The organism is Janthinobacterium sp. GW823-FHT03B06, from assembly GCF_058796955.1.
In genome coordinates this window covers 1,177,542-1,235,212 of the sequence record NZ_JBXAJE010000001.1, presented here as the reverse complement: position 1 = coordinate 1,235,212, position 57,671 = coordinate 1,177,542, and the positions used below count along the sequence as shown (strand labels likewise).

Genomic DNA, 57,671 nt, shown 5'->3' with positions numbered 1-57,671 from the left:
GGCGGGGCGGCGGCCGTCGGGCATACCCTGGCGCGCGCCGCGCGGCACGATGACCAGCGGCGCCAATGGCTGCAGGGCGTCCTGTGCCTGGCGGGCGCGGCGTTCGGCGGCGCCTGGCTGCTGCGCGGCAGCCCGTTTTTGCCGGACTGGAGCGCGGACCTGCACACGGCCACGGCCCGGCGGGGCCGCTACACGCTGGCCGATGGCAGCGTGCTGACCCTCGACGCCCGCTCCTCGGCCGATACGGATGTCCGTCATGAACACCGGCAAGTCGCCTTGCGCCAGGGCCAGTTGCTGGCGCGCGTGGCACCTGTTGCCAACGCGCCCTTCGTGCTGCGCAGCGCGCATGGCGCGGTGACGGCGCTGGGCGGCGAGCTGATGCTGCGGCGCGAAGCGCGCGGCACCGTGGCGCTGGCCGTGCGGGGCGATCTCGACGTGCGTCCGGCCGGCAAAGGCCTGGCGCGCGTGCTGCGCCAGGGCCAGGCGGCGCGGTTTGACGAGGATCGATTGACCCTGCTGCCCGGCATGGCGGCAGGGCAGGCGACGGCGTGGGAGCAGGGCATGCTGGTGGCCGTCGATGAGCGGCTGGGCGACGTGGTGGCCGCCTTGCGCCCGTACCGCCACGGCTACATCGACATCACGGCGCAGGCGGCGGCGCTGCGCGTGTCCGGCAATTATTCGCTCGACGACAGCGGCGCCACCCTGCTGGCCCTGGCCGAAACCCTGCCCCTGACCTTGCGCCAGGGCCCTGGCGGCTGGTGGACGGGACTCGACCTGAAGACAAGCTGAGATATTTTTTGCGCCGGCACTGTCACTTTCGGCGCGCCGCGACTCATACCTGGTGTAGCCCCACTTTTCCTTCACCATCAAGATAGAGTCCCAGCATGCCACCATTGTTGATGCGCCAGATTCCCCTGGCTGTAATGTTACTTTCCTGCGCCGCGCCCACCGTCCTGGCGCAGACGCCACCGGCCCACGTCACGTCGGCCACCATGCGCTACGATGTGCCGGCCCAGCCCCTCAATGCCAGTCTGATCGCCATTGCCAGCCGTGGCGGCGTGCGCATTTCCATCGATGCGGACCTGGCGCGCGGCGTCAGCAGTGCGGCCGTGCACGGCGATTTCACGGCGGAGCAAGCCTTGCGCCGCGCCTTGCAGGGCACGCGGCTGGCCTTGCTGAAGACGGACAGCGGCGTGTATACCGTGCAAAGCGCCGCGCAAGCCGCGCCGCAGGCCGCCGCCCAGCTTGAGGTGACCATGCCGGAAGTGGTCATCACCACCAACTACCTGGGCCAGGTGACGGAGGACACGGGTTCCTACACGACGGGCGCCGTCAGCACGGCGAACCGCCTGGTGCTGTCGCCGCGCGAGACGCCGCACGCGGTCAGCGTGGTGACGCGCCAGCAGATGGATGATTTCGGCCTGGTGCAGCTGAGCGAGGTGCTCAATCACACGCCGGGCGTGTATGTGCAGCACATCGACAGCGAGCGCACGATTTATTATGCGCGCGGCTTTTCGCTCGACAATTTCAGCTACGACGGCTTGCCGTGGACGCGCGACGCCTCGCTGAACCTGGGCGAATCGCTGGCCAATATGGATCTGTACGACCGGGTCGAGGTGCTGAAGGGCGCGAATGCGCTGATGAGCGGTGCCGGCACGCCGGGCGCCACCGTCAACCTGATCCGCAAGAAACCCACGCGCGAATTGCGCGCGCTGGCCGACCTGTCGGCCGGATCGTGGAGCAATTACCGCGGCATGGCGGACGTGGGCGGTCCCCTGAACGCCAGCGGCAGCGTGCGCGCGCGCGCCGTCGCGTCCTACCAGGACAAGCACTCGTTCGTCGACCGCTACCAGCGCCGCTCCGAACTGGCGTACGGCACGCTGGAGGCGGATCTGTCGCCGCGCACCTTGCTGACCGTGGGCGCCGACTACCAGCACACGGTGCCGCGCAATAGCGACTGGGGCGGCGCACCGCTGTTCGACGCGGACGGCAAGCGTTTCACCATGCCCCGCTCGTTCAACGGCGCGCCCACCTGGAGCACGCAGCAGACGGAGGCCAAATCCGTCTTCGCTTCGCTCGAGCACACCTTCGACAATGGCTGGCTGGCCAATTTGCGCCTGATCCACCAGGCCAACGCCCTGTATGCGCCCGTCGCCTACCTTGACGGTTTTCCGAAGGCGGACGGCAGCGGCACGGCCGTCACGGCGCGCCAGTACAACAGCGACGCCACCAGCAATGGCCTGGACGTGTACGCCAAGGGCCCGTTTTCCCTGCTGGGCCGCACGCATGAACTGGTGGTGGGCGCGAACGCCTACCGCAAGCAGTCGGACGACGTCTTCAGCCCGTATTCCTTCATCAAGGTCGACAATATCTATACTTACCGTGGCGAGGTGCCAGAGCCGCAGTGGGTACTGGACACGGCGCGCGAAGTCATCCGCCAGAAGGCCGTGTACGCGACGGGCCGCTTTTCGCTGCCGCAAGGCGTGCACGTGATTCTGGGCGGCCGCCTGTCGTCCTACGTCAACCCCACGGCCGACATCGACGAGTCGTCCATCTTCACGCCGTATGCGGGCCTGACGTGGGACTTCGCGCCGAATTTGACGGCGTTTGCCAGCTATAGCGACATCTTCAGTCCGCAAAACAGCCGCGATGTCGACAACAGGACCCTGGACCCCGTGCTGGGCAAGAATATCGAGGCGGGCGTAAAGGGCGTGTTCCTCAACGGCCGCCTGAACGCCAGCGCGGCCGCCTTCGAGGTGCGGCAGGACAACTTCGCCGAGTCCGTCGATGCGGTCAACAAGGTGACGGGCATGGACGCCTACCGCGCCATCGACGGCGTGCGTTCGCGCGGCGTGGAACTGGAAGTGTCGGGTCAGCTGATGCCGGGCTGGCAGCTGCAGGCCGGCTACACGCACAAGGTGGCGCGCGATGCGGGCGGCAAGGTCAATACCCTGGCGCCCGAAGACCAGCTGAGCCTGTACAGCACCTGGCAGCCGATACCGCGCCTGACCGTGGGCGGCGGCGCCCGCTGGCAATCGCATACCTGGCAGCAGACCCGGGCCGTGCGCGGCGGCATGACCACCGTGCACCAGGGCTCGTATGCCGTGTTCGACGCCATGGTGCGCTACCAGCTCTCCGGCCGGCTTGCCCTGTCGTTCAACCTCAACAACCTGACCGACCGCGCTTACTACGGCATCAGCACGGGCCGCAGAGTCAGTTACGGCGACCCGCGCAATGCCATGCTGAGCCTGAATTACCGCTATTGATAACAGTTGCCGTCGGGATGCGGCAGGGGAATGGGGCAGGGCTGCAGGGGCGTTGCATCGTCTATCCATGCGCCAAACAGTGGCGTGCTGCTATTTTTAGTGAGGCGTGAATTATTTTGCAAACTGGAGGTCTGATTTTTAGATCTATATACGCCTGTGCAACGTCCTTTGTGCAGTGTCATGGTCCATTATGTCAACGGGGGGAGGGGTATGTTATCCGGAAATCAATCCTCCCCGCCGACAGAAGCGCCAACGCCAGTTGAGGTGCCACAGAGAAACGATGCCAATGCCGCACGCTTGGAAAACGTCAATCACCTGGCATCATTGGCCTACAAGATAGCCCTTGCCATTGGGGCCATCGTCATCTTTTCATATTTGTTTTCAATTCAATTTTTCCCTTCCGCCTTGGCGCCAGGCGAGGTAACTTTGTTTGTGTTCATTGCGCTGGCCTTCAGTTTCATATATGGCTTATTCTGGATGTATGGCACTTTCTCGGCATTTTGGGTGCTGCAGCTTGCCATTTGGCTAAGGCGTAAATGCCGGTTCAGGCGTAAAAAATTATCGTCGTTTCGTCCATGGCGATATATGCAGGAAATAGCGGCCCTTCCGACTTCTCGCTGGTGGCCCGGCTTGCGTTGGATTCCCACAAGAATACGTCAGTTTCGCAAGGCAGCGACGAGAAGTAGCAGCAGTCCATTAAATAACATTCCGGGTCCGCTGCGTGGCGCCTTTCCAGTGTTATTTTCCATTATTGTATTCATCGTGATGTTGAGTCTTGTTCTCGTCAAAGGCTTGATGGTTTTTACCTTGTTATGGATAGGCTTCTTCCTGGCCGGTCTTTTCACCTTGTGGATGCTGATTGCGGTGAAATCAGGCTGGCCGGCAGACGCGGTTGCGCGCGGCTCCCTACGTCCAATTGTTTGGTGGCAATATGCTTTTTTCTTTTTCTTTTTCTTTTTCTTTTTCTTTTTCTTTTTCTTGCCCCTTGCCGTCGTACTCTTTTACGCTGGCCCCACCAGATTGTCGCAGTTGGCTTTCGAAGCCATGGGTATTCGCAGCCCGAACGTCAGTATCGAGGTAGCTGAGGCGGAATTGGATGCGGTTGAACGCGCCAGCGAATTGATCGGCAGGCCCATTCTGGACTGTCGTCGCACTGCAGCAGGGCGACTGTTATTGCACGGTGCGGATGTATTGTGGACAGGCATAGGCACTACCTCTCTTGTGAGTTTCAGCCTGCGAGGACCGGATCGATCGACGATCTTCGGCACGGAACAAGTGGTGCGGAGAGAAACTATCCTCCGTTTTGATTCGGCGTCATTGCGTGTCATTACCAGCAGTCCGGCGATCGATATGTGTTTCGAACTGACGCATGAGCTGGGATTGGCATCGCGTGGTGACGAGTTGAATGCTCATATGCTGGAGCGGCTGCACGACGCCGTCCTGACAGTGCGTGGCGCCGGTGTTCCGCGCAGCATGCTGGTGCTGGTGCAAGGCGTTGGCAAGGATGTGGTCCTTCCCAAGGATAAAGATGGCAATAAGTATGTGCAGCAGGCGCAGTTACGCGCCCGGGTGATTGCGAACGCAATCAGGAAGGTAATGCATGACGACAATATCAAGATCGTGTCGGAAGGACGATTGAATACAGAAGCTGAGCATGTTCCTCTTCTGGCGGGGCCATGTATAGCGGATGTTCGCATGAATTCATCTGAATGGAAGCGATGCGATATGCCGATTTTTAACGTTGAGTTGCACGTGAAATACGCGACCGCGCATGTGGACGAGCTCAGATAGGCACGAATCGTGTTGCTACCAGTGCCCGCCCTGCGCGCACGCCAACGAGGGACTGCTACATCAGAACCGGTACGTCAAGGTCCCTCGCACGCTGCGCGGCGCGCCATACGTGCCTTGCGCATAGGTGTTGATGTTGATGTATTTCTTGTCGAGCACGTTTTCCACGTTCAGCTGGGCCGTCAGCTGGCGTGACAGCTGGTACGTGGCCATCAGGCTGACCGTGCTGTAGGCTTGCTGCGTGACGCGCTCCTTGCCGTTCGGGCCCGCATCGTCAAAGTAGAACTTGCTTTGCCAGTTGACGCCGCCGCCCACGGTGAGGCCGGGCTGGACTTTCCAGGTGGTGAACAATCGCGCCGTCGAGCGGGGCGACAGGGTGTTGATATCCTGCTGCTCGCGGTCCTTGGCGCGGAAGTGGCTGGCGCTGGCCGTCACGTTCCAGCCTGGCGCCAGGCGGCCCGACAATTCCCCCTCGATGCCGCGGCTGGTGGCGCCGCGCGCCGCGTAATACGCTTGCGTGGTGGTGCCGGGGACCCGGTGTGCGCCGTCGGGCTGGGCCAGCTTGTCCTGTTTGATCTCGAAGAGGCCGATGGAGCCGTTGGCCTGGCCGCCGTCAAATTCCCCCTTCACGCCCACTTCCATGCTCTGGCCCGTCAGCGGGTCCAGCCAGGCGCCCGCGCGGTCCTGGTTTTCCTGCGGGCGGAAGATGTCCGTGTAGCTGGCATACATCGAATACGTGTCGTTCAGGTCGACCACCAGGCCCGCGTAGGGCACGAACTTGCTTTTGGCGAAGGCGAAGCGGGCGCTGCCGTCATAGCCGATGCGGTCCTTGTCCCAGCGGCTCAGGCGTCCGCCGACGATCAGTCTGGTGCTGTCGGCCAGGTTCAGGCGCGCCGCGCCGTAGGCACCATATTGCCTGGTCGTGTATTTCTCCGACAGCACGGGCTCGCCCCAGGCCGGCTGCGGGTAGCTGCCATCCCAGGCGAGGAAATTGCCGATCGGTTCGGGATCGAGCGCTTCCTTGACGCTGAATTCGGCGTGCTGCACCGTGTAATTGGCGCCCACGATGACTTCATGTTCGCGTCCGCCCAGGGTAAATGGGCCGGACAGTTTCAGGTCGGCGCTGCTCTGGTCGCGCGAGCCGATGTAGCGGTTCGGGTAGCCGAGCATGCCCAGGCCCGTGATGCGGTCGGGCCGTTCGGCCAGGAACAGCAGCGGCGTGTCTTCCGTGTGCTTGCTGTACATGGCTTGCGCCTGCGCCTTCCAGCCCTGGCCCAGCGCGTGTTCCACGGTGGCGTGCACATTCGTCTGCTCGGTGGCCCAGGCGGCCCAGCGGGGCGCCGTGGTGACGGAACGGTCGAAATCGGTGCGCGAACCGTCGCTGTACCACAGGGGGAAGCCGCCCCAGTTGCTGCCTTTCGGGTCGTTCTTCTGGTAGCTGGCGCCCACCATGACGACGCTGCCGGGCGCCAGGTCCGCCTCGGCGGTGGCGTAGACGAGCTGGCGCTGGTTCGAATAGCCATTCGTAAACGACTTGCGGTCTTGCCAGGCACCCGCCACGCGGCCGCGCACGGAGCCGTCTGCGTTCAGCGGCGCGGCCAGGTCGACGGTACCCCGGTAATCGCTCCAGGAACCGGCCGCCAGCGACCATTGCCCCTCGAACTGCCTGGCGCTGGCCCGCTTGCGCACCAGATTGATCGAGGCGGACGGGTAGCCGGCGCCCGTCAGCAAGCCCGTGGCGCCGCGCGTCACTTCGACCCTGTCGTAGATCAGCGAGTCCATTTCCGATTCGCCGCCCGAATACTGCACCTTATACGTGGTGGGCACGCCGTCGTACTGGAAATTGTCGACGTCGAAACCGCGCGCGGAAAAGGTGCTGCGCTCCGTGTCGAACTGGTTGACGGCGATGCCGGGCGTATTGCGCAGCACGTCGCGCACCGTCAGCAAGTCCTGGTCATCCATGCGCTGGCGCGTGATGACGCTGACCGATTGCGGCGTCTCGCGCAAGGACAGCACCAGTCCGGTGGCGCTGGCCGTGGCCGGCGTCGTGTACGAATGCGTCCCTTCCGTGCTGGTGCTGCGCTCGGCCGTGGCGCGCACGGCGATGCCGGGCAGGGTGGTTGCCTCGCTGGCGGACGGCAGCCTGCGCACGGCGTAGTGGCCGCCGCCCTGGTCGACCGCAATCAGGCCGCTGCCGTCGAGCAGGCGGGCAAAGCCGTCGGACACCTGGTAATTGCCGCTCAAGCCCCGGCTGTTCAAGCCCGCGTACAGGCTGGCGGCGCCGGAAATGCTGACGCCCGCCTCGGCCGCAAAGGCGGACAGGGCGGTACTGAGGGGGCCGGCTGCCACCTGGTAGTGGCGCGCGGGCGCTTCCTGATGCTGGGCGAATGCGGGCGGCGTCAGGGCCAGGCTGCCCAACAGGGCCAGGGTCATGCTGGTGTTGCGGTAGTGCTTCATTGCTTGTTTCCCTTCGTTCATGTGTTGGTCCTGTGTGGATTGACGGGGCACATGCGCGAAAGGGACATTTTTTTAAAATATTGATGCGGGTTCGATGGAAATCCACCAGCGGCTGTGGCGTTGCACGCGGATGGGTAGCGAAGCTTGTAATAGTGATAATAATTTATCCGTATCATGCAATTGGTACACGCCCGACACGCGCAGCCGCGCCACGGCCGGGTCGCAGCGCACCACGCCGTGGCGGTAGCGGCTCAGCTGCGCCAGCACGTCGGCCAGCGGCGTATCGTCTGCGTACAGCAATCCTTTGGTCCACGCGGACGCATGCGGCGCCAGCGGCTGCGGCGCGCTGGCCGCCGCTTCGTCGAAACTGGCTTGCCAGCCCGCCTGCACGATGACGGGCAGGCCTTTCGCGGGCCGCACTTCGACGGCGCCCTGGGAAACGGCCACCTGGGTGCGCGCGCCGAACAGGCTGTCTTCCTGGCGCACCGTGAAGCGCGTGCCGAGGGCACGGATGCTGCCGTTGCTGGTGCGCACGATGAACGGACGCTGGAGCGGATCGGGGCTGGTCGCCACGTGCAGTTCGCCGGCGCGCAGCTGGACCAGGCGCAGCGCGTCGCTGAAACCGAGGTCGGCGGCGCTGGCCGTGTTCAGGCTCAAGGCGCTGCCGTCGGGCAAGGCAAGATGGCGGAATTCGCCCGTTGCCGTGCGCAGGTCCGCCGTCCATGCCTGCCACGGCGGCACTTTCAGCATGGCCCAGCCGCCTGGCCCGGCGGCGATCAGCAGGGCCAGGGTTTTCAGGGCGGCGCGGCGCGGCGCGCCGGACGGACGGTCGAGCACCGGCATGGCCAGCGGCGGTGGCAGCATGCCGAAGGTGCGGCAGACTTGCTCGGCCCGCTGCCAGGCAGTTTCATGGTCGGGGTGGGCGGCGCGCCAGCGGGCCAGGCCCTGCTGCGCCGCAGCGTCCAGTTCGCCGCCTTGCAGGCGCATCATCCAGTGCGCCGCCACGCGCGCGGCGCGCGCATCGAGGGTTGCGCCCATGTCAGGCCAGCAGCAGGATGCATTGCTCGAACGCCTGCACCATATAGCGCTTGACGGTGCGCTCGCTGATGTTCAGGCGCGCGGCGATGTCCGCATACGCCATGCCTTCCAGCTGCGACAGCAAAAAGGCCGTGCGCACCTTCGCGCCCAGGCCGTCGAGCATGGCATCGATCTGGTGCAGCGTTTCCAGGATCAGCAAACGCTCCTCCGCCGATGGCGCGGCGGGCGCGGGCAGCTGCGCCAGGGTGGCCAGCCAGGCTTGCTCCAGCGACTGGCGGCGGTAGTGGTCGATCAGCAGGCGCCGCGCCACGGTGGTCAGGTAGGCGCGCGGTTCGCGCAGAGTGGCGGCAGGTTCGCCAGGCGTGGCCAGCAGCTTGACGAAGGTATCCTGCGCCAGGTCGGCCGCATGATCGGTGCAGGACAATTTGCCGCGCAGCCAGCGCAGCAGCCAGGGATGGTGCTGGCCATACAGCAGTGCGACAGGATCGGCGGCAGGGGATACGGCATACGTCACGGCACACTCCAGTTGGCGCGGAAGTCCCGTGCCGCTGGCGCATGCAGGCCCTTCTTAAATGCGAATGGTTCTCATTTTACATTGACGCGCCCGAATGTCAATGCGCTGGCTCAGTGGGCATGGCCATCATGGCATTTCCGCTATACTGGCCCCCCAATAATATTGCCGCCACCAGCCGAAAATCACCATGGACCTCAGTACCCACGCCGCCGTCGTCAATTGCGAAGCGTATCGCGACGGCAGGAAGATCGCCCACTTCGACATCGACAAGGTGGGCGACTTTCTTGGCGACCCCGATTGTTTCGTCTGGATCGGCATGGCCAGCCCCGACGCCACGGCCATGCAGGCGCTGCAATCGGCCTTTGGATTGCACGAACTGGCCGTCGAGGATGCGCAGGGCGCGCATGAGCGGCCCAAGCTGGAAGAGTACGGCGACACGCTGTTCATGGTGATGCACACGGCCACCCTGGACGGCGACGCCATCGTCTACGGCGAAACCCACGTCTTTCTCGGCCCCCGCTTCATCATCACGGTGCGCCATGGCCCTTCGGCCGGCTATGCGAAGCTGCGCGAGCGCAAGGAAAGCGTGCCCGAGAAGCTGGCCAGCGGCCCCGGCTACGTGCTGTATTCCATCATCGATTTCATCGTCGACCAGTACCAGCCGTGCATCGACCATTTGCAGGCCCGTTTCCAGCACTATGAATTGCAGCTGTTCAAGCCCAGCCTGAGCGAAGACAAGCTGCAGGATTTCTACCAGCTCAAGACGGAGCTGCTCAAGCTCGATGCGGCCGTCAATCCCCTGCACGACATCTGCACCCAGCTGATCCGTTTCCATGGCGATATCGTGCCCAAGGAAAACCGCATCTATTACCGCGACATCCTCGACCACGTCAAACGGGTCACGCACACGGCGGGGCAGATGCGCGAGCTGGTCAATTCGGCCATGCAGGTGGCGCTGGGGCAGATTTCGATCCGCCAGAACGAGGTCGTCAAGCGCCTGGCCGCCTGGGCCGCCATCCTGGCCGTGCCCACCATGGTCTTCAGCCTGTACGGCATGAACTTCGAATTCATGCCGGAACTGAAGTGGCGCGGCAGCTATCCGGCCGTGATCGTCGTCATCATCGCCGGCTGCTACTGGCTGCACCGGCGCCTGAAGCGCGAAGGGTGGCTGTAGCGGCAGATGGCCGGCATGCAAATATTGGAGAGTTTTGCCGCGCAATCAGCTGCTACGATGAAGTGGCATGGCAATGCGGTTGACGGCAGGTGGCTGAACCTCCTTGGCGTGGATAGCGGTCCGGCCAGCGCTGTACCCCAGAGCTGCCGGTGCGGACCACATTGCCTGTCCGGCGCCACAAGGCTCCTGTAACCCGGGAGCCTTCTTTTTTGCCTATTTCACCAGCACCGCCGCAGCCGCCTCGAGGATCAGCGCGGCCAACTCCACGGGACGCGAGGTCAGCGAGGCGTGGCTGCTGGGTTTATGCTTGCGGTCCGGGTCGCCGAAGGCAGAAGGGCCGTCAATGCGGCCGTGCCTGGCAACAGCAGGCGGCGGGCGTGGCAACGCGTGCTGGCGGCCGATGCGCTGCTCATGCCGTACTCCCGTGAAGGAAGGCCGATGGCCTGCCGGCCCCGCTAGTGCGACACCAGCACCGGTAACGTCATCTCTTGCAGCACCGTGCGCGTGACGCCGCCCAGCAGCGCCTCGCGCAGGCGCATGTGGCCGTAGCAGCCCATCACGACCAGGTCGCAGTGCCGCTGGGCCGCCATGGCCAGCAGGGCCGTGCCCACGTCCTGGCCCGGCGGCGTGTCGTGCTGCAGCACCTCGACGTTGACGCCGTGGCGCGCCAGATACAAGGCCAGGTCGGCGCCCGGCTGCTCGCCGTGCGCGGCCGGCTGGGCGTGCGAATTGACGACGGCCAGGGTCACTTGCCGGGCCCGCTGCAGCAGCGGCAGCGCATCGGTGATGGCGCGCAGCGCTTCGGCGCTGCCGTTCCAGGCCAGCAGCGGATGCTGCGCGATGGCCGCTGGCGCGGCGCAAGGCGCGTGCGGCACCATCAGCACGGGCCGGCCGCAATGGAGCATCAGGTATTCGGCCGTGCCGGCGATGACGCGCGACGGCGTATCCTGCGCATCCGTTTGCCCCAGGATCAGCAGGTCGCAATAGCGCGCCTGCAGCAGCAGCGCGCCTTGCGCGTCGTCGTCGACGAAGCGCGTTTCGTAGGTGCCCAGGCCTTCCTCGCGGGCGATGCGCTCGAAGTCGTGCAAGGCCTCGCTGGCCTGCGTGCGCAGCGCCTGCATCTGCGCCGGTGCAAACTGCAGCGCGTTGACGCCGCCGCCATATGCGTAGCGCGAAATGCCGCTCATGGCCGAGCCGATCAGGTGCGCGCCTTCGGCAACGGCCAGGCGCACGGCCAGGCGGATGCGCTGGGCGCAATGGCGGGAATTGTCAACGTGGACCAGCAGGGTGGTGTAGGGCATGGCGTTTTCCTCGGTTGTTGGTTGTCAGGTCTGCAGCACGTAGCTGCCCGGCGCATCGCCCAGGTCGGGTCCCATGGCCGGCGGCGCCGCTTGCGCGCCAGGGCGTTCTGCCAGCCAGGCTTGCCAGGCGGGCCACCACGAACCGTCATGGTGCGGCACCTCGCGCTGCCAGCTGTCCGCGTCGATGTAGGGCGCGTCGTGGCGGTGCGTGGCCAGCTGGTAGCTGCGGTGCGGCTGGCCCGGTGGCGAGACCACGCCCGCATTGTGGCCGCCCGAGGTGAGCAAAAAAGTGACGTCCGTGTCGGTCAGCAGCTGCAGTTTGTAGACGGAGCGCCACGGCGCCACGTGGTCCGTCAGGGTGCCGACGGCGAAGACGGGCGCCTTGATGTCGGGCAGGGCGATGTGGCGGCCCGCCGTGCGGTAGCGCCCTTCGGCCAGGTCGTTGTGCAGGAACAGACGGCGCAGGTATTCCGAATGCATGCGGCAGGGCATGCGCGTGGCATCCGCATTCCAGGCCATCAGGTCGCTGTCCTGTTCGTCGAGGCCAAGCAGATAATGGCGCAGCTGGCGCGACCAGATCAGGTCGTTCGAGCGCAGCAGCTGGAAGGCGCCCGCCATCTGTTTCGTATCGAGATAACCCTGCTTCCACATGGCCGCTTCCAGGAAACTGACCTGGCTGTCGTCGATGAACAGCGACAGTTCGCCCGGCTCCTTGAAGTCCACTTGCGAGGCCAGCATGGTCAGGCTGGCCAGGCGCATATCGCCGTCGCGCGCCATTGTCGCGGCGGCGATCGCCAGCAGGGTGCCGCCCAGGCAATAGCCGGCCGCGTGCACCTGAGGCGCGTCCGTGATGCGGATGACGGCGTCGAGCGCCTCCATCACGCCCAGCTGACGGTAGTCTTCCAGCGACAGCTCGCGGTCTTCTTCCAGCGGATTTTTCCAGGAAATCATGAACACCGTGTGGCCCTGGCCCACCAGGTAGCGCACCAGCGAATTGCGCGGCGACAGGTCGAGAATATAGAACTTCATGATCCACGCCGGCACGAACAGCAGGGGCGTCGCATGCACCCTGGCGGTCGCGGGCGCGTATTGGATCAATTCGATCAAGTCGTTGCGGTAGACCACCTTGCCCGGCGTGACGGCCACGTTCACGCCCACTTGATACGTGCGCCGGTCGGGCGCATGCGCGCCCATGGCGGCGCGCTGCCAGTCCTCGGCCGCGTGGATCATGCCGCGCGTCAGGTTGGCGCCGCCGCTTGCCAGGGTGGCTTGCTGCACCACGGGATTGGTCAGCAGGAAGTTCGACGGCGCCAGCATGTCGAGCCACTGGCGCACGGTGAACGTGACGACATCCTCGTGGTGCGGCGCGACGCCGCGCACGCCCGTGGTGGCGCGGTGCCACCATTGCTGCTGCAGCAGGAAGCCCTGGTAGACGAGGTTGTAGGGCCAGCGCCGCCAGGCCGGGTCTTCGAAGCGCCGGTCCTGCGGCAGCGGCGCGATGCATGGCGGCTCGGCGGCGCCGCCAGCGATGGCCGATTGCATGGCGTACTGTTGCCAGCGGCCGATCTTCTTCCACGCTTCCTGCAGCAGCGCCTGCTGTTTCGATGGCGCCAGCGCCAGATGGCTAAGCCAGTCGGCATAGGCGTTGCCCAGCGCTGCCGGCGAAATACCGCCCGTAAACTTGCCCAGCCAGGCATTCAGCAGCAGGTCCAGGGAGGCGCCTTCCGGCGCGCTTTCCGGGTAGTCGGGCGCCGGTACGCCTTGCCAGGCGCTGCCCAGGCGCTCATGTTCCACGTTGTGCTGCGCATCGCTCGGCTGCGTCTTGCTCATCCACGGCTCCTGTCATTTTTTTACAGGATAGCAAGAGCTTGTTTAAAAAATTATGATCTACATCAAGTTTGGCCGGATGCGTGCAGCATGTGGCTTGCCGCCTGGATGGCCGCCTCCGTTTCCTGCACAAACAGGCGCAACTGCTCTTCCAGCGCATCGAGGCGCGCCAGCAACGCGTCCTGCGGCGCCTTGGCTGCTTCGCGCTCGATGGCGGCGGCGATGGCGACGGCCGGCGCGGCGCGGAAGTTGGCCAGCAGGCCGGCCAGGGTGTGGGCTTGCCGGCTCACGGTGGCCCGGTCGCCTTCCTGCATGGCCGCCCGCAAGGCCGCCAGCTGCGCCGGCAGGGCGGTCAGGAACGATGCGCCGATGATGCCGATCACGTCGGCGTCGGCCTCGGCCAGCGCGGCGCCGTAGCCGAAGCGCGGCGTGTGCTTGTTTATTTTCAGCACATGCTGCTCGATCAGACTGTGGAAGGCGGCCGCGCGGAACGGCTTGGACAGGTAGTCATCCATGCCGCCGGCGATGCAGCGTTCGCGGTCGCCTTCGAAGGCGCTGGCCGTCATGGCGATGATGACGCTTCTCGGCATGCCTTGCGCTTCGCGCGCGCGTATCTGCGCGGTGGCTTCGAAACCGCCCATTTCCGGCATTTGGAGGTCCATCAGGATCATGTCGAAATGGCCGGCGGCCTGGCAATCGAGGGCGATGCGGCCGTTGGCCGCATGCGTGACGCGGTGGCCCGCGTTCGACAGCAGCACGGTGGCCAGTTCGCGATTCATGGCGTTGTCCTCGACGAGCAGGATGTCCAGGCCGGGCGTGCCTTCGCTTACGGTCTGGCGCGTCGCCACGGGCGCGGCGCTGGGCATGCCGCGGCAGGTGCCCAGCACGCTCATGGTGATGGCCAGCAATTCCTCGGGACTGGCAGGCTTGAGCAGGTAGCCGTCGATGCCTAGTTCGCGGCAGCGCGCCGCGTCGCCCAGGCTGCCGCAGGACGACAGCACGACGACGGGGACCTGGCTCCAGTGGGGCAGGGCGGACAGCGCCGATGCCGTGTCGAAGCCATTCATGCCGGGCATGGCGAAGTCCATGATGATGCAGTCCGCCGGCAAGGCGCCGCGGCAGTGCTCCAGCGCCGCCTCGCCGGACTCGCAGGCCGTGACCATGGCGCCGCTGTGCTCGAAGATCCGGCGCAGGATGGTCAGGCTGCTGGGATTGTCGTCGACCAGCAGGATGGCGCGTCCCGCCAGCGAGGCACCGGGCGACGGCAAGGGCTGCTGTTCGCCGATGGGCAAGGCCAGGTCCACGGTGAAGCAGCTGCCCTTGCCCAGTTCGCTCGACAGGCCGATGCGGCCTCCCATCATCGTCACCAGGCGGCGCGTGATCGACAGGCCCAGGCCCGTGCCGCCGAAGCGCCGCGTGGTCGAACCGTCTTCCTGCTGGAAGGCGTCGAAGACGGCCTCCTGCATGTCGGCGGCGATGCCGATGCCGGTGTCGCGCACGCACAGGCGCAGGCGGGCCATGCCGTCGCCGCTGGCGCGCAGCCGGGCGCTGACGACCACTTCGCCCTGCGGCGTGAACTTGATGGCGTTGCCCGCCAGGTTGGTCAGTACCTGGCGCAGCCGGCCCGGGTCGCCGAGCAGGGTGTGCGGCAGCGCGGGATCGACGTCGAGCACCAGTTCCAGGCCGCTGGCCTGCGCCCGCATGGCGTGGGCGCGCATGGTTTCCTGCAGCAACCGGTGCAGGTCGAAGGGGATGCTTTCCAGGGTCAGCATGCCCGCCTCGATCTTCGAGAAATCGAGGATGTCGTTGATGATGCACAGCAGGGCGTCGGCCGAGGCCTTGACGATTTCCAGGTACTTGCGCTGGTGGGCATCGAGGTCGGAATCGAGCACCAGGTCCGTCATGCCCAGGATGCCGTTCATCGGCGTGCGGATCTCGTGGCTCATGTTGGCCAGAAATTCGCTCTTCGAGCGGCTGGCCGATTCGGCCACTTCCTTGGCCAGCAGCAGCGCGCGCTCGGCCGCCTTCTGACTGGAAATGTCGACGATGGTGCCCACCAGGCCGTGCAGGCTGCCGTCGGACTTCAGCAGGGCCGCCTTGCTGCACAGGACATCGACCTGCCGCGTGCCGACGATCACCCGGTCTTCATATGTGTGGTTGCCCCGGTCCTGCAGCAGCGCCACGTCGTGCTGCCGCGCTTGCTGCGCCTGCTGCTGCGGCAGGATGTCCGCCACCGTCAGGCCCGCGATGCGCGCCTGGTCGAGATGGAAGAAGGCGCAAAAGGCGCGGTTGGCGCGCAGGTAGCGGCCGTGCACGTCCTTCAGGTACAAGGGGATGGGAATGGTCTCGATCAGCGCATCGACGAAGTTGAGGTTGTGCCGCAGCTCGCGCGCCGCCTGGCGCCGCTCCGTGATGTCCGTCAGGCTGCCGGTGATGCCGGCCAGCTGCCCCAGTCCATCGCGTTCGGCGCGCGCGCACACGTCGATCCAGCGCACGTCGCCGTCGCGGGTGACATAGCGCGCTTCATGGCGCATGCTGTCCACCTGGCCGCCCAGCAGCTGGGCCAGGCCGGCCGCGGCGCGCTCGCGGTCGCGCGCATCGACGAATTGCAGGATATGCTTGCCCAGGCTGTCGGCGGCGTCGAAGCCGGTGATGGTGTGCCAGGCGGGATTGAGGAAGGTCCAGGCGCCGCGCAAATCCGTGCGGAAGACCACCTCATTGAGGCTGTTGACGACGTTGCGGTATTCGCGCTCGCTTTTCGCGATGGTCTCGGCCATGCGCTTGCTGTCGCTGATTTCCGTGCGGATGGCGATGTACTGGTATGGCTTGCCGGCCGCGTCGAGGAAGGGCACGATGGTGGCGTCCACCCAGTACTGCCCGCCATCCTTGGCGTGGTTGCAGATTTCGCCATGCCAGACCCGGCCGGCCGTAATGGTTTGCCACATCTGCGCAAAGAAGGCGTCCGGATGCGTGTACGAGTTGATCAGGCGGTGCGTCTGGCCGACCAGCTCTTCGCGCGCGAAGCCGCTGATGGCGCAGAATTTGTCGTTGACGTAGATGATGACGCCGGCCGTATCGGTGACGCTGATAATGGCGTGCTGGTCCATCGCAAAGCGCTGGTTCTGCAGTTCGATGCGGCGCAGCTCCTGCTGCGCCACCAGTTCGGCCAGCAGCACCGACAGGCCCTCGATATCGCCTTCCTGCGGCAGGTGCAGGCCGGATTCGTCGTTGTCGAGCAGGCGCACGGCCGCCACGCGCAGCGACTGGATCACGCGGTTGCGGCTGGCCAGTTCCGTGCGCAGCAGGTCATTCGTCATGCTCAGTTCATTCGAACTCAGTTCCAGGCTGCGCGAGCGCAAGTCCAGGTCGCGTTCGGACTGATCGTAGGCGCCGTCGATGCGCTGCAGCAGGGCTGGCAAGCCGGCCAGGAAACCGGCCAGTTCGCGCGGCGTGTCCGCTTTCCCGCACAGTGCCTGCGCCTGTTCCAGCAAGGCGGCGCAGGCGCTTTCCGAGTCGATATCGCAGACGCGGTTCAATTGGCGGGCGAGGGTGCGGTTCATGCTTCGCTCAACACAGTCACGGTCATCGTCTGGTTGTGCAGCTGGCAGCTGCCATGCGGCTGGGCGATGCCGATTTCGCCGTTGGAGTAAAAACCGGCGATACAGGACGCGCCGCCCAGCAGGTCGGCCACCGCTTCGACCTCTTCCTCGGCCCGGTCGCCCATCACCAGCTTGCGGCCCACGCAGCTGACCAGCAGGGCCAGCTGGTCGCCCTGCGCATCGGCATGGGGCACGACGCCGCGCGCGGCCGTCTCGGCCCCGTCGATCAGCCGGTTGGTACTGGAATGCATGAGCTTCAGGTAGCCGTCGGCGAGGATGTCGCCGGCCAGGGTCAGCGAACCCTGTTCTTCGTCGACGGCGAGGATGGTGCGGAAGACATTGCTTTTTTCATGCGCGGCAGTGAGCATTTCAAACGGGAACAGCAGGCCCGACGCGGGCAGATCGCGCGCATGGTCGCCCAGGTACAGCTTGTAGATGTCGAGCGCCCGCGCGCCATCGAGGCCATACAGCACGTTGTCGACGCAGCGCGTCACCTTGCGCGCGGGGCCGAACGCCTCCCAGCCCGCATGGCTGCCGTAGCCGAGGCGGATATGCTCGCCGTACAGGCCGACGGCGACGATGGTATTGTCGGCCGCGCCGCGCGGACCCAGGGTCCAGGTCTGGCGAAAGGCGCCGCCGTCCGCCGCCAGCCCGCCCGACACCGTCACGCCCGGCGGCAGGTTCGCCTGCAGGCCGGCGATGAGGGCGCTGCCGTTGATGGCCACGCCCGTGCCCAGCATGAAGACGGCCGTCAGACCGTCCTGCGGCAGCGCCTGCGCCAGGCGCTCGCCCGCCTCGTGCGAGTCCGCCATGTCGCAGATGATGGCGTCGGCAATCGCCACCGTCGTGCGGGCGAAGCGGATGGCCGTGATGACGCAGCTGTCGTCGTAGACGCGCTTGCCGGCGATCTCGCCGGCCGTGGAGCAGCCGGCGATGACGGCGCCGGGCAGCTGGCGGCGCAGCGCCGCGTTCAGGCCGGGCGTGGCAAAGTAGGGGCAGGCGCCGAACACCAGCACCAGGTCGGGCGCCATGGCGGCCAGGGGCGCCAGGGCGGCATCGAAGTCGGCATGGTTTTTCAGGATCAGTTGTTGCACGCGCATGGCGGGCTCCTCGCTTACAGTGGGTGGGCGTGTTGCGGGACGGGGTCGGGCAGGCTGTCGCGGATGGCCAGCACCTCGTCCCAGGCGCCCAGGAAGGCGTCGAGGCAACGCGGGCAGAAATGGCTGCCCCTGTTTTGCTCCAGGTACTGGCGCGCCTGGGCCAACGGCCAGGCCGGCTTGTACGGGCGCTCCGAACTCAGCGCGTCGAAGACGTCGGCCACGGCGACGATGCGCGCCGACAGCGGTATCTGCTCCTCCGCCAGGCCGTCCGGATAGCCGCTGCCGTCGTATTTTTCGTGGTGGCCGCAGGCGATTTCCTCGGCCAGGCGGATCAGCGGCGAGTCGCTGCCGGCGAGGATATGGCCGCCGATTTTCGCGTGCTGGCGCATGATGGCCAGCTCATCGGGGTCCAGCCGCCCCGGCTTGAGCAGGATATGGTCGGGCGTGGCCAGCTTGCCCACGTCGTGCATGGGCGCCGCCTTGAGCAGCAGGTCCTGCCATTGTGCGTCGAGGCCCAGCTCCCTGGCGATCAGCGCCGAGTAGCGCGCCATGCGCATGATGTGGGCGCCCGTTTCGGGGTCGCGGAATTCGGCCGCCCGCGCCAGGCGCGTAACCAGTTCCATCTCCCTGGCCGTGACGTTGGCGATCGCCTGTTCCACTTCGTGTTCGAGCAGCTTGGCGCGGTCGGCCAGCATGGTTTGCGCCGTGCGCAGGGCCAGCAGGTTGCGCACGCGCAGGCTGAACTCGATGGTGTCGACAGGCTTGGTGAGAAACTCCGTCACACCCAGCGAAAAAGCCTGCTTGCGCACGGCGTGGTCGTTTTCGGTGGTCACCATGATGATGGGGATGTCGGCCATGCCCGGCATCTTGCGGAAAATGCTGAGGAACTCGTTGCCCGACAGGCTGGGCATCCGGTAGTCGAGCAAGACCAGGTCCGGCACATGCGACTCGCACCAGTACAGCGCATCGACGGGATCGTTCATGCAGACGGGTTCGATGCTGCTGGCCTTGCCCGCCAGGGTCGCCAGCAGGCTCAGGTTGGTGTCGTTGTCATCGACGATCAGGATGCTCATGGTGTCTCCGGCGGATGGCGGTCAGATGGCGGGCGGGACGGCGACAGCCGCCTCAGGCGGCCAGCTTGCCCATGGCGTGCATGCCCATGCCCGCCAGCAGGCTGTCGATGTCGAGCACGATCAGCATGCGCTCGTCGAGGGCGCCGATGGCCGTCACGTGGCCGGCCATGGCCGAGCCGTGCAGCTGCGGCGGCGGCTTGATCTGCGCCGGCGCCAGCGGCACCACGTCAGCCACGCGGTCGACCACGATGCCGGTGGCGCCATGCGCGAAGATCAGGATGATCACCACGGTCGAGGCGTCGTACGCGGGTTCGGCCTGGCCCAGCGCGATGCGCAGGTCGACCAGCGGCACGATGCTGCCGCGCAGGTGGATGAACCCCTTGAGGAAGGCGGGTGCGTTGGCGATGCGGGTGACGGCGCCGTAGCCGCGGATTTCCTGCACCAGGCCGATGTCGATCGCATATTCTTCCTTGCCGAGTCCGAAGACCAGCAATTCCCGGGCATCCGCTTGCGCCAGCTGGCTCGCTGCTGCGGCATGTGTCGTGATGGTTTCCATGTGCTTGCTCCTGTCAGGTGCTGCGTGATGCATGAAACTGCGAAGGGTGTCGGGCGGGATTCAAGCCTGCTCGACGCGGTTGCGGCCATTATTCTTGGCCTGGTACAGCGCGGCGTCGGCTTGCATGAAGGCCGCCTTCCAGTCGCCGTTGTCGGGCAGCGGCGCCATTCCGATGCTGATCGTCACCGGAATGGACAGCTTGCCGAACTCGAAACGCGTCTCTTCCACGGCGCGGCGTATGCGCTCGGCCACCTGGCAGGCCATGCTCATGTTCGTATGCGGGAACAGGAAACCGAATTCCTCGCCTCCCACGCGGGCGACGACGTCCGAGGCCCGCGCCTGGAACTGGAACACGGCGGCGATGGTTTGCAGGACGGCATCGCCGGCGGCATGGCCATGCTGGTCGTTGACGTGTTTGAAGAAGTCGATGTCGGCGATGCCGATGGCCAGTGGGGTGTGGGCGCGTCTGGCACGCGCGGCCGCGCGCACGGCTTCGACCTCGAAGGCGCGGCGGTTGGGCAGATGGGTCAGCGGGTCGCTCAGGGCGATGCGCTGCAACTGCTGCCAACGGGCCGCATTCTGCTGTTCGAGCGCGCGCTCGCGGCGCTGGTCGATGAAAAAGGCGCCCATGTAGTTTTCGTCGCCGAGCTTGCCCAGGTCCATGGCCTTGAGCACGATGGGCAGCATGGAGCCGTCGTGGTGGCGAATGGCGAAATGGCGTTTGTGCCCGAGTACCCTGGACTTCTTTTCGCCGGCCAGATAGGCGCCGATCTGCGCGCCATGCTGCTCGCGCACGGCATCCGGCAGCAGCGCCTCGATCTGCTGGCCCGCCAGGCTGCCTTGCGCATAGCCGCTCAGCGCATACATGGCGTCGTTCGCATACTGGATGCGTGAAGCGGTGTCGATGATGACGGCAGCGTCTTCTGCGGCGTCGAGCAAGCGCAAGGCCAGGACTTTGTTCATGCGTATCTCCATTGGTGCGGATTTCCCGAGTGGCGAAAGGCACGATGTCGTCGCATCGTTTTCGTTTCCCCATATCAATCATCATACCTCAAATAAAATAGAATGCAATGAATTTCATGATTTTAATGATTTGTGTTTGCCGTGCAACTGCCGTCTTGTTTGCAATATTGCCTCGAGACGCTGTGTTTTTCCTCTGTTGAGGCGAAAATCTATCCATTTGTCATCATTTCAAAAGTGATAAATTCGTTTAAATTTTTTATTTAAATGTTGTAATTGGTTAAATCATGGAGCAAAATGAATTTGATCTAAGTCAAAAAGATGGCAAATAGAGGCAAGTTGTTGGCAAGGCGCCTCTCGTCACTTGTCAGGATCTGTGCAGGAAAGAGCAGTGTTGTTCAGGCCAGGGCGCGAGCCCGCTTCTTTTCGGGTGGCGCCGCCATTCGCTTGTGTAGGACAGGGGAGACAGAAATGCGTACAAATATGCCGGTAACGAACAGGGAATATGTGCTTCATGACGGTCAGACGGTGGTATCGAAGACTGACCTGAAGGGCAACATCACCTATGTCAACCAGGATTTCATCGATATCAGCGGCTTTTCGGCCGAGGAGCTGATCGGCGCGCCGCAAAACATCGTGCGCCATCCGGATATGCCGGCCGAGGCCTTCGCCGACTTCTGGCGCACCATCAAGAGCGGCAAGGCGTGGACGGGCATGGTCAAGAACCGCTGCAAGAATGGCGATTACTACTGGGTGGAAGCGAATGCCGCGCCGATGCTGGAAAATGGCCAGATGGTGGGCTACACCTCGATCCGCGTCAAGCCCAGCCGGGAACAGGTGGCCGCTGCCGAGCAGGCATACCAGGCCATCAAGCAAGGCGGCACGACGCTGGAAGTGCGCGAGGGCGTGGCCATGCACCGCTCGCTCGTGCGGCGCCTGAATCCGCTGGCGCAACTGACGCTGCGCGCCCGGATGTCCCTCGTGTTCGGCTCGCTGGCGCTGCTGTTCGTTGCCGGGCCGGCCATCTCCTATGTGGCGTCGGGACACGCCGGCATGCCGATGCTGTTCAGCACTCTCTGCGGCGTGGTGTCGTGCGCGGCCGGCGGCTACACCGTGCAGCGCGCGGCCGTGGTGCCGCTGGAGCGCATGCGCGGCGATATCGAGCGCATGAGCGCGGGCGACCTGTCGGGCAACATCAGCGCCAGCGGCAACGACGAACTGACGGCGGTGGCGCAGGCGCTGCGCGTCCTGCAGACGAACGTCAAGCTGCTGGTCGGGCAAATCAAGGAATCGACGGGCGTGGTGGGCCGCGGCGCGGAGGAAATCGCCGCAGGCAATGCGAACCTGTCGCGGCGCACGGAGTCGCAGGCCAGCGCACTGGAAGAGACGGCGTCGTCCATGGAAGAACTGACCGGCACGGTCAGGCAGAATGCCGACAATGCGCGCGAGGCGAACCGCCTCGTCAGTACCGCCTCCGAGACCGCGCACAAGGGCGAACAAGCCATGTCGCAGGTGATTGCCACCATGGGCTCAATCCAGGACAGCTCGCGCAAGATCGTCGACATCATCGGCGTGATCGACGGCATCGCCTTCCAGACGAATATCCTGGCGCTGAATGCGGCCGTCGAGGCGGCGCGGGCCGGGGAACAGGGGCGCGGCTTTGCCGTGGTGGCGTCCGAGGTGCGCAGCCTGGCGCACCGCTCGGCGCAGGCGGCCAAGGAAATCAAGGTGCTGATCGGCGATTCGGTGGACAAGGTGGGGGCGGGCAGCCGGCTGGTGCAGGATGCCGGCAAGACGATGGGCGATATCGAGCAGTCGGTGCGCCAGGTGGCCGGCTACATGGCGGACATTACGGCGGCCAGCCAGGAGCAGAGCGAGGGTATCGAACAAATCAACCAGGCCATCACCCAGATGGACGACGTGACGCAGCAAAATGCGGCCCTGGTCGAGCAGGCCGCCGCCGCCGCGGCCGGCATGCAGCAGCAGGCCGTGCAACTGGCGACGCTGGTCGATTCCTTCCAGCTGGTGCGCAGTGTGGCGGCCGGCGCGGCAGCCCGGCCGGCAGCCCGGGCTGCCGCGCCGCGCAAGCAGTTATCAGTGACGAGCCTGCTGAAACCGCAGCTGGCGTGATGCCGCGCCAGGCGCTGGCGCTGGAAAAGCCCGCTTACACCGCCTGGCTGACGGCATGAATCAGCAGGCCGGCCAGGCCGCCCACGATGGTGCCGTTGATGCGGATGAATTGCAGGTCGCGCCCGATGGCCAGTTCGATGCGCTCGCTCATTTCTTCCTTGCTCCACAAGTCCAGGCGGGCGGCGATGAAGGCGCCCACTTCGCCCCGGTAGCGCCGCACCAGCGCGCCGCTGCCGGCGACGATGGCGCCGTTCAGCCATGCCCGGGCATGCTCGTCCTTGCCCAGCACCTGACCCGTGTTGCGCGCCAGGCTGGCGACGGCTTGCGCCAGCACGGGCGCGTCGGCGTGCAGGTCGGCCAGCAGGCGCGCGCGGATGGCGTCCCACAGCTCGCCCAGCATCGCTTGCACCGTATCGCTGGCGATCAGCTGCAGCTGGTAGCGGCGCACCGTGTCCTGCCACTGCGGGTCGGCCTTCAGGTGCAGCGCGCTGTCGGCGATCCAGCCGGCGATGCGCTGGCGCAGCGGGTGAGCCGGGTCGATGCGCACGGCGAGCGCGAATTTTTGCAGCGAGGCGATCATGCGCGGCTCGTACGCCTTCACGGCCTTTTTCACCAGCGTGTTTTCGATCTGGAAGGCGCCCAGCACGAAGTCGCCGATGGCGGCGTGGTGCGCCTCGTCGTCCAGGTAGGCGGCGCCCCGGTCGAGCAGGAAGTCCAGCAATTGCTGCGGCTTGCCGTCGGCGATCAGCGCATCGATGCAGTCGGCCGCCACGTCCGATACATTCAATTGACCGAGGTAGGCGCTGGCCTGCTCGCGCAGCAGGCGGCCCAGCGTGTCGTGGTCGGCCATCGCCAGCAGCTGTTTCACCACGCCGGCGCTGGCCATGCCCAGCTGCCGCGCATGGACCTCGTCACTGAGCCAGGCGCCCAGGCGGGCAGCGGGATCGGCTTGCACGATGCGCTCGGCGATGCCTTGCTCGGTAATGAAATGGTTTTCCACGAAGGCGCCCAGGCTGCGCCCGATATCCGCCTTGCTGTTGGGGATGATGGCCGTATGCCACAGGGGAATGCCAAGCGGGTGGCGGAACAGGGCGACGACGGCGAACCAGTCGGCGATCGCGCCCACCATCGATGCTTCGGCGAATGCCTCCACATAGCCCCATGCGGGATGGCCGCCCCGTTGCGAGCGGGCAACGGCGAAGACCAGCGCGGCGAGCAGCAGCAGGCCGGCGGCCAGCCACTGCATGTTGCGCAGGCGCGCGCGCTTGAGCTGGTCCGTGCTCTGGTCCAGTTGGGCGATAAGGTCGGGGGAAGGTTGCATGGATGGCGGCCTGCACGGTTGCGTGACCGCCATCTTACTGCGATGGCGCAGTGACGGGCTTACTGTTGCGGATGCAGCAGCGAACGGCGGCGCGCGTAGCCGAAATAGATGGCCAGGCCGATCACCAGCCAGATGGAAAAAGCCATCCAGGTGACCCAGCTGAGGAAAGTCATCAGGCCTACGCACAGGATCACGGCCAGCGCCGGCACGAAGGGCACGCCGGGGCAACGGAATGCGCGCGGCAGGTCGGGACGCTTCTTGCGCAGCACCACCACGGCGACGGAGACCATGGTGAAGGCGGCCAGGGTGCCGATGTTGATCAGCTCGGCGAGGATGTTGAGCGGGATCGTGGCGGCGATCAGGCCAAAGACGATGCCGACCAGCCAGGTGGCGAAGAACGGCGTGTGGAAGCGCGGGTGCACGGTCGACAGGCGCTTGGGCAGCAAGCCGTCGCGCGACATGGCGAAGATGATGCGCGTCTGGCCGAAGGCCATCACGAGGATCACGGTGGTCATGCCGAGGATGGCGCCCAGGTCGACGAAGCCGGCGATCCAGTTTTCGCCCGCATACTGCAGGGCCAGCGAGACGGGATGGTCGACGCCGAGGAATTTCTGATACGGCACGATGCCCGTCATGATGGCCGAAACCACCACGTACAGCACGGCGCACACGGCCAGCGAGCCGATGATGCCGATGGGCAGGTCGCGCGACGGCTTCTTGACTTCCTCGGCGGCCGAGGTGACGGCGTCAAAGCCGATGAAGGCGAAGAAGACGAGGGCGGCGGCGCTCAGCATGCCGTGGTAGCCGAACGGCATGTAGGGCTGCCAGTTGGCCGGCTGCACGTGGCGCGCGCCGAAGATGATGAACAGCAGCACCACGCCCACCTTGATGGCCACCATGATGTTGTTCAGGCGCGCCGATTCGCGCACGCCCCAGCCCAGCATGGCCGTCAGCAGCAGCATGATGACGAGGGCCGGCAGGTTGATGAAGGTGGTCACGCCGGGCAGGGCGCCCGGCGCGGCCGTCAGGGCCACGGGCAGCGCGATGCCAAAGCCCGACAGCAGCGACTGGAAATAGCCGGACCAGCCGACGGAGACGGCGGCTGCGGCCAGGCCGTATTCGAGCAGCAAGTCCCAGCCTATCATCCAGGCGGCCAGCTCGCCCAGGGTGGCATAGCTGTAGGTGTAGATGGAGCCGGCCACGGGCACGGTGGAGGCGAATTCCGCATAGCACAGGGCGGCGAAGCAGCAGGCGACGGCCGCCACGACGAAGGACAGCGACAGGGCGGGGCCGGCGGTCAGCGCACCCGTGCCGGTGAGTACGAAAATACCGGTGCCGACGATGGCGCCGATGCCCATGAGCACAAGGTCGAACGGCCCCAGCACCTTGGCCAGACCTCCCGGCTTCTTGCTGTGGGCAATCATGTCATCCAAATTCTTGGTTCTAAATAAGCTCACTGTGTCTCCTGGTGGTTTTTGTCATGGCGCCATTGCCGCCTCGTGAGTAGCACGACGCAGCCAGATTCTAGCCCACGCGCCCGTGATTCCAGAAGGAAAACCGTACGCTACCGTGCGCGCCAGCCCTGTCAACTTGCCCGGCAAGCAAAAAAACAGCCCCGGACGGTGGGCCGGGGCTGGAAAGGAGACTGCTACAGTTGGTTACTCGGGCTTACTTGGAAAAGTGCGCCTCGATCTCTTCCAGCGTCTTGCCCTTGGTCTCCGGCAACAAAAACGCGGCCGCCAGGAAATACAGCACGGTGCAGCCGGCGCCGAAGAAGAACAGGGTCGAATAACCGTGCAAGCCCACGGTCGGCAGGAAGATGGCGGCGATCACGGTCGAGACGAACTGGTTGACCAGCAGGGCGATGCTCATGCCGTTCGAGCGGATGCGGGTCGGCATCAGCTCGGACAGGGCCAGCCACACGCACACGCCCGGTCCCACGGCAAAGCTGGAGACGAACACGCAGATGGCGATCGCCACCAGCCAGCCGTGCGTGGACGGGGGTACGGGGCCCAGGCTGGCCTTCTCGATGCGCAGCGGCGCCTCGCGTCCGGCGGCCGGGTCGGCGAACGGGTTCAGGTGCAGCTTGCGGAAGAACACGCCGATCACGCTGTCGGCCTGTACGGCGTCTTCGCGGGCGATCGTCACCTGGCGCAGCACGGGGTCGTCGCTGCGCAGGCTTTTCACGTTGGTGAACGGGCCGTAGGCGTAGGCGATGGTCAGCTGCTGCGGCGTGCCGTCGGCGGCCGCGCCCAGGGCCGTCAAGGTGGCCGCATCGAGGTGCACGGCCAGGCCGTCGTTTTGCACCTGGGCGGCGATGGCGGGGCGCACGTCGGCCAGGTGGGCTTCGGCGCCGCGGAACAGCAAGCCGGCCGCCAGCAGCGAGACGACGATGCCGCCCGTGCCCAGCATCAGCAGGAACTTGCGGCCCTTGCGGTCGACCAGCAGCACGGCCACCACCGTCATCACGGCGTTCAGTACCTTCAACAGCACGTCCGCCATGTTGGCCGAGGCGCCCGACAGGCCCGCCTGGTTCAGGATATTGACGACATAGGCGAGGATGGAATTGATGCCCGTCGCCTGCGTGCAGGCGAGGATCAGGCAGGCCAGCAGGAAGGGCAGCACGTAGCGGCGGCTCAAGAGCGGGTCTTTTGCCCTGGCATTGCCGCTGGCCTTGGCCGCGTTCTCGGGCGTGTCGAGCATTTCGCGCAGTTCCAGGTCGGCGGCGGCGGGCAGGCGCGTGCGCAGCAGCGACTGGCGCGCCTGTTCGACGCGGCCGCGGCGCGCCAGCCAGCGCGGCGATTCGGCCAGCAGCAGGGCGCCGATGGTGAATACGAGGCCAGGCGCCAGGCAGACCCAGAAGATGCTGCGCCAGGCGTGGTCCTTGGCGGCGAAGATGGCGGCGATGCGGCCCGCTTCCGGCAACGACTGCGCCGCTTGCGTGGCCGTTTCCACCGTCTGCGCCTGCAGCAGGCCGATCAGGGCGGCCGCTACCAGGCCGATGGTCAGCAGCAGCTGGAACAGAGCGGCACCGCGCCCACGCTGTTGCGCGGGCAGGCATTCGGCCAGGTACAGGGGCACGACGACGCCGATCAAGCCGCCGCTGATGCCTTGCAGCAGGCGGCCCAGCAGCAGCGGCATGTAGCCGTCGGCCAGGGCGATCAGCGGGATGCTGGCGCTGAACAGGGCGCCGGCCAGGAACATCACCCAGCGCCGGCCCAGGATATCGGCCAGGGCGCCGGCGAACAGCGACGACAGCACCGAACCCAGGAGCACGGCGGCGACGATAAAGCTCAGCTGCTGGGCCGTCAGTTTCCAGGCCACGGAGGCCGTCGATTCCAGGTAGGGCAGGGCGCCGGCGATGATGCCGATGTCTATGCCGTACAGCAATCCCCCCATGCCGGCAATAAATAGCAGGTAGCGCATGGCCCACACGGGGGCCTTGTGTGACGTGTCGTGCATGGTAACTCCGGGACGGGGTTGAGGTTGGGGGCTGGTTCTAGAGACGGAATCTAGCGGATGGAAAGATCGATGGCCGCGCCTTCGACGAAGACAGACACGGGCTGTAGTGTGGAATCGAGGACGACGATATCGGCCCAGGCGCCCGGTGCCAAACGGCCCCGTTCGGATTCGCCCAGATAATCGGCCGGGTACAGCGAGAGGCGGTTCGAGGCGTCGGCCAGGTCCAGGCCCAGGTCGACGAAATTGCGCAGGGCCTGGTCCATGGTCAGCACGCTGCCGGCCAGCGAGCCCGTGGCCAGGCGCACGCAACCCATGCATTTATAGACGCGCTGCGTGCCCAGGCCGTATTCGCCGTCGGGCATGCCGGTGGCCGAGGTGGCGTCGGTCACGCCGTACAGGCGCGGGATGGCGCGCAGGGCCGCGCGCAGGGCGCCCTTGGCCACGTGCTGCAGGTCGGGGATGATTTCCGCATATTCGGCATGCGCGAGCGCCGCGCCTACCATGCCCGGGTCGTAGTGCGTCATGCCCGTCATGCCGTTGTACAGGTGGGTAAAGCCCGAGACGCCGGCCTTGAGCGCGGCCACGCCATCGTCATACGTGCCGGCGCTGTGGCCGATCTGCACGCGGATGCCCATCGCCGCCAGTTGCGGGATCAGCTCCAGGTGACCGGGGATTTCCGGCGCCATGGTCAAGACCTTGATCGGGGCGATGGCATGGAAGCGCTGCACCAGCGCCAGGCTCGCTTGCACCACGTCGGGCGGCTGCGCGCCCAGGCGGTGCAGGTTCAAAAACGGTCCTTCCAGGTGCACGCCCAGCATGCGCGCGCCGTTGGCGGGACGTTCGGCGATAACGCCGGCCAGTCCTTGCAGCGCGCGCACGATCGACGGCTCCTTGGCCGTCAGTGTGGTGCCCAGCAGGGCCGTGGTGCCGTGGCGCGCATGCACCTGCGCCACCGTGGCGCCCGCGTTTGCGCCCTCCATGATGTCGACGCCGGCCGCGCCGTGCACGTGCAGGTCGATGAAGCCGGGCAGGATGGTGAGCGCGCTGTCGGCGGCAGGGTCTTCCTGTATCTGGACGATGCGCTGGTCAAAAGTGATGGTGCCCGTGATCCAGCCAGATGGGGTAAGGATTCTGCCGCTCAGCATGTGTTATTCCGCTATAAAAAGTTCGATGCCCAGCTTGTGCAGCCCTTCGCGGTATTCCTGGCTGATGCTGGCATCGGTGATGACGGTATCGACGCGGTCCAGCTGCACGATGCGGTGCAGGCTGACGCGGCCGAACTTCGAGGCGTCCGTGAGGACGATGATTTTCTTGGCCCGTTCCACCATCTTGTGGTTCAGGCTCGCTTCCGCTTCGTGGTGGGTGGTGACGCCGAACTGCAGGTCGAAGCCGTCCACGCCCAGGAACAGCTTGTCGAAGCTGTAGGCCTGCAAGCAGGTTTCGGCCTGGCTGCCCTGGATCGACAGCGACTGCTTGCGCAGCAGGCCGCCCGTGAGGATCAGGTCCACGCCGGGCGCGTCGGCCAGCTCCCACGCGATGTTCAGGCCATTCGTGGCCACCGTCACGCCGGTGGCGTCGCGCAGATGGCGCGCCAGCGAGATGGTGGTGGTGCCCGAGTCGATGATGATGTTGTCGCCCGGTTCCACCAGCCGCGCCGCGTAGGCGCCGATGCGCTCCTTCTGCTCGTGGTTGATGGCATCCTTCTGGCGTATCGTATGCTCGGGCGGCGGCGTGCGCGTCAGGGTCGCGCCGCCGTGGCTGCGCGTGGCCATGCCTTGCGCTTCCAGCGCATTCAAGTCGCTGCGGATGGTGACCGCGGACACGCCGAGCTTTTCCACCAGATCGGTCACCTGCACCGAGCCCTGCTGGGCAAGCATTTGGAGGATGGATTCACGGCGTTGGCTGGTATTTCGCATGGTGGCGGGCTCAGTAAAAAATGAAAATACCGAGCTTAACAGATTGCCGCTTCGGCAATGACGGCCACTGCCGCATTGCGGTTGCAGGCGCGCGCATATTGCGCCAGCAAGCTGCCGATCTTGTGCTCGATCAAGGCTGGCGCTTCCGCTTTCAGGCTGCCCTGCACCACGGCCAGATACTGTTCCGGCAAATGCTGGCTCAGCAGCGGCAGCGGAATCGCCACGGCATCGAGGTTGGCCAGCAGCTTGCCGAAGGCGGCCGCCACTTCCGGCTCGCCCCAGTAATAGCGGCAACGGTCGCTCAAGCCGTAGCGGCGCATCAATCGCTGTTCTTCCGGCGTGCCCAGGTAATGCTTGATCCAGTTCTTCGGCTTGGCCACCATCACGTCGTCGAGCACCTGCATCAGCTGCGAGGTGGCGTGCGCCGGCAGCAGTTCTTCCTCGATCTGGCACAGGGCGAACAGCGCTTCGCGCAGGGCGAAGGTGGCGGCCGGGCCCACTTTCAGGATGGCGAAATGGTCGCGCACCATGGCGTGCAGGGCCGATTCGCGCTGGTAGTCGGTCGAGTGGGCTTCGAACACGAGGCCAGGCTGCTCGGCCACGAAGGCCGACAGCTCGGCGGCGGCCTGCGCATCGTAGTGCTGGATGCTGCTCTGGTCGAAATCGACGCCCGGCTGCACCACCATGGCGATGACGCGGCGCCAGGCGTCGTGCAGGCCGTTGTCGAGGAAGGCGCGGCAATGCACGTCGAGGGTGCGGCGCGCGGCTTGCGGGCTGGTGACGGCGCCGGCCTGCGCCAAGGACGCTTCGCCGCCGGGAACCGGCACTTCCGTGCCGATCACGTAGACGGGCGGCGCGAAGCCGGCGGCGGCGGCCGCCGTTTCGGCGACGATGCACAGGCGCGCCGAACGGGCGGCCACGGTTTCATCGTCGAGCTGCAGGGGATCATCGGCACAGCGCATGCTGCAATCGAGGTGGATTTTATGGAAGCCGGCCGACGCATACGCGGCGATCAGGGTCTCGGCGTGGGCCATGGCGGTGGCCGCGTCGAGGTGCTGCCAGGCGTTCGGACCCAGATGGTCGCCGCCCAGCACCAGGCGCTCGGTCGGGAAACCCTGTTCGCGGGCCAGTGCCAGCATGGTGTCGCGGAAAACGTTTGGTGTCATGCCCGTGTAGCCGCCGAACTGGTCGACCTGGTTCGAGGTCGCTTCGACCAGCAGCACGGTGTCGTACTCGCTGGCCACGCGCATGGCGGCGCGCAGTACGCTCGGGTGGCTGCAGCAGACGGCGTACAGGCCCACGCGCTCGCCGCGGCGGTGCGCCTTGATCACTTGCTGGATGGGCGACAGGGTAAAACCCGGGTTTTCCGCTTGCTTCATCATGTTGACGCCTTTATATGTTGTCGTATCAAAAGGGCCGCGCCGCGCGCGCCGCCGGCGTCGCCAAAGCGGGGCGGCAGGATGGGCGGCACGTGCACGCCGGGGAACAGGTGGCGCTTCACGGCGGCCGGCAGCTTGTCGTACAGGTGCGGCAATTTCGACAGGCCGCCGCCGAGCACGATGACGTGCGGGTCGTAGGCCAGTACCAGGCCGGCCAGCGCGTGGCCCAGCACGTCGAGGTGCACGGCCACCGTGCGTTCGGCCACGGCGTCGCCCATGTTGGCGCGTGCCACGATGGCCAGCGGCTCGGCGCCGTCGCCGCCGAAATGCGCGTGGAGCTTGCTCATGGCGGGGCCGGAGACGTAGCGTTCCAGGCAGCCAGCCTTGCCGCACGGGCAGGCGTAATCGATCAAACCGTGCTGCGCCAGCAGGGTGGCGGGCAGGCTCCAGTGGCCCCATTCGCCGGCCACGCCGTTCAAGCCGCGCAGCAGCTGGCCGCCCACGCAATAGCCGCCGCCGGCGCCCGTGCCGAGGATGGCGCCGAACATGCTGGCGGCATGGTCGGCCGTGCCGCCTTGCGCTTCCGACAGGGCGAAGCACTGGCAATCGTTGCCGATGGCGACTGGGCGCTGCAAGGCTTGCTGCAGGGTTTGCGCCACCAGGCGGCCGTTCAAGGCCGGCACGTTGGAGCTCAGTTGCCGGCCGCTGGCGCTGTCGATCACGCCGGGCAAGCCGATGCCGACGGGCGCCGTCGTGCCCAGGGCGGCGTCGCCGCGCGCCACCAGGTCGACGATCGCCTGCACGAAGGCGGCAAAATCGTCGCCCGGCGTGGCCACGCGCTCGCGGAACGTTTCGGTCAGCGCGCCGTCGCGGTCGGCAAAGGCGACCAGCTCCATCTTGCTGCCGCCGATGTCGATGCCGTGAAAGCCCTGGATGGAATTAGAATTGGTCATGGCCATAGATGGTGACGCCCTGCACGACACGGTTGACGATGCCGCCGGCGAATGGATTGTCGGGGCGCAGTTGCAGCAGCGCGGACTGGTGCAGCGCATATTGCTGCGCCATCAGCAGCCACAGCGGGGCAAGCCAGGCGTCGGGCCAGGCCGGCGCGTCGGCCGCCAAGTTGGCAGATAAGTCGCCGCCGATGCCCACCGTCAGGCACGTCTGCGCCACGCTGTCGCGCTGCAGTTCCTGCAGTAAGTCGTCTTCGTACTGGCGCGCCAATGGCTTGCTGCTGCGCAGCAGGATCACCAAGGACTCCGTGGTGACTGCCGATTTCGGGCCATGGCGGAAGCCCAGCGGCGTATTCGCCATGGCCATCACGCGCCCGCCCGTCAATTCCAGGATTTTTAATGCCGCTTCCTTGGCCAGCGCTTCCAGCGGGCCGCTGCCCAGGTAGACCACGCGCTGTACCGGCTGCGAGCCCAGGTCCGCCACGGGAGCCGACCAGTCGCGCAGGGCGTCTTCGCCCAGCTGCGCCAGGGTCTCGAGGCGCGCCACGTCGACGTCCTTGCCCAGTACCGACAGGGCCGCCAGCAGCATGCTGCTAAAGCTGCTGGTCATGGCGAAGCCGCGGTCGCAGCTGCCTTCCGGCATCAGCAAGTTATATGTATTGCTGTCGTTGGCGCCCTGGCGCGCCAGCTTGCCATCGGCGTTGCAGGTGATGTTCAGGAAGCGCGCACCGGGCACGACCTGGCGCAACAGCTCCACGGCCGCCAGGCTTTCCGGGCTGTCGCCGCTGCGGGCAAACGAGACGAGCAGGGTGGGTGCATCCGCCTCCAGGTACAGCTCGTGGTGCGTCAACAAAGTCGTGGTGGCGATGGCGCGGATCTGCGCGGGCCAGGCCGCATTCAAGGTGTCGACGACGATTTCGCCCACATACGCCGAGCTGCCGGCGCCCGTCAGGATCACGCGCTGCTGTGGATGGGACAGCGCGTCGCCCAGGAAGGCGGCCAGACTGGCTTGCTCCTTGCGCAAAATGCCGGCCAGCGCGCGCCAGATGGCGGGCTGATGGGCGATTTCCTCGGCCGTGTGCAGGCCGCCGATGTCGCGCCAGGTTTGAATGTCACGCTGAAGAAGGGTAGTCATGAGAGGTCAGTAAAGTGTTTGTTGGAGAAAGCATAAATACTAAATTTCGAAAAGTCAAATACGAAAGTAAAACGAAAGTAAATAGTTGTGTGGCTTGCGAAATAATGGCGTCGAACTGGTGCTTTTCTGGACATCAATCATGTTGCGCTGCCGCATGAAACCCAGTCGTGCCGCCGCCTGTCGCTGAAATGCGACGATAACGAAAGTATGTTTTGTGACATTTTGGTGAAACGTAAGAAAAATGCGCCAATTCTGGGCATTTTATTAATAAATCGGTCCAGGAACTTTCTTTTGATTGACGATATTTATTTTTCTTCTTAAAGTATTTCCATCACTTCGATTTTCTGAAAGCCCGCAGATGAAACCTCTCCCGCTTCCCCGCCGCGCCCTTGCCGCCTGTGTCCTCGCTGCCCTTGCCACCCTGGCCGCTCCTGGCCTGCAAGCCGCGCCCATCGGCAATCTGCAGTCGCTCTCCGCCGTGCATGCGGCCGACGTGGCCAAGGGCGAGGCGCTGGGCTGGGATCTGCGCAGCGACACGGGCATGCAGCTGCGTATCAGCCTGCCGCAGGCGGACGTGTTGCGCATCCAGGCGGGCGGCAAGGGGGGCTTGACGGGTCCCGGCGACAAGGCCGCGCCCATCGTCGTGGGCCAGCCCGCCGCGCAAGTGGCATACGAGATCAGCGAGCATCCCGACCATATCCTGATCAGCACCGAAGCCCTGAACCTGCGCATCGACCGCAAGCCCTTGCGCCTTACCTTGTACCGCAAGGGCGATGCGGTGCCGCTGTGGCGCGAGGTGCAGCCGCTGTCGCTCGACGACAAGCAGGGCGTGCAGGTGCTGTCGAGCCAGCCGGGCGAGCGTTATTTCGGCGGCGGCCAGCAAAATGGGCGCTTCGAATTCAAGGGCAAGCAGGTGCCCGTGTCGTATTCGGGCGGCTGGGAAGAGGGCGACCGCCCGAATCCCGCGCCATTCTTGATGAGTTCACGAGGCTGGGGCGTGCTGCGCAATACCTGGTCCGACGGGCACTACGATTTGCGCGACAAGGAACAGATCTCGCTGCAGCACGCGGAAGGGCGCTTCGATGCGTATTTCTTCGTCGGCAAGGACTTGCGCGACGTCGTCGCCCGCTACACGGAATTGACGGGCCGCGCGCGCATGCTGCCGCGCTGGGCGCTCGAATACGGCGACGCCGATTGCTACAACGATGGCGACAACGTGAAAAAGCCCGGTTCCGTGCCCAAAGGCTGGACTGACGGCCCCACCGGCAAGACGCCGGACGTGGTGGAAACCGTGGCGCGCCAGTACCGCGAACACGACATGCCAGGCGGCTGGATACTGCCCAACGACGGCTATGGCTGCGGCTACACGAACTTGCCGGAAACGGTGAAGGGCCTGGCCGGCTATGGCTTCCGCACGGGCCTGTGGACGGAAAACGGCGTCGACAAGATCGCCTGGGAAGTGGGCCAGGCGGGCAGCCGCGTGCAAAAGCTGGACGTGGCGTGGACGGGCAAGGGCTACCAGTTTGCCATGGATGCGAACAAGTCTGCGTACGACGGCATCCTGAACAACTCCGACAGCCGCCCGTTTTTGTGGACGGTGATGGGCTGGGCCGGCATCCAGCGCTATGCCGTGGCGTGGACGGGCGACCAGAGCGCCAGTTGGGACTACATCCGCTGGCACATTCCGACCCTGATCGGCTCGGGCCTGTCCGGCCAGGCGTATGCCTCGGGCGACGTGGACGCCATCTTCGGCGGCAGCCCGGAAACCTATCTGCGCGACTTGCAGTGGAAAAGCTTTACGCCCGTGCTGATGGGCATGTCCGGCTGGGCCGCGGCCGAGCGCAAGCATCCGTGGTGGTTTGAGCAACCGTACCGCGACATCAACCGCCGCTATCTGAAGCTCAAGATGCGTTTGACGCCATATATGTACACCCTGGTGCGCGAAGCGGAGCAATCGGGCGCGCCGCTGGTGCGTGGCCTGATGTGGGATTATCCGCAAGACCCGGCCGCCTACACGGAAGCGTATAAGTATCAATTCCTGCTGGGCCGCGACGTGCTGGTGGCACCCGTCTACCGCAGCCAGGCCGTCAGCGGCGGCTGGCGCAAGGGCATCCACCTGCCGCAAGGCACGTGGTACGACTACTGGGATGGCCGCCAGGCCACGGCGGACGCGAAAGGGCGCGACCTCGATATGCAGGTGACCCTGGACAAGCTGCCCGTGTTCGTGCGCGCCGGCGCCATCCTGCCCATGTATCCGGAAATGCTGTACGACGGCCAGAAACCGAAGGACCAGCTGACCCTCGATATCTACCCGCACGGCGATTCCGAATACACCCTGTATGAAGACGACGGCAACACGCGCCAGTACCAGGGCGGCGCCTTCAGCCAGCAAATCATCCGCATGCGCCAGACGGGCGCCGACGTGCAGGTCGACATCGGCGCCGTCGATGGCAAGTACCAGGGCCAGGAAGCGCGCCGCGGCTATGCGCTGCGCATGCTGGCGGGCCAGCGACCTGCCGCCGTCAAGGCGGGCGAACGGCTGCTCGCGGCATCCGCCGACCGCGCCGCCTACGACAAGGCGCTTGATGCCTGGTTCTTCGATCCTGCCGACCGCCAGGGCACCCTGCACGTGAAGGTAGCGGCGCAGGATATCCGCCAGCCCCTGGCCTTGCAGGTGGCCGGCGCGCTGGGCGTGGCGCGTATCGATGCCGACTTCCCCGTCGCCCCCGTGCCGGGCCGCGCCTTGCCGGCCGACGCCATGCAGGTGGTGGCGCGTCCTGCGGAAGAAAGCGGCTATCCGCTGGAAAACGCCTTCGACGGCAAGCCCGAGACGTGGTTCCGCACCGTGCGCAGTCCGTCCGTGAAGAGCGGACCGCATGAATGGGTGATCGGCTTTACGGAACGCCGCCTCGTCGATGGCATCGAACTGGCGCCGCGCAACGATCAGCACTGGAAGCATGGCCAGGTGCGGGATTACGAAATCTACATTGGCGACAACAACGGCGAGTGGGGCGCGGCGCTTGCGCGCGGCACGCTCAAATTGCAAGAGGGTACGCAGACGATCAATTTCCCCGCCACGGCCGGGCGCTTGCTGCGCTTCCGCGTGATGAGCACGCAAAATCCGGAAGGCGATGGCGCCGCATCCACCGACCCGATGGTGACGGCGGCGCAAGCCGGGCCGGTGGCGCGCGCGTTCGACGCGGCGCTGGCGAGCGACGTGGCGCCCGTGACCTTGTCCGCATTCCGCGTGCTAGAACACCGCGTGGCCGAAGCAGAAGAGGTGCAGCGCTATCTGTCGGACCTGGCGCTGCCGAAGACTGTCGCGAAAGACCGGCCGGCCGGCAAGGCCGCCGAGATGCGCATGAACGGGCTGTGGTTCCGCAAGGGCCTCGGCGTGGGACCCGCCAGCCGCATCGACTTGCAGCTGGCGGGCAACTGGAATCTGCTGCGCGCCGACCTGGGCGTGGACGATAGCTGCCGCAGCGCGGGCGGCTTGCAATTCCAGGTCTGGAGCGGTGAACGGCTGCTGTATGACAGCGGCCTGGTCACGGCTCCCGGGGTGGTCAAACCCGAAATCGACGTGCGCGGCCTGAGCCAGCTCAGTTTGCGCACCCTGGGCGCGCGCGGCGCCCACCCGGCCCAGGTCTGCGGCAACTGGGCCAACGCCGTGCTGACCGGCACGGAGGGCGCGACAGTCAAGCCGCGCTAACTACTTCAATCATTTCACTAACAACGAGCCCCTCTTCGGACCGGGGAGGGGCTCTTGCAGCCTGACGAAAACAAATCACTTATAAAAGGGAGATGGGAATGCACTTGAAAAAACTGATGTCCGCCATGGTGGCGGTCGGACTTGGCTCAACCGCGTTGGCGTCGACGGCGCTGGCGGCGGAGGAGGAAAAACTGGCGCGCGTCGAAGTGACGGGTTCCAGCCTGAAGCGCATCAATGCGGAAACGGCGTCGCCCGTGCAGGTGATCAACGCCAAGCAGATCGAAAACATGGGCGCGCTCACCTTGCTGCAGGTGCTCGACAACCTGCCCGCGGCCCGTCCGGCGCAGCAGGACTTCCGCTCGATGTTCACGGGTTCCGATGGCGGCTCGCAGGCGAACTTGCGCGGCCTCGGTGCGCAGGGCACGCTGGTGCTGCTCAATGGCCGCCGCCTGTCGTTCTACGGCGCGCCGGCCGGCTTCCAGACCATGTTCGTCAATATCGACGCCATTCCCGCCGCCGCCATCGAGCGCATGGAGATTTTGACGGACGGCGCGTCGGCCGTGTATGGCTCCGATGCCGTCGCCGGCGTCATCAACGTGATCACCAAGAAGTCGTATCAAGGCCTGGAGGCGCGCGCCAACGGCGAGTTTTCGCCCAGCGTGAAAGCGTACGGCGAACGCCAGGCCAGCGTGCTGTATGGCGTGGGCGACCTGGCCAGCGACGGCTACAACATCTACGGTTCCGTCAACGTCTACCAGCGTGACCGCATCGCGCTGGCCGACACCTGGCAGAAGCGTCCCTCGTATTTTTATGTGAACAATCCCAATTTCATCCCGAACATGCGCGTGGGCGTGGGCAGCGAACCGGGCGTGATGAATCCGGGGACCTTCTTTGTCTTCGACAAGGCCAACAACAATGCGCGCACGCAGCGCGCCGCGCCCGGCTGCAACAACAGCATCACCGAGGCGTCGGGCACGCGCTGCGTGTGGAATGCGCTGCCCAACCAGCTCGATACGGGCCCCACCTCGGAACGCGCCACGGCCTACCTGAGCGGCCGGCTGAAGCTGGGCGGCGACATGGAAGCGTTCGCGGAAGGTGCGTTCACCCACATCAAGATGCGCGGCGAGAATGGTCCCTCCAGCTTCAACAGCGGCAGCACGAACAACTGGTTCGCGCGCAATACGGGCACTACCCTGAACACCTTCGCCACGCCTTTCCTGAGTCCCAACAACGTCTACCTGAAGGGCAAGCTCGATGCCGACATGGTGGCCAAGATGGGCGGCGCGGCGGGCCTGAACTATCTGTTGCAGGATGCCACGGGCCACTTCGGCCAGAAGAATGTCGATGAAAACTACCGCGCGCTCGTCGGCCTGCGCGGCAGCATCGGCGGCGGCTGGGATTTTGAAACGGCGCTCAGCGTGGCGGGCAGCCATTCCACGCTGTTCCAGACGGCGAACGTGAACATCAATGGCTTCAAGCAGGCGTTTGGCCCGTTCACGAAAGATCCCGTCAGCGGCCGCACGTATATCTCCGACAATCCCGCCTACAAGTTCGGCGAAATCAGCGAAGCCAATGCGGCGCTGCTGCGTGCCGCCTATCCGACCTTCGCCATCGAATCGTGGACCAAGCTGATGACGTGGGACGCCAAGCTGGAAGGCACGCTGTTCAAGCTGGGCGAGCGCGAAGTGCGCGCCGCCGTGGGCACCAACGTGATGCGCGAGAGCTTCCTCACGCCCGGCAACGCGGATGCGGCCAATGGCCTGATCACGCAGCAGGGCGGTTCCTGGTTCGATGGCAAGCGCACCATCGCCGCCGTGTTTGGCGAAGTGGTGGTGCCGCTTTCCGACACCCTGGAAGTCAATGCGGCCGCGCGCCTGGACAAATACCCGCATTTCTCGGCCAACCTGGCGCCCAAGCTGGGCGTGATCTGGCGCGCGCGTCCCGACCTGATGCTGCGCGGGACGTATTCGGAAGGCTTCCGCGCACCCAACCTGGCTGAATCGGGCTCGGGCGGCGTCTTTGCCCAGGTGGGCGGCATCCGCGACACGGTGCGCTGCGATGAGACGAATGCCATGGCGCGCGCCCTGATGAAGTCCAGGGTGGCGACGGATGCGGACCTGGGCAAGAGCCTGCTCAATTCGAACTGCTCGACGACGGTGGGCGGCCTGACGCCGCCGAACCAGAACCTGCGTCCGGAAAAGGCCAAGATTTCCACCGTGGGCCTGGTCCTGCAGCCGGCCAAGGACGTGAGCATCTCCATCGATTACTGGTTCATCAACCGCCGCGACGAAATCGTGCGCCAGGACTTCAACGAACTGTTTACGGAACTGGTGGACAAGTACGGCCCGACCCTGGCAGGTACATCGAGCGCCATCCGCAACGACCTGACGGACACGGACCGGGGCAATATGGCGGCGGTGGCGGCCATGTGCGCCAATCCCGCCAACGCGGGCGTGTGCGCGGGCGGCGTGCCGGGCTACTCGGTGGGCAACCTGGGCGGCTTGATCAACTCGTATTCGAACCGCGGCCGCACCCTGATGGACGGCGTGGACATCGACGCGCGCACGCGCTTTGCGCTCGGCGACTGGGGCAAGCTGAGTACCGGCATCGCCGCCACCATCCGCAAGCGCGACACCCACGACAGCGAAGACGGCAGCGATATCAAGGGCAATACCGTCGGCTACTACGATTCGCCGCGCTACCGCGCCACCGTCAACGCCGACTGGAGCTACCGCAATTTCGTCAGCAGCGTCTTCATCAACTATTCTGGCAAGACGCGCTGGGCCTACGGTCCGTGGGACAAGGACAACACGCCGGAAAACTGCACCGCCGCCTCGGTATCGCTGCCGGCCGGCCAGTGCAAGGGCGCGCCGTCGTACACCACGGTGAACCTGGCCTTCAGCTGGAAGCCGCTCAAGAACCTGGACGTGGGCCTGAACGTGAAGAACGCGTTCAACAAGCAGCCGTACTACGACCCGAACGGCTGGGAAGGCTACAACCATAGCCAGGACCTGTTCGGCCGCCAGTTTGCCCTGTCGGCCAGCTACAAGTTCTTTTAAGACGTGACGCCGCCCCGGCCTGCCAGCGGGCCGGGGTATCGTCATGAAAAGAAAAAGACAATATTCCGAAATGCGCAATACGAAAGATAAACGTAAGTGAAAGGGGATTGCCATGGCTACTTTCGCGTTTTTCCATCGGGATTGCCGTGTGGAATGTCTCCTGCGGGCCGCCTTCTTGCCGGCGCGTGTATCCGCCACGCCACGATAACGAAAGTTATTTGCCGCATGACGGATTGAATCGAAAGATAAAACGTCTTTATTTACTGAATTTAGCGATAAATTTGCGCTGTAACTTTCTTTTTGTTGACGATACTTATTTTTCTTTTTAAAGTAATCCCAAGAAAACGAAAATCAGCCAAGACGGACTGATTTCCCGGAAGGAACGGCTGCCTGGCTCTCCCTTCCGACGCTCACCATAAAAATTGCATCCCCCCGACTTCGCCCTGGAGCGGGGAGGGCGCGTATAACCCTCGATATAGACGGAGAGACACATGCATACCACCCGACTCAAATTGCGCGACATCAGCCGCGCCGCCGCGATCGTGATCGCCCTGGCGGCCGGCGTGCCAGGCCAGGCCTGGGCACAGTCGAACGCCACCAGCACCATCTTCGGCGAAGTGAGCGCGCCCGCCGGCGCCACCGTGGTGCTGGAAAACCTGGCGACGGGCGTGCAGCGCACCCTGACGCCGGATACGTCGGGCCGCTATGTGGCCAACTCCATGCCGCCGGGCCGTTACGCGGTGCGCGTGCTGCGCGCCGGGTCGGTCGAAGCGTCGCAGGAAGTCGAAGCCCTGATCGGCGCGGGCGCCGAAGCGAACTTCGGCCCGGCCAGCGCGGCCGGCCCCGTGGGCCAGGAACAGACCGTCGTCGTGAAGGCGTCGCGCAATCCGATCGACGTGTCGAACACGAACAATGGCGTGATCTTCACGGCCAAGGAATTGAAAGCGCTGCCGGTCGGCAATGACGTGGCCTCCATCGTGCAGCTGACGCCGGGCGTGTCGCGCGGCACCAATAGCGTGTACGGCAATGCGCCATCGATCGGCGGCTCGGGCCAGTCGGAAAACGCGTTCTACGTCAACGGCTTCCCCATCACCAACATCCTGACCCAGGTGGGCGCGTCGGAACTGCCGTTTGGCGCGATCTCCAACCTGCAGGTGCTGTCGGGCGGCTATGGTTCGGAATTCGGCCGCTCCACGGGCGGCGTGATCAATATCACCACCAAGAGCGGCGGCAACAAGGTCGAATTCGGCGGCAAGGTCTCCATCATTCCCCGTTCGCTGAAAGGCGAGCCGGAAAACACGTATTACCCGAACACGGGCGCCAATTCCAAGACGGACGGCAACCTGCTGTACTGGAACCGCGACAACGGCAGCACCAGCAAGGTGGTGGGCCTGTACGGCAGCGGTCCCCTGATCAAGAACAAGCTGTTCGCCTTCGTGGCGCTGGAACAGACGCGCACCGACAGCCAGGCCGTCGCCGCCACCGCCGACTCGGGCACGGCCCTGGCGCGCGGCTGGAGCACGAGCCAGAGCAAGGTGGACCGCATGACGGCCAAGCTCGATTTCAACCTGACGGACGACCATCACTTCGAATATACCAAGCTGTATGACCGCACGAAGACGGACAGCCAGGCGTATGGCTACAGCTACGCCACGCATGCGAGCAACGGCGTACAGGCAGGCAAGGGCGAGACGACGGTCAACTGCTGCGGCTCGTCGGCCGCGCCGGGCGCCAACATCGACATTTTCAAATATACGGGCTACCTGACGGACAACCTGACCGTGACGGCCATGATGGGCGAATCGCGCACCTCGCACACGCGCACGCCAAATGGCTACAATCCGCTGCTGGCGCAAACGTCGTCGAATGCATCGACCCAGGTGCCGGGCCTGACGTACGCCAATCCGCAGACGGTGACCGGCACCCTGGTCGACCCGTCGTCGGAAGACCGCCAGAAAGCCAAGCGACTCGATCTCGAATACAAGCTGGGCAAGCATTCGCTGCGCGGCGGCATCGACCGCATCGACGTGGAGTCGAAGGTGGGCCTGAGCCTGGCCGGCGGCTACCGCTGGAGCTACCAGCGCGCGACCGATCCGAACCGCCCGATCAACGGCGCGTTTGAAACGCCGGCTCAGGGCGGCGGCTACGGCGCGCAAGGCTACTACGTCAGCAAGGACTTGAACGCCAACCTGGCGCGTCCGACCAGCGTGCAATCGGCGCAATACATCCAGGATCACTACCAGGTCACGGAACGGGTGCTGCTGGACCTGGGCCTGCGCCGCGAACAGTTCACCAACTACAGCACCGATGGCGTGGCCTTCATTTCGCAGCGCAACATGATCGCTCCGCGCGTGGGCGCCACCTGGGATTACCTGGGCGACGGCACCCTGAAATTCTTCGCCAACGGCGGCCGCTACCACCTGCCGGTGCCATCGAATTTGTCGAGCAACATGGCCAGCCCCTTCCTGGCCACCAGCGAGATGTACACCTACACGGGTGTCGATCCCGTCACGGGCGCGCCGACGGGCCTGCACGCGATCAGCAAGCCGTATTCGGCCAACAACGCGTATGGCCAGAGCCGCGATGCGCGCGAAGTGACGGCCATCGGCTTGAAGCCGCTGTCGCAGGATGAATTCTCGCTCGGTTTCGAACGCGCCCTGAGCAAGAAGCTGGTGGTGGGCGCCAGCGTCCTGTACCGCAAGCTGAACGACACCAACGACGACACCTGCGACGCGCGTCCGCTGCAAGCCTGGGCCACGCGCAACAGCGTCGACACGAGCAACTGGGGCGGCTTCCAGTGCGCCATCATCAACCCGGGCCGCGACAACAGCCTGATGGTGGACTTCGACGACGGCAAGGGCTTGCGCCGCGTGGACATCTCGGCGGCCGAGTGGGGCAACCCGCTGCCATCGCGCACCTACCGCGCCCTGAACTTGTTCGTCGAGCACCCGTACACGAACGGCTGGTACGGCAAGCTGACCTACACCCTGTCTGCGCTGAAGGGCAATATGGAAGGCCAGACGGACAGCATCGGCGGCGGCGACGTGGGCCTGACGGTCAGCGACGACCACAAGGAACTGATGTACAACGCCTACGGCTACCTGCCGGGCGACCACCGCCATGCGTTCAAGGCCTACGGCTTCATGCAGGTGATCCCGGACGTGACGGTCGGCGCCAACCTGTCGCTGACTTCGGGGGCGCCGCGCAACTGCATCGGCGCGCTGCCCGATAACCTGAAGTTCGAGAACGACTACGGCGATTCCTACTTCTATTGCAATGGCAAGCCGGCGCCGCGCGGCAGCCAGGGCCGCCTGCCATGGCAAGCCCAGCTGGACATGAATCTGGCCTATACTCCCAGCGCCGTCAAGGGCCTGAGCCTGAAAGTGGACGTGTTCAATGTGTTCAACAGCCAGACCGTGACCCGCTACAACGAAACGCGCGAAGACCATGGCGCCATCGCCCGCAGCTATCTGCAGGTGGCCGGCCGCACGGCGCCGCGTTCCGTGCGCTTCACGGCGGAATACACTTATTAAACTGCAACCGGCCCGCCGCGCGGCGGACCGGCGACGATCATTACCAATGGAAGCGAGAAGAGACCAATGACGACACAATTCAATCGACGCAATTTCCTTTCCGTCAGCGCCGCGCTGGCCGGTGGCGCCATGGCAGGCAGCGCCTTGCTGCCTGGCGAGGCCAACGCCGCACCCGCCGCCGGCCGCGACAAGGTCCGCCTGGGCCTGATCGGCACGGGCATGCGCGGCCAGGTGCTGCTGGCCGAACTGGTGCGCCGCGACGACGTGGAAGTCGTTGCCCTGTGCGATATCGAACCGATCATGCTGAAACATGCGCTGGGCCAGGTGGAAAAAGCCGGCAAGCCGCGTCCGCGCACATATGGCGAAGACCGCGACCAGAAAGCCTACAAGCGCATGCTGGACGCGGGCGGCCTCGATGGCGTGATCATCGCCACGCCGTGGGAATTCCATGCGCCGATGGCCATCGCCGCCATGCAGGCGAAAATCGCCGTCGGCTGTGAAGTGGTGGCCGGCATCACCCTGCAAGACCACTGGGATGTCCTGAACACCCAGCTGAAGACGGGCACGCCCTACATGTTGCTGGAAAACGTGTGCTACCGCCGCGACGTGATGGCGGCGCTGCAGATGGTGCGCGCCGGCCTGTTCGGCGAACTGCTGCACCTGCAGGGCGGCTACCAGCACGATCTGCGCTCCGTCAAATTCAACAGCGGCAATCCGGCCAAGCCGTACGGCGGCGGCGTCGAATTCGGAGAGAAGGGCTGGTCGGAAGCCCATTGGCGCACGCAGCACTCGGTCGAGCGCAACGGCGAACTGTATCCGAGCCACGGCATCGGCCCCTGCGCCATGTACACCAACATCAACCGCGGCAACCGTTTTACGCGCATCAACGCCTTCGCCACCAAGGCGCGCGGCTTGCACGACTACATCGTCAAGCAGCCGGGCGGCGCGCAGCATGCGAACGCCAAGGTGAAGTTCAAGCTGGGCGACGTGGTCACCACGACCCTGGCGTGCGAAAACGGCGAAACCATCATCCTGCAGCACGATACGAGTCTGCCGCGCCCGTATTCGCTGGGCTTCCGCGTGCAAGGCACGGACGGCCTGTGGATGGACTTGAACAATTCCATCCATATCGAGGGCGTCAGCAAGCCGCACCAGTGGGACGACTTCAAGGCTTACCAGGACAAGTATGAACACCCCGTCTGGCGCAAGTACGCGGCGCAAGCCGAGGGCGCGGGCCACGGCGGCATGGACTTCTTCGTCATCCACGCCTTTGTCGAAGCATTGAAGGCCAACGCGCCGATGCCGATCGATATCTACGATGCCGTGACGTGGAGCGCCATCACGCCGCTGTCCGAGCAATCGATCGCCGCCAACTTCCAGACCCTGGACTTCCCGGACTTCACGGGCGGGCAGTGGAAATCGCGCAAACCGATCTTCGCCCTCGACGGCAAGTACTAAGCCTTAACGACCCGCTACCGCACCAGTTGCCGTAGCGGGTTTTTTCTATCCCCATGCGTTTTTCAACCGCGGCGCAGGTGCGCAGGCCCGTGTTCGCCCGTCGCAAAGCTTCACCACCAGGAGACGTCGATGAAACACAGAAGTGCATTATTCCATGCCATCCTTCCCGTCATGCCCTTGCTGCTGGCGGCCTGCGGCGGCGCCACCGCCACGGGCAACGGCAATACGGCCTTGCTGGCCGCCACCGTGGCCGCGCCCGCCACGTCCGCCACCGTGGAACTGGCCGGCAACGCCTTCATCACCAGCGGGAATGAGGGCGCCGTCATCAGCGAGCGCGGCCTGTCCGGCTGGAGCAATCCCGCTGCCGTCGCCAGCACCTACTTCCGCGTGGGCGGGGCGGGACCCGTGCAGGTGGCGCTCGACGCCAGCCTGGCCGATGGCGGCAACAGCACCATCCGCGTGAAGGTCAACGGCACGCCGTTCGACGTCAAGCTGGCCGGCAAGGAACGCAAGACCTATGCCGTGGGCACGGTGAACGTGGCGGAGGCCGGCTATGTAAAGGTCGACTTGCAGGGACTGTCCCGGGTCAAGGAAACGTTCGGCGACGTTGCGGCGTTGAAGGTGACGTCGAACGCCGCGCTGACCTACGCCAACGACCCCGCCAATTACTACTGGTCGCGGCGCGGCCCGTCCGTGCACATGGGCTACACGGTGCCCGCCAATACCGAGTATTTCTATAACGAGATGACGATTCCCCAGGGCCAGGACGCGATCGGCTCCTACTTCATGGCCAACGGCTTCAGTCAGGGCTACATGGGCATCTAGGTGAAATCGCCGAGCGAGCGCTGGATCTTGTTCTCCGTGTGGGATGCCGACAATGGCGCGAAAACCACCCTGGTCAGCAAGGGCGCCGGCGTGGTCGACAATGCGTTCGGCGGCGAGGGCACGGGCGGCCAGACTTATCTGTCGTATAACTGGGCGGCCGGCACGACGTACCGTTTCATCACGCGCGCGCGGCCCGACGGCAATGGCGGCAGCGATTACTCGGCCTGGTTCTTCGCGCCCGAGACGGGCAAGTGGCGCTACATCGCCACCTGGAAGCGGCCGGCGATTTCCACGTATTTGACGGGCGTGCATTCCTTCCTCGAGAATTTCATCGATACCCTGGGCTACACGGAGCGCCGCGTCCAGTTCGGCAACCAGTGGGCGAGGAACGTTGCCGGCACCTGGTCGGAAGTGACGGCGGGGCGCTTCACGGGCGACGCCACGGCCACCAATGCGCAGCGCATGGATTACGCGGGCGGCGTGGAAAACGGCAGGTTCTACCTGCATAACGGCGGCTTCTTTGCCGACTACGTGAAGACCAGCCAGAACTTCACGCGGCCCGCGACAGGCCAGGCGCCCGCCGTCGATGTGAGCGCCTTGCCGATGCAATAGGCGTGGGTGCTTAGCCCGGCCGCTTGCCCGCCATCGCTTCGATGCCGCGATAGTAGGTGAGCGGCCGGCCTATCGTCACGCCCATCAAGGCCGCGGCCTGGATGATGTCGTTTGTATCGCGCCGGTACACGAGCAGCGCATCCATTTCGTCGGAGCCGTTGCCGTCGATCTGGATCAGCTCATAGCCGCCTTCGTCCACGGCGCGCTGCACCAGTTCCGTATCGAGCCACTCGAAATAGGGCAGCGCGCTGCCGCGGCCTGCCTTGAGCAGTTCGTACGGGAAGTCGGGGAAGTCGTCGAACATGTCCTGTATCTGTTCGTGCAGCTCATCGAGCTTGTCGCTCGACGCCATATAGCCGCCCAGTTGCGAGAGGATCTCCAGCGCATAGGCCTGGGCATCGCTGTCGATCCACTCGTCGCGTGGCGCGGAAGGCGCGGCGGTGATGGCGGCGACGGCCTCGTCGAGCTCCTCGCCTTCCAGGTCACCGCAGGTCAGTTTGGTCAGCAATTCGGATAGCAGCATGTTCGCCTTTCAATGGGGGATGCATGGCCAGGGTGGCCGGCTTGTCGATGATGTTGCCGATACTATCATTGCCGCGTAGCCGGGCGCGTTCTGCTGAATTTGCAATGCAGGCTACGCCACCGGATACGATCAGCAAGGAAATTTTGGAAAGAAGCGCGTCAAACAAGCGCTGGCAGGGCGCTTGCGCCGCAGCAGCGCATGGATATAGAATGCGAATCATTATTATTTGCGAATCAGGGAGTATGCGACGTGTCGGCTGCCCAACCCGGCGCTCACCAGGAGGTGGGCAGCCTGTATCACGAACACCACCGGTGGCTGCAAGGCTGGCTGCGGCACAAGCTGGGCAACGCCTTTGACGCGGCCGACGTGGCGCACGACACCTTCATACGCCTGCTCAATCGCGACGAAGCCATCGCCGCGCGCGAGCCTCGCGCCTTTTTGACGACGGTGGCCAAGGGCGTGCTGGGCAATCTGTACCGCCGGCGCGACCTGGAGGCGGCTTACCTGGAAACGCTGGCGAGCCTGCCGGCGCAGCACGCGCCCGATCCCGAGGCGCAGGCGATCCTGCTCGAAGCCCTGTTCGACATCGACCGCCGCCTCGATGGCCTGGCGCCTGCTGTGCGCCGCGCGTTCCTGCTGTCGCAGCTCGATGGCATGCCGCAGGCGGCCATCGCGCTGGAATTGAATGTCTCGCTGGCGACCGTGCAGCGCTACCTGGTCAAAGCCATGCATCAGTGTTTCTTTGCCCATCCGGCATCGTGATGGGCGCCTTCACGCCGGAAGCGGCCAGCCTGCAAGCGGTGGAATGGCTGGTGCGCCTGCAGGCCGGAGACGCCACGTCGGAAGTGGAGCAGGCCTGGCGCGCCTGGCGCGACAGCGACCCCGAACATGAGCAAGCCTGGCAGCATGTGGAGGGCTGCATGGCGCGCATGCGTGCCTTGCCAGCGCCGCTGGCGCACGGCACGCTGGCGCGCAAGCCGGTCCATGCGCAGGCGAATGCGGCGCGCCGGCAGTCGCTCAAGCTGCTGGCGTTGCTGGCCGTGGGCGGCGGCGCCTGGCTGGCGGGCGGCGATGAGCAGGCGCGCTTCTGGCTTGCCGACTACCGCACGGGCACGGGAGAATTACGCCACGTCGTGCTGGACGACGGCACGCGCATCGCGCTCAATACGGCATCCAGCATCGACGTGCGCTATGACGCGGGCCAGCGCCTGGTGACGGTAGTCAAAGGCGAGATCATGGTCAGCACGGCGCGCGATCAGGCCGGCCGGCCATTTGTCGTGCAAACGGCGCAAGGCCGCTTGCAACCGGTGGGCACGCGCTTTGCCGTGCGCGTGGACGGAGAGCGCACGCAGCTGGGCGTGTTCGCCGGTGCCGTCGATATTCAACTGGAACAGGCGCCCGATGCTGCGCGCAGGCTGCAGGCGGGCCAGCAAACCAGCTTTACGGCGGCGCAGATCGGCGCCGTTCGGACCTTGGCTGCCGGCGCGGATGCCTGGACGGCCGGCATGCTGGTGGCGCACGACATGCCGCTGGCGGAGTTTATCGGCGAGCTGGCCCGTTACCGCCATGGGCGTCTGGCCTGCGATCCGGCCATTGCCCACTTGCGCGTGTCGGGCATCTATCCGCTGGCCGACACGACGCAAGTGCTCGACATGCTGACGCGCACCTTGCCCGTCGACGTGCGCCAGACCACGCGCTTCTGGGTGAGCGTGGTGCCGCATCGGCAGCATGCATGAATATTTTTTGAAAAGTGAGGGGTTTGCGATTTTCGCGTGACATAGCAAGTGAACCCTTCATTCACTTTCAGGAAAACAGTCCGCATGCCCAGCACACCACTTATTCACGTTTCTTCCGCCTCCCGTACCTGCCGCCGCAGCGTGGCGGCGCTGGCCGTCAGTCAGGCCCTGTGGCTGCTCGCCGCTGGCGGCGCCACCATCTTCGCTCCTGCGGCCCAGGCCGCGAATGCGGTGCGCATCGCGCTGGCGATACCGGCCGGCTCCCTGGAACAGGTGCTGGTGCGTTTCGGCCAGGAGACGGGCACCATGATTTCCTACCAGGCCGCCGCCTTGGCGGGCAAGCGCAGCGCCGGCCTGACCGGTAGCTACAGCGTGCCTGAAGCGCTGGGCGCCATCGTCGCCGGCTCGGGCTTGCGCGCCGTGCCGCAGGCCAATGGCGGTTATGTGCTCGACGCGGCAGCGGCCGATGGCGGTCAGACCATGCCCGAGATGAAGGTCAGCGCCAGCTTTGATGCGAACGGCGCGACGGAAGGCAGCGGCGCCTATACGACGCAGACCATGCGCTCGGCCACGCGCCTGGGCCTGTCCGTGCGCGAGACGCCGCAAGCCGTCAGCGTGGTCACGCGCCAGCAGATGGATGACCAGAACCTGCAAACGGTGGAAGAGGTGCTGCAAAACGCAGCCGGCATCGCCATCAACCGCTACGACAGCGACCGCACCTCGTTCTTCGCGCGCGGCTTTTCCATCGCCAGCTACCAGTACGACGGCATTCCCACCACGGTCGACAATGCGTTCAATGTGGGCGACAGCACGCTGGACATGACGGCCTACGACCGGGTCGAGATCGTGCGCGGCGCCACGGGCCTGTTGACGGGCGCGGGCGAACCGTCGGCCACCATCAACCTGGTACGCAAGCGCGCATTGTCGGCGCAGCTGGCCGGGAATGCGGCCCTGAGCCTGGGTTCCTGGCAGAATGCGCGCGCCAGCGCGGACCTGTCCACACCCCTGAGTGCTGATGGCAAGGTGCGCGGAAGAGTCGTGGCCAGCTACCAGGACAGCGAATCGTATGTGAATCTGTATCATGGCAAGAAGGCCATGGCTTACGCCACCGTGGAGGCGGATCTGGCGCCCGGCAGCGTGCTGATCGCCGGCTATGAATACCAGGACAACCGCCCGCGCGGCGGCATGTACGGCGGCCTGCCGCTGTGGTACGCGGATGGCGAACGGGCCACGTTTTCCCGCTCCACCACCACGGCCACCACCTGGAGCCGCTGGTTCAGCACCAGCCAGACGGCCTTCCTGCGCCTGGAGCAGCAACTGGGCAAGGGCTGGAACCTGACGGCCATGCTGAATCACGGCTGGGGCAATTACTCGGCGGCCGAACTTTTCGCCAATACCTGGCCGGACAAGGCCACGGGCCAGGGCGTGACGGGCTACGCCGGCTTTTACTCCGGCACGCGGCGCCAGGACAGCGTCGACGCCTATGTGCAGGGGCCGCTGCAGCTGCTGGGCCGCACGCACGACCTGGCGTTCGGCGTCTCGGGCAGCAACCAGTTCGCCAGCAACCCCGGCATTGCCGGCGGCAGCGTCGACTACGGCAATTTTCATCAGTGGCAGGGCGTGACGCCGGAGCCGGACTGGAACGACCCGAATTTCTCGCGCTGGAAGCTGCTCGACACGGTGCAGCAGCGCGGCATCTATGGCACGGCGCGTTTTTCGCTGGCCGATCCCCTGAAGCTGATCGTCGGCGCGCGCTACAGCCGCTACAAGGCGGACCACGTCGACGACTGGGGCGGCGGCTATGCGTATGCCAAGCACGCCGTCACGCCATATGCTGGCCTGGTATGGGATATCGATGCGCAGCATGCGCTGTACACCAGCTACAGCAAGATCTTCAAGCCGCAGGGCTACCAGGACCGGTTTGGCCGCTATCTCGACCCCGTGCAAGGCAAGAATGTGGAAGCGGGCGTGAAGGGCGAGTATTTCGGCGGTAAACTCAATGCGGCGCTGGCCGTGTTCCGCATCGCGCAGGATGGCCTGGCGCAGGAAGACACGGGCCATTTTGTCGGCAATTCGCTGACGCAGGCGTACTACGCGGCCTCGGGCACCACCAGCAAGGGTGTGGAACTGGACGTGTCGGGCGAGCTGGCCAAGGGCTGGAACGTCTCGGCCAGCGTGTCGCATGCCGCAGCCGAGGACAACACGGGCGCGCGCCTGAACAGCTATGTGCCGCAGACCTTGGCGCGCGTGTTTTCCACGTACCAGCTTCCTGGCGGCTGGCGCGCCTTGTCCGTGGGCGGCGGCGTGAACTGGCAGAGCGGCGCCTACCGCGATGCCACGGGGCCGGATGGCACGGAGCGCGTGGAGCAGGGCGGCTATGCCGTGGCCAGCCTGATGGCGAAATACGCGCTGTCGCGCCAGCTGTCCCTGCAGGCGAACATCAACAACGTGTTCGACAAGCATTACTACAGCCAGCTCGGCATGTACAACCAGGGGTACTGGGGGGCGCCGCGCAACGCCAGCGTTACCCTGCGCTACATCTTCTGATGCGCTTGCCTGGTGCTACAGCGGCCAGGCCTGTTTGGTGACGGCCACGGCGATGATGTAGGCAAATACCAGCACGGCGAGGGCGAAGGCGGCGCCGCGCACGGCCGGCGTCTTGCCCCGTTTCAGCGCAATGGTGCCCAGCGCGATGTAGGCCACCAGCGCGCACAGTTTGGCGGCCAGCCAGGGCTGGCTGCCCGGCGACTGGCCGCTCCACACGGCCAGGGCGATGGCGCTGGCCAGCAGGGCCGTGTCGACCAGGTGCGGCAGGATTTTCACCCAGCGCTGCTGCAAGGCGGGCGAGGCGCGCAGCATCCAGGCGCCGCGCAACAGGAAAAGACAGCCGCTGGCGGCGGCGCAGCCCATGTGGAAATGTTTGAGGCTCAGATAATCCATGCGTGATGTTGTGCGGTGATTGATGGTGGCGCCAGCATAGCCGCCTTTGGCCTTCCGCACCATACGCCGTCGGGATGAGACGAGCCTAAGGCAGGAATTTCACGTACACGAACTCCGGATCGCCCTCATCGAGATGGTCGATCCGGCCGCTGCGCACGAAGCCCGCGCCGGCGAATAGCCGTTGCGCGGCGCCGTTCGACCGGTTCGTCGAGGTGAATAGCTTCCCTGTCTGGCACGCGTCCGCGGCGGCCGCCAGCAGGCGCAATCCCACGCCGCAGCGCTGGTGCACGGGCGAGACCACCACCAGCGAGACAAAATCGTGGCCGAAGAAGTCGCCGTGCGTGAGGATATAGCCGGCCACCTGGCCGGCCCGGAGGGCCACCTGGCAGTGGCCCTTGCCGACGGCGGCGCGCACGGCCTCGCCGCGCTCCGGGTGCGTCTGGGCATAGGCATCGCAAGCCAGCATGGCTTTCACATCGCCGTGCCCGGCCACGCGCGTGACGATTTCATCTGCTTCCGTTCTGTTTTCCATGCCGCTCCTATTGTGCCGGTGCCGAGTGTGCCAAAAATGCGCCGGTTTGTAAAACACCCGCCATCCAGGCTAGGCGCGCACCCCGTCATCTAGTCACTTTTGCCGATGCGGCTATCCAGATTGCCTTCCCAGAATCACCCTGTGGCCGATAGTGCCTTTCGCCGCTGCCACGTAAGCTGGTCGGGACGGCTGGCCAGACGGCCAGTGCATTCATGGAGAAACATCGTGGCTACCCTAGATGGCACTAACAAGAACAGTAACAGCAGTAACAAGGCAGTCGAACCGGGCATGCGGCGCAAGCAGGCGTCCGTATTAATCAGCAGTACCTTCGCATTTACCATCTGCTTTGCAGTCTGGATGATGTTTGCCGTACTGGGCATCCCCATCAAGACCAGCCTGGGCTTGACTGAAACGCAATTCGGCCTGCTGGCCGCCATGCCCGTGCTGACGGGCTCCCTCGTGCGCGTGCCGCTGGGCATCTGGACAGACAAATACGGCGGACGCCGCGTCTTCTTCCTGCTGATGCTGGCCAGCGTGGTGCCGATCTACCTGATTTCCTACGCCACCGCCTACTGGCATTTCCTTGTGCTGGGCATGTTCGTGGGCCTGGCGGGCGGTTCGTTTTCCGTCGGCACGCCGTACGTGGCGCGCTGGTACGAAAAGGAGCGCCGCGGCCTGGCGATGGGCATTTTCGGCGCCGGCAACTCCGGTTCCGCGCTGACCAAGTTCGTCGCGCCGGGCATCGTCGCCGCCTTCGGCTGGCAGATGCTGCCCAAGGTGTATGCGGTGGCCATGCTGGCCACGGCCATCATCTTCTGGCTGTTTTCGTACACGGACAAATCGCACCTGGCGCCATCGGGCGAAAGTTTTTCGGCCCAGATGAAGGTGCTGAAGGATCCGCGCGTGTGGCGCTACTGCCAGTACTACTCGGTGGTGTTCGGCGGCTATGTGGCGCTGGCCCTGTGGATGACGAAGTATTACGTGGCCGAATACGGTTTTGATCTGAAGCACGCGGCGCTGCTGGCCGCCTGCTTCTCGCTGCCGGGCGGCGTGTTGCGCGCGCTGGGCGGCTGGATCTCCGACAAATACGGTGCGGCGAAAGTCACCTGGGCCGTGATGTGGGTGTGCTGGGTGTGCTTCTTCCTGCTGTCGTATCCGCAAACGCAGATGGTGATCGAGACCGTCACGGGGCCGCTGGCCTTCCATATCGGCCTGTCGCCGCTGTGGTTCACCGTGCTGCTGTTCATCGTCGGCATCGCCATGGCTGTCGGCAAGGCGTCCGTCTTCAAGTTCATCGGCGATGATTTTTCCGACAACATCGGTGCCGTCTCGGGCGTGGTGGGTCTGGCCGGCGGCCTGGGCGGCTTCATCCTGCCCGTGATGTTCGGCGCCCTGGTGGACTTCACGGGCGTGCGTTCGAGCTCCTTCATGCTCCTGTACGGCACCGTCTGCGTTTCCCTCGTCTGGATGCATTTCTCGTTCAAGCCGCTGCGTGCGGCACCAACTACTCAACCTGCAGGAGTTAAAGCATGAGCCGCTATATGATCAATACCTGGGAGCCTGAGACTCCCAGTTTCTGGCAAAGCACGGGCAAGGCCACGGCCGCGCGCAATCTGTGGATTTCGATTCCCGCGCTGCTGCTGGCGTTCGCCGTGTGGATGGTGTGGAGCGTGGTGGTGGTCAACCTGCCCAACATCGGTTTTACCTACAGTAACAACCAGCTGTTCTGGCTGACGGCCTTGCCGGGCCTGTCCGGCGCCACCTTGCGCATCTTTTACTCGTTCATGGTGCCGATCTTCGGCGGCCGCCGCTGGACGGCCATTTCCACGGGTTCGCTGCTGATTCCCGCCATCGGCATCGGCCTGGCCGTGCAGGACGTGAACACCGGTTATCCGACCATGCTGATCCTGGCGCTGCTGTGCGGTTTCGGCGGCGGCAATTTCGCCTCGTCGATGGCCAACATCAGCTTTTTCTATCCAAAGGCGAGCAAGGGCTTCGCGCTGGGCATGAATGCGGGCCTGGGCAACCTGGGCGTGTCGGTGGTGCAGTTCGTCGTGCCGCTGGTGATCACGTTCGCCGTCTTCGGCGCCTGGGGCGGCGATTCGCTCACCTGGGTCAAGAATGGCGTGAGCAAGGAGATGTGGCTGCAAAACGCGGGCTTCATCTGGGTGCCGTTCATCGCGCTGTCGACTTTACTGGCCTGGTTCGGCATGAATGACCTGGCGTCGGCCAAGGCGTCGTTTTCCGAACAGGCCGTGATCTTCAAGCGCAAGCACAACTGGCTCATGTGCTGGCTGTACACGGGCACCTTCGGCTCCTTCATCGGTTACTCGGCCGCGTTCCCGCTGCTGATCAAGATCCAGTTCCCCGACGTCAACCCGCTCGATTACGCCTTCCTGGGACCGTTGGTCGGCGCCCTGGCGCGCGTGGCCGGCGGCGTGATTTCCGACAAACTGGGCGGCGCACGCGTCACCCTGTGGTCGTTCCTCCTGATGATAGGCGCCGTGCTGGGCGTGCTGTACTTCATGCCGCAAGCCGGCGGAAGTGTGCACACTGCGGGCAGTTTCAACGGCTTCTTCTGGATGTTCATGCTGCTGTTCGCCGGCACGGGTATCGGCAATGCCTCGACCTTCCGCATGATCCCCGTGATCTTCCTGACGGAGCACCAGCGCGCGGCCGCCGGCAAGGGCAAGGCGGCGCAGGAACAAGCGATCGTCGACGCCAACAAGGAAGGCGCGGCCGTGCTGGGCTTCACGTCGGCCGTGGCGGCCTACGGCGCCTTCTTCATCCCGAAAAGCTATGGCACGTCAATTGCGCTGACGGGCAGCCCCGACGCGGCCCTGTGGTGCTTCATCGGCTTTTATGTCAGCTGCATCGCCATCACCTGGTGGTGCTATGCGCGCAAGAATGCGCCGATGCCTTGCTAAAGTTGGAATGTCTGGCAAGTCGTTCTTGCCAGACGTTGAGGAAATGAGAGTATGTCATGGAAGAACTGGAAAAATTCGTCAACGGCTTCAGCCTGTTTCAGCAGCAGTATTTCAGCGAGCCGCAAACCTTGTACGACAGCCTGCGCGACGGGCAGCGGCCCACGACCCTGCTGATCGGCTGCTGCGATTCGCGCGTCGATCCCATGCTGCTGACGGGCAGCGACCCGGGCGACATGTTCGTCGTGCGCAATATCGCCAACCTGGTGCCGCCGTGCACGCCTGACGCGCCGCCCGGCGTCAGTTCGGCCATCGAGTTCGCCGTCTGCAAGCTGGAAGTGGCCAGGGTCATCGTGCTGGGCCATGCGCGCTGCGGCGGCATCCGCGCGCTGCTGGAACCGCAGCCGCGCGCGGAAGGGCAGGAAACGGACTTCGTGGGACAGTGGATGCGCATCGCCGAACCGGTGGCGCAGCGCGTGCGGCGTGACCTGGCGCACCGCTCGTCGGAGGAACAGCACCATGCGTGCGAACTGGCCAGCATCCTGCAGTCGCTGGACAACCTGCTCACCTACCCGTGGCTCAAGCGCCGGGTGGAGCAGGGCGTATTGAAACTGCATGGCTGGTATTTTGACATCGACAGCGGGGCGCTGATGGCCTATTCGGCGCGCCAGCAGCAGTTTTTGCCGCTCGTCTGTCCGATAGAGCGGGCGCGCCATCTGCATGAGCGCCCTTGGCCGGATGCGGCCAGGTAATCCGAAACGTGCCGTCAAGAATGTGTCGGATTACGCTACGCTAATCCGGCCTGCATCTGGTAGGTCGGATTAGGCGGGGCCGCCGAGGCCGCAGGCCGCAATCCGACAACTTCCCTCAGCTAAAACGCAATAAATCCCCGCTGCGGTCAAACGCCAGCAGGCTGTCGATGCGGCCTTGCTCGATGGCCGTCACCATGGCGCGCAGGGGCGCTTCGCATTCCTGCGCGGCGGGCGGCTGGCCCTCGCGACCCGCCAGTCCCGCCACGAAGACCACGTCCCAGTGCGTCTGCATCTGTTTCGACTCCTCCTTCAATGTCTCGAAGCTGCCCAGTTCATCGGGCAGCTTGTCGGCGCACATCACGGGCGTGAGGGACTTGCCCTGGCCGCCAGGCTGGGCCTGCGCCTGGGTAAAGGTGAACAGCAGGCGTTGCGGCTGCTCCTGGTTGCGGGCGCTGTGCAGCAGGCTGGCGTAATCGGTAATCGACATGGTGCTCTTTCTCTGTGTTGAACGATGACGACAGGTATACCGCAGCACGGTCGCGGCGCCCATAGGCAATAGTGACTATCCGGGTGACTACGTGCCTATGCATTCCTGGTGCCGGAAACCGACTTCTTGCCAATACCGCCGCGCAGGGCGCGTCGATAGACTGTTTGTATCGACGCGTGGGCCATTCGGCTTGCAGCGTTTTTATGACCTGGCGCCGCTCCTGCGGCGCAATGTGGAGGTAGCATGAGTCACTTTCTGGACCGTCTTAAATTTTTTAGCAAGCCCGCCGAGCCGTTCTCCAACGGCCATGGCACCGTGGTCGATGAAGACCGCACCTGGGAAAACGCCTACCGCCAGCGCTGGCAGCACGACAAGATCGTGCGCTCCACGCATGGCGTGAACTGTACCGGCTCGTGCAGCTGGAAGGTGTACGTCAAGAATGGCCTGATCACCTGGGAAACCCAGCAAACCGACTACCCGCGCACGCGGCCCGACCTGCCCAACCACGAACCGCGCGGCTGCCCGCGCGGCGCCAGCTATTCCTGGTACGTGTATTCGGCCCAGCGCGTGAAATACCCGATGGTGCGCGGCCGCCTGATGGAAATGTGGCGCGAAGCGCGCAAGACCATGGACCCCGTCACGGCCTGGGACTGGATCAGCCAGGACCCCGTGCGCTCGCAGCAGTACAAATCCATCCGCGGCCTGGGCGGCTTCGTGCGCGCCACGTGGGAAGAATCGAATGAAATCATCGCCGCCGCGAACGCGCTGACGATCAAGAAATACGGCCCGGACCGCATCGTCGGCTTCTCGCCGATTCCCGCCATGTCCATGGTCAGCTACGCTTCCGGCACGCGCTACCTGTCGCTGATCGGCGGCGTGGCCCTGAGCTTTTACGATTGGTACTGCGACTTGCCGCCGGCCAGCCCGCAAGTGTGGGGCGAGCAGACGGACGTGCCGGAATCGGCCGACTGGTACAACTCGACCTATCTGATGGTGTGGGGCTCGAACGTGCCGATGACGCGCACGCCGGACGCCCACTTCTACACGGAAGTGCGCTACAAGGGCACGAAAACCGTGGCCATCTCGCCCGACTACGGCGAAATGGTGAAGTTCGGCGACATCTGGCTGGCGCCGAAGCAGGGTACCGATGCCGCGCTGGCGCTGGCCATGGGCCACGTCATCCTCAAGGAGTTCCACTCGGAAGGCCAGAGCGCCTACTTCCGCGACTATGCGCGCCAGTACACGGACTTCCCCATGCTGGTGCTGCTCAAGGAGCATAACGGCACCCTGGTGCCCGATTACTTCCTGCGCGCTTCGCACCTGGACAACAATCTCGACGAAACCAACAACCCGGAATGGAAAACCCTGGTCATCGACGAAACCACGGGCGCCATCACCGCGCCGGCCGGCTCCATCGGCTTCCGCTGGGGCGAGTCGGGCAAGTGGAACCTGGAACAGAAGGCCGGCGGCAGCGGCGCGCCCATCGTGCCGATGCTCTCCATGATCAACGACAGCGACGCCGTCACGGAAGTGGGTTTTGCCTACTTCGGCGGCAAGGACGCGTCCGACATGCTGCTGCGCAAGGTGCCGGTGAAAACCATCCGCCTGGCCGACGGCACGACGGGCCTCGTC

40 protein-coding genes and 1 pseudogene (2 of these 41 cut by a window edge) are annotated in these 57,671 nt (G+C 65.1%); 17 read left to right on the top strand and 24 right to left on the bottom strand.

Annotation, left to right across the window (positions count from 1 at the left end):
* The 3 genes from AC1RBA_RS05560 to AC1RBA_RS05550 all read left to right on the top strand — a co-directional run.
* Positions 1-789: the 3' portion of a FecR family protein gene (locus AC1RBA_RS05560; RefSeq protein WP_492417077.1), read on the top strand. The gene continues 186 nt to the left of window position 1, outside the view; 789 of the gene's 975 nt are visible here — the last part of the coding sequence; the start codon falls outside the window, past its left edge; it ends in the stop codon at positions 787-789.
* A 95-nt stretch (positions 790-884) separates the two neighbouring features.
* Entirely contained in the window at positions 885-3,266 is a 2,382-nt protein-coding gene (locus AC1RBA_RS05555; RefSeq protein WP_492417076.1) for a TonB-dependent siderophore receptor, read from the top strand.
* Between the two features lie 210 nt (positions 3,267-3,476).
* A complete protein-coding gene (locus AC1RBA_RS05550) occupies positions 3,477-5,057 on the top strand; it encodes a hypothetical protein (protein ID WP_492417074.1) in 1,581 nt (526 codons plus the stop codon).
* A gap of 60 nt (positions 5,058-5,117) precedes the next feature.
* Here the strand turns inward: AC1RBA_RS05550 and AC1RBA_RS05545 are convergent, their stop codons facing one another.
* From AC1RBA_RS05545 to AC1RBA_RS05535, 3 genes are read right to left on the bottom strand one after another with little or no spacing between them, the layout of a single operon-like run.
* Entirely contained in the window at positions 5,118-7,532 is a 2,415-nt protein-coding gene (locus AC1RBA_RS05545) for a TonB-dependent siderophore receptor (protein ID WP_492417072.1), read from the bottom strand.
* A gap of 51 nt (positions 7,533-7,583) precedes the next feature.
* The gene (locus AC1RBA_RS05540) at positions 7,584-8,549 is read right to left on the bottom strand and encodes a FecR domain-containing protein (protein ID WP_492417071.1); all 966 of its coding nucleotides are present in this window, start codon (positions 8,547-8,549) and stop codon (positions 7,584-7,586) included.
* 1 nt (position 8,550) lies between these two features.
* Positions 8,551-9,063, bottom strand: coding sequence for a sigma-70 family RNA polymerase sigma factor (locus tag AC1RBA_RS05535; protein WP_492401632.1), 513 nt, complete (start codon positions 9,061-9,063; stop codon positions 8,551-8,553).
* Positions 9,064-9,250: 187 nt separating this feature from the next.
* Here AC1RBA_RS05535 and corA point away from each other — a divergent pair, with 187 nt between their 5' ends.
* Entirely contained in the window at positions 9,251-10,237 is a 987-nt protein-coding gene (gene corA / locus AC1RBA_RS05530) for a magnesium/cobalt transporter CorA (RefSeq protein WP_070313610.1), read from the top strand.
* A gap of 213 nt (positions 10,238-10,450) precedes the next feature.
* On the opposite strand, the gene AC1RBA_RS05525 is transcribed toward corA, so the two are convergent.
* The 8 genes from AC1RBA_RS05525 to AC1RBA_RS05490 all read right to left on the bottom strand — a co-directional run bounded on the left by AC1RBA_RS05525 (position 10,451) and on the right by AC1RBA_RS05490 (position 20,656).
* A complete protein-coding gene (locus AC1RBA_RS05525) occupies positions 10,451-10,621 on the bottom strand; it encodes a hypothetical protein (protein WP_492417069.1) in 171 nt (56 codons plus the stop codon).
* A 71-nt stretch (positions 10,622-10,692) separates the two neighbouring features.
* Positions 10,693-11,538: a universal stress protein gene (locus tag AC1RBA_RS05520; RefSeq protein ID WP_070217867.1), complete on the bottom strand. Its 846-nt coding sequence runs from the start codon at positions 11,536-11,538 to the stop codon at positions 10,693-10,695.
* Positions 11,539-11,562: 24 nt separating this feature from the next.
* Positions 11,563-13,368, bottom strand: coding sequence for a PHA/PHB synthase family protein (locus tag AC1RBA_RS05515; RefSeq protein WP_492417067.1), 1,806 nt, complete (start codon positions 13,366-13,368; stop codon positions 11,563-11,565).
* A 62-nt stretch (positions 13,369-13,430) separates the two neighbouring features.
* On the bottom strand, positions 13,431-16,925 hold the full coding sequence (locus tag AC1RBA_RS05510; protein ID WP_492417066.1) for a PAS domain S-box protein: 3,495 nt from the start codon (positions 16,923-16,925) through the stop codon (positions 13,431-13,433).
* Positions 16,922-18,064, bottom strand: a complete 1,143-nt coding sequence (locus AC1RBA_RS05505; RefSeq protein ID WP_070288155.1) for an FIST signal transduction protein — start codon at positions 18,062-18,064, stop codon at positions 16,922-16,924. Before AC1RBA_RS05505 ends, AC1RBA_RS05510 begins: the two co-directional genes overlap by 4 nt.
* Positions 18,065-18,078: 14 nt before the next feature.
* Positions 18,079-19,137, bottom strand: a complete 1,059-nt coding sequence (locus AC1RBA_RS05500; RefSeq protein ID WP_070313614.1) for an HD domain-containing phosphohydrolase — start codon at positions 19,135-19,137, stop codon at positions 18,079-18,081.
* A 52-nt stretch (positions 19,138-19,189) separates the two neighbouring features.
* Complete coding sequence (locus tag AC1RBA_RS05495) at positions 19,190-19,693, bottom strand: chemotaxis protein CheW (RefSeq protein WP_121669266.1); 504 nt, start codon at positions 19,691-19,693, stop codon at positions 19,190-19,192.
* A gap of 60 nt (positions 19,694-19,753) precedes the next feature.
* Complete coding sequence (locus AC1RBA_RS05490) at positions 19,754-20,656, bottom strand: GGDEF domain-containing protein (protein WP_070288158.1); 903 nt, start codon at positions 20,654-20,656, stop codon at positions 19,754-19,756.
* A 468-nt stretch (positions 20,657-21,124) separates the two neighbouring features.
* Here AC1RBA_RS05490 and AC1RBA_RS05485 point away from each other — a divergent pair, with 468 nt between their 5' ends.
* On the top strand, positions 21,125-22,783 hold the full coding sequence (locus AC1RBA_RS05485) for a methyl-accepting chemotaxis protein (protein ID WP_492417063.1): 1,659 nt from the start codon (positions 21,125-21,127) through the stop codon (positions 22,781-22,783).
* A 34-nt stretch (positions 22,784-22,817) separates the two neighbouring features.
* Here AC1RBA_RS05485 and AC1RBA_RS05480 read toward each other — a convergent pair whose 3' ends face one another.
* From AC1RBA_RS05480 to AC1RBA_RS05445, 8 genes are all read right to left on the bottom strand, one after another.
* The gene (locus tag AC1RBA_RS05480; protein WP_492417061.1) at positions 22,818-24,104 is read right to left on the bottom strand and encodes a DUF445 domain-containing protein; all 1,287 of its coding nucleotides are present in this window, start codon (positions 24,102-24,104) and stop codon (positions 22,818-22,820) included.
* A 59-nt stretch (positions 24,105-24,163) separates the two neighbouring features.
* Complete coding sequence (gene bcaP / locus AC1RBA_RS05475) at positions 24,164-25,561, bottom strand: branched-chain amino acid transporter BcaP (RefSeq protein WP_070313618.1); 1,398 nt, start codon at positions 25,559-25,561, stop codon at positions 24,164-24,166.
* A 211-nt stretch (positions 25,562-25,772) separates the two neighbouring features.
* The gene (locus tag AC1RBA_RS05470) at positions 25,773-27,566 is read right to left on the bottom strand and encodes an MFS transporter (protein ID WP_070313619.1); all 1,794 of its coding nucleotides are present in this window, start codon (positions 27,564-27,566) and stop codon (positions 25,773-25,775) included.
* A gap of 50 nt (positions 27,567-27,616) precedes the next feature.
* The gene (locus AC1RBA_RS05465) at positions 27,617-28,711 is read right to left on the bottom strand and encodes an N-acetylglucosamine-6-phosphate deacetylase (RefSeq protein ID WP_492417059.1); all 1,095 of its coding nucleotides are present in this window, start codon (positions 28,709-28,711) and stop codon (positions 27,617-27,619) included.
* A 3-nt stretch (positions 28,712-28,714) separates the two neighbouring features.
* Positions 28,715-29,482 carry a DeoR family transcriptional regulator gene (locus AC1RBA_RS05460; protein WP_070223655.1) on the bottom strand — a complete coding sequence of 256 codons (768 nt, stop codon included), beginning with the start codon at positions 29,480-29,482 and terminating at the stop codon, positions 28,715-28,717.
* A gap of 35 nt (positions 29,483-29,517) precedes the next feature.
* Positions 29,518-30,861, bottom strand: a complete 1,344-nt coding sequence (locus AC1RBA_RS05455) for a D-tagatose-bisphosphate aldolase, class II, non-catalytic subunit (protein ID WP_492417176.1) — start codon at positions 30,859-30,861, stop codon at positions 29,518-29,520.
* Complete coding sequence (locus AC1RBA_RS05450) at positions 30,861-31,814, bottom strand: ROK family protein (RefSeq protein WP_492417057.1); 954 nt, start codon at positions 31,812-31,814, stop codon at positions 30,861-30,863. Before AC1RBA_RS05450 ends, AC1RBA_RS05455 begins: the two co-directional genes overlap by 1 nt.
* Positions 31,801-32,949: an AgaS family sugar isomerase gene (locus tag AC1RBA_RS05445; RefSeq protein WP_492417055.1), complete on the bottom strand. Its 1,149-nt coding sequence runs from the start codon at positions 32,947-32,949 to the stop codon at positions 31,801-31,803. Before AC1RBA_RS05445 ends, AC1RBA_RS05450 begins: the two co-directional genes overlap by 14 nt.
* A 358-nt stretch (positions 32,950-33,307) precedes the next feature.
* On the opposite strand from AC1RBA_RS05445, the gene AC1RBA_RS05440 reads away from it, so the two are divergent.
* The 5 genes and pseudogenes from AC1RBA_RS05440 (at position 33,308) to AC1RBA_RS05420 (ending at position 46,145) form a co-directional block, all read left to right on the top strand.
* Entirely contained in the window at positions 33,308-36,658 is a 3,351-nt protein-coding gene (locus AC1RBA_RS05440; protein ID WP_492417054.1) for a TIM-barrel domain-containing protein, read from the top strand.
* Positions 36,659-36,756: 98 nt separating this feature from the next.
* Positions 36,757-39,717, top strand: a complete 2,961-nt coding sequence (locus AC1RBA_RS05435; RefSeq protein WP_409026470.1) for a TonB-dependent receptor plug domain-containing protein — start codon at positions 36,757-36,759, stop codon at positions 39,715-39,717.
* 491 nt (positions 39,718-40,208) lie between these two features.
* Complete coding sequence (locus tag AC1RBA_RS05430; protein ID WP_492417052.1) at positions 40,209-43,250, top strand: TonB-dependent receptor; 3,042 nt, start codon at positions 40,209-40,211, stop codon at positions 43,248-43,250.
* Positions 43,251-43,316: 66 nt separating this feature from the next.
* Positions 43,317-44,708, top strand: coding sequence for a Gfo/Idh/MocA family protein (locus AC1RBA_RS05425; protein WP_492417050.1), 1,392 nt, complete (start codon positions 43,317-43,319; stop codon positions 44,706-44,708).
* 129 nt (positions 44,709-44,837) lie between these two features.
* Positions 44,838-46,145, top strand: a pseudogene (locus AC1RBA_RS05420) (DUF3472 domain-containing protein).
* A gap of 10 nt (positions 46,146-46,155) precedes the next feature.
* On the opposite strand, the gene AC1RBA_RS05415 reads toward AC1RBA_RS05420, so the two are convergent.
* Complete coding sequence (locus tag AC1RBA_RS05415) at positions 46,156-46,668, bottom strand: hypothetical protein (protein WP_099410824.1); 513 nt, start codon at positions 46,666-46,668, stop codon at positions 46,156-46,158.
* Entirely contained in the window at positions 46,628-46,888 is a 261-nt protein-coding gene (locus AC1RBA_RS05410) for a hypothetical protein (protein WP_143450013.1), read from the bottom strand. The genes AC1RBA_RS05415 and AC1RBA_RS05410 overlap by 41 nt, the downstream gene beginning before the upstream one ends.
* A 29-nt stretch (positions 46,889-46,917) precedes the next feature.
* Between AC1RBA_RS05410 and AC1RBA_RS05405 the strand changes: the two genes are divergently transcribed.
* From AC1RBA_RS05405 to AC1RBA_RS05395, 3 genes are all read left to right on the top strand, one after another.
* Positions 46,918-47,430 (top strand): sigma-70 family RNA polymerase sigma factor, encoded by a 513-nt coding sequence (locus AC1RBA_RS05405; RefSeq protein ID WP_099410823.1) that lies wholly within the window; start codon positions 46,918-46,920, stop codon positions 47,428-47,430.
* Positions 47,430-48,404, top strand: coding sequence for a FecR domain-containing protein (locus AC1RBA_RS05400; protein ID WP_492417048.1), 975 nt, complete (start codon positions 47,430-47,432; stop codon positions 48,402-48,404). Before AC1RBA_RS05405 ends, AC1RBA_RS05400 begins: the two co-directional genes overlap by 1 nt.
* Positions 48,405-48,488: 84 nt before the next feature.
* Complete coding sequence (locus AC1RBA_RS05395) at positions 48,489-50,951, top strand: TonB-dependent siderophore receptor (protein WP_492417047.1); 2,463 nt, start codon at positions 48,489-48,491, stop codon at positions 50,949-50,951.
* Between the two features lie 15 nt (positions 50,952-50,966).
* Here AC1RBA_RS05395 and AC1RBA_RS05390 read toward each other — a convergent pair whose 3' ends face one another.
* Complete coding sequence (locus AC1RBA_RS05390; protein WP_492417045.1) at positions 50,967-51,344, bottom strand: SirB2 family protein; 378 nt, start codon at positions 51,342-51,344, stop codon at positions 50,967-50,969.
* 85 nt (positions 51,345-51,429) lie between these two features.
* Complete coding sequence (locus AC1RBA_RS05385) at positions 51,430-51,876, bottom strand: GNAT family N-acetyltransferase (protein WP_492417043.1); 447 nt, start codon at positions 51,874-51,876, stop codon at positions 51,430-51,432.
* A gap of 288 nt (positions 51,877-52,164) precedes the next feature.
* Here AC1RBA_RS05385 and AC1RBA_RS05380 point away from each other — a divergent pair, with 288 nt between their 5' ends.
* Genes AC1RBA_RS05380 through AC1RBA_RS05370 form a run of 3 tightly spaced genes read left to right on the top strand, consistent with a single transcriptional unit; the run spans position 52,165 to position 55,552 of the window.
* The gene (locus AC1RBA_RS05380) at positions 52,165-53,409 is read left to right on the top strand and encodes an MFS transporter (protein WP_070223631.1); all 1,245 of its coding nucleotides are present in this window, start codon (positions 52,165-52,167) and stop codon (positions 53,407-53,409) included.
* Positions 53,406-54,803 carry a NarK family nitrate/nitrite MFS transporter gene (locus AC1RBA_RS05375; RefSeq protein WP_070223628.1) on the top strand — a complete coding sequence of 466 codons (1,398 nt, stop codon included), beginning with the start codon at positions 53,406-53,408 and terminating at the stop codon, positions 54,801-54,803. The genes AC1RBA_RS05380 and AC1RBA_RS05375 overlap by 4 nt, the downstream gene beginning before the upstream one ends.
* Positions 54,804-54,859: 56 nt before the next feature.
* A complete protein-coding gene (locus tag AC1RBA_RS05370) occupies positions 54,860-55,552 on the top strand; it encodes a carbonic anhydrase (RefSeq protein ID WP_070223626.1) in 693 nt (230 codons plus the stop codon).
* Positions 55,553-55,667: 115 nt separating this feature from the next.
* Here AC1RBA_RS05370 and AC1RBA_RS05365 read toward each other — a convergent pair whose 3' ends face one another.
* A complete protein-coding gene (locus AC1RBA_RS05365) occupies positions 55,668-56,039 on the bottom strand; it encodes a ribonucleotide reductase subunit alpha (RefSeq protein ID WP_070223625.1) in 372 nt (123 codons plus the stop codon).
* Between the two features lie 243 nt (positions 56,040-56,282).
* On the opposite strand from AC1RBA_RS05365, the gene AC1RBA_RS05360 reads away from it, so the two are divergent.
* Positions 56,283-57,671, top strand: partial view of a nitrate reductase subunit alpha gene (locus AC1RBA_RS05360; RefSeq protein WP_492417041.1) — the 5' portion only. Its footprint extends 2,310 nt past the window's final position; 1,389 of the gene's 3,699 nt are visible here — the first part of the coding sequence; the start codon lies at positions 56,283-56,285; its stop codon lies beyond the right edge, outside the window.

Bases quoted from the DNA above. Each gene is read 5' to 3' on its own strand.
- AC1RBA_RS05555 (WP_492417076.1), top strand. From the start codon at position 885: ATGCCACCATTGTTGATGCGCCAGATTCCCCTGGCTGTAATGTTACTT.
- AC1RBA_RS05550 (WP_492417074.1), top strand. From the start codon at position 3,477: ATGTTATCCGGAAATCAATCCTCCCCGCCGACAGAAGCGCCAACGCCA.
- AC1RBA_RS05545 (WP_492417072.1), bottom strand. From the start codon at position 7,532: ATGAACGAAGGGAAACAAGCAATGAAGCACTACCGCAACACCAGCATG.
- AC1RBA_RS05540 (WP_492417071.1), bottom strand. From the start codon at position 8,549: ATGGGCGCAACCCTCGATGCGCGCGCCGCGCGCGTGGCGGCGCACTGG.
- corA (WP_070313610.1), top strand. From the start codon at position 9,251: ATGGACCTCAGTACCCACGCCGCCGTCGTCAATTGCGAAGCGTATCGC.
- AC1RBA_RS05520 (WP_070217867.1), bottom strand. From the start codon at position 11,538: ATGCCCTACACCACCCTGCTGGTCCACGTTGACAATTCCCGCCATTGC.
- AC1RBA_RS05515 (WP_492417067.1), bottom strand. From the start codon at position 13,368: ATGAGCAAGACGCAGCCGAGCGATGCGCAGCACAACGTGGAACATGAG.
- AC1RBA_RS05510 (WP_492417066.1), bottom strand. From the start codon at position 16,925: ATGAACCGCACCCTCGCCCGCCAATTGAACCGCGTCTGCGATATCGAC.
- AC1RBA_RS05505 (WP_070288155.1), bottom strand. From the start codon at position 18,064: ATGCGCGTGCAACAACTGATCCTGAAAAACCATGCCGACTTCGATGCC.
- AC1RBA_RS05500 (WP_070313614.1), bottom strand. From the start codon at position 19,137: ATGAGCATCCTGATCGTCGATGACAACGACACCAACCTGAGCCTGCTG.
- AC1RBA_RS05495 (WP_121669266.1), bottom strand. From the start codon at position 19,693: ATGGAAACCATCACGACACATGCCGCAGCAGCGAGCCAGCTGGCGCAA.
- AC1RBA_RS05490 (WP_070288158.1), bottom strand. From the start codon at position 20,656: ATGAACAAAGTCCTGGCCTTGCGCTTGCTCGACGCCGCAGAAGACGCT.
- AC1RBA_RS05485 (WP_492417063.1), top strand. From the start codon at position 21,125: ATGCGTACAAATATGCCGGTAACGAACAGGGAATATGTGCTTCATGAC.
- AC1RBA_RS05480 (WP_492417061.1), bottom strand. From the start codon at position 24,104: ATGCAACCTTCCCCCGACCTTATCGCCCAACTGGACCAGAGCACGGAC.
- AC1RBA_RS05470 (WP_070313619.1), bottom strand. From the start codon at position 27,566: ATGCACGACACGTCACACAAGGCCCCCGTGTGGGCCATGCGCTACCTG.
- AC1RBA_RS05465 (WP_492417059.1), bottom strand. From the start codon at position 28,711: ATGCTGAGCGGCAGAATCCTTACCCCATCTGGCTGGATCACGGGCACC.
- AC1RBA_RS05460 (WP_070223655.1), bottom strand. From the start codon at position 29,482: ATGCGAAATACCAGCCAACGCCGTGAATCCATCCTCCAAATGCTTGCC.
- AC1RBA_RS05455 (WP_492417176.1), bottom strand. From the start codon at position 30,861: ATGAAGCAAGCGGAAAACCCGGGTTTTACCCTGTCGCCCATCCAGCAA.
- AC1RBA_RS05450 (WP_492417057.1), bottom strand. From the start codon at position 31,814: ATGACCAATTCTAATTCCATCCAGGGCTTTCACGGCATCGACATCGGC.
- AC1RBA_RS05445 (WP_492417055.1), bottom strand. From the start codon at position 32,949: ATGACTACCCTTCTTCAGCGTGACATTCAAACCTGGCGCGACATCGGC.
- AC1RBA_RS05440 (WP_492417054.1), top strand. From the start codon at position 33,308: ATGAAACCTCTCCCGCTTCCCCGCCGCGCCCTTGCCGCCTGTGTCCTC.
- AC1RBA_RS05435 (WP_409026470.1), top strand. From the start codon at position 36,757: ATGCACTTGAAAAAACTGATGTCCGCCATGGTGGCGGTCGGACTTGGC.
- AC1RBA_RS05430 (WP_492417052.1), top strand. From the start codon at position 40,209: ATGCATACCACCCGACTCAAATTGCGCGACATCAGCCGCGCCGCCGCG.
- AC1RBA_RS05425 (WP_492417050.1), top strand. From the start codon at position 43,317: ATGACGACACAATTCAATCGACGCAATTTCCTTTCCGTCAGCGCCGCG.
- AC1RBA_RS05415 (WP_099410824.1), bottom strand. From the start codon at position 46,668: ATGCTGCTATCCGAATTGCTGACCAAACTGACCTGCGGTGACCTGGAA.
- AC1RBA_RS05410 (WP_143450013.1), bottom strand. From the start codon at position 46,888: ATGATTCGCATTCTATATCCATGCGCTGCTGCGGCGCAAGCGCCCTGC.
- AC1RBA_RS05400 (WP_492417048.1), top strand. From the start codon at position 47,430: ATGGGCGCCTTCACGCCGGAAGCGGCCAGCCTGCAAGCGGTGGAATGG.
- AC1RBA_RS05395 (WP_492417047.1), top strand. From the start codon at position 48,489: ATGCCCAGCACACCACTTATTCACGTTTCTTCCGCCTCCCGTACCTGC.
- AC1RBA_RS05390 (WP_492417045.1), bottom strand. From the start codon at position 51,344: ATGGATTATCTGAGCCTCAAACATTTCCACATGGGCTGCGCCGCCGCC.
- AC1RBA_RS05385 (WP_492417043.1), bottom strand. From the start codon at position 51,876: ATGGAAAACAGAACGGAAGCAGATGAAATCGTCACGCGCGTGGCCGGG.
- AC1RBA_RS05380 (WP_070223631.1), top strand. From the start codon at position 52,165: ATGCGGCGCAAGCAGGCGTCCGTATTAATCAGCAGTACCTTCGCATTT.
- AC1RBA_RS05375 (WP_070223628.1), top strand. From the start codon at position 53,406: ATGAGCCGCTATATGATCAATACCTGGGAGCCTGAGACTCCCAGTTTC.
- AC1RBA_RS05370 (WP_070223626.1), top strand. From the start codon at position 54,860: ATGGAAGAACTGGAAAAATTCGTCAACGGCTTCAGCCTGTTTCAGCAG.
- AC1RBA_RS05365 (WP_070223625.1), bottom strand. From the start codon at position 56,039: ATGTCGATTACCGATTACGCCAGCCTGCTGCACAGCGCCCGCAACCAG.